A 55194-nucleotide genomic window follows, 5' to 3' on the forward strand; every position below is an offset into this window, starting at 1 on the left:
CGATCCATGGATCTGACAGATCGGATAGAGGACTGGGGCTGGCACCTCAGCGCGGAAGCCTTAGCCCGATCGATTCCGCCCCCCAAATTTGGACATTTGCGATCTCTTTCACGCGGATACGCATTGGGACATCCTATCAGCCCTACGGGCTGGGACTGGGGGACAGGGGCCAGGGCGTCACCTCGCCCCTGTCCCCCAGTGCAAAAGTCGCTAGCTTTTCTACACTTTGACGGGCATCCAGGTCGCTTGCCCTCCCGCGACTCGTTGTCGCATCGTCGCCGGGGACCAAAATTCTAGGCTCCCATGCAGCCGATCTTGGTTATAAAAGGCAATCCATCGTGTTATCGCCGCATAGGCCTCGCCATATGTGGCAAATTCTTGAGTGAGACACTCGCGCTCCAACTGAGCATGCCACGACTCAATAAAGGCGTTTTTATTCGGCGTGGCCACCGGAATGCGTTCATGTTCCAGACCATAGGTGGCACAAGCCGTTTCGAATGCCTCGGCGATAAACTGGGGGCCATTGTCGGTCCGCAGAACGGGAGGCGTCTGCCATTCCGATTGACGCTGGATCACCGCGTGTTTTAGGGTTCGCACAACATCCGTCGCCTGACAATGGAGTCCCATGTGGTAGGCAATAATCATGCGGTCACACACATCGATAATGGCTTGGAGATATAAAAACCGATCCTCACCCGCAATATACACATAGGTAATGTCCGTTTGCCAGAGCTGATTGGGAGCCGTAATGATGCGGTTCCGCGCCAGCCGGCGCGGATGCCGGATGCGGCGTTTTCGCTGAGGCCATAATAAGCGCCACTGTCGAAGGAGGCGATACACCTTTTTGAAACTAATCTGTAGATGATAGCGTCGTCGCAAGACCCATGTGATTTTATGATACCCATAGGCCGCATTTTCCGTCGTCAGAATATCGGTAATCCAGTCCATAATCTGGCCATCGGCGATTTTCTGGCCATTTTGTGTGACGCTGTATCCTCGCGGAGGTCGACCCGGCGCCTGATGGCGCCGATCCGGTTCCCGATGGCGTTGGCGATGACGCCACGCATAAAAGGTAGCCCGTGAAAGGCGAACCGTCGCACACCATCGGCGAAGGGGCACCTGAGGAGCGCGGTGATGCCAATCCATCACGTGTTCACACAATTCTGTCACGGACGGATCCCCCTTTTTTGCAGCAGATCTTGAAGCATAGCAATCTGCAGATCTTTTTCCCCAAGTAATTTTTTTAACCGTTCATTTTCGTCTACTAGACTCATGAGATCGTGGGGATGGTGGGCCGCCTTCACCGCCTCACGCACCCAGCGACGCACCATGGATGGACTCAGCTGATGACGACGAGCGACTAATGTCGCATTTTGCGTGTCTTGAGCTTCTTGAACAATCTGTTGCTTGAATTCCGGTGAATAGGTTTGACTCATCGTGCACACTCTCTCCTCTGAACTGATCATGATCCTACCAGGAGAGATCGCGATTGTCTCGTCTTCTTAAGGGGCTTAAAAGGTCGGCGGCTTGCGTGCTCATAATACCTCCGCTATGTGTCACAAGGCCGATTGGCTTTTGCTCAAAATAGTCATAATTCAAGGTGTCGAGAGCATTTTTCAGGCGTGCGGAATACGAATTATGATAATTGGGCGATCCCCAAACGAACGCGTGGGCTTGCATAGCTTCCCGCACAAATCGTTGTGTTTGCGGATGAGTGATGGCATCCGGAGCCCGATGAAAATCCGCCAAAGCCTCCGGTAACGGGTCGCTTGCCAAGTCCCACGTCACGGTGTTCCCTCCCAACCGCCCCAATTCGGCAGCCACCGCGTCGAGAAGGGAGCGGGTATGGGATGGGAACCGCGCACTGCCCGACAACAGCAACACTTTCATTCTACGTGCCCCCTTTTCGGTGAGTGGATTACAGCATGTCTAGACCATAACATCCAAAAGGTGAGGGCCGACAGGCCGGCTAACGTCGCGCACAACCACAATACCCGGTCGAGCGACAAGACTTCGAGGAAGCCCCCTATAAGTAAATAAGATACCCCATCGGATAAGTTGCCGATGGTGGAGCGAATGGCCATCACTTTGCCCATCAACGGAGGGGGCGTCGCCATTTGCAGCGCCGTGGTCAGAGGAGGCCCGCTCATCGGCATCCCGATGCCCTGCACGATCAGCGCGCCGATGAGCAAAGGCAGACTCTCGAGGTCTAAAGCGAGGGCCAACAAGGCCAAGCCTCCCGCGCGAACGGCATAGCCGCCGAAGATCCATGGGGGTACTCGACTCCCCGGCCGCGTGCCCCATAAAAAGGACATCCCCACTTCTGCGGCGGCCATCAACCCTATCGCAAACCCGTAAGAGACGTTGTGGTTCAGCTGCATGGCGCTCAATATCTTCGGCAACGCGATTTTTATCACCCCAGCCTCTGCCATAATGGCCGTGGCAAAGGCGGCGACAAGGTACGGCAGGGCAGACCCGTGCGAGAAGACCACGCCAAGCCCCTGCTGTAAATCGTTTAACGGTGTAGCGCCAAGGGTTGGCCGCGACTCGGGCACACGGAGGAGATAGACCGCCAGTGCCGATCCCAATAACGTAGTGACGGGGATCCAGAAGAGATCGGGCACAGCATGAGTCCACAGCAGCATGACACTCCCCAACGCGGGCAGGATGATACTCCCCACGCTTTCGAGGCCATTGAGCGAAAGATTCAGCTGACTCAATGACACATCGTCCGCAACCAAATCCGGCGTGATTCCCTTACGGGCGGGGAAATAAAAGGCGCGGGCGGTCGTCGATACGACCAAGAGTCCTATGAGGACGGGAACCGTCAAGCAATGGAAGGCCGCCAATAAGGGAATGAAGGCCAGCACCGTGGCCCGGGCCAGGTCGCACCCCATCATCAGGCGGCGTTTATCAACACGGTCTGCAACCACGCCCCCCACTAGGCCAAAGAGCAGGTAGGGAATCGACGCCGAAAAGAGGATGAGTCCCGACTGGACGCTACTGCGGCCGAGATCGACGGCAAGCAGCGCAGTGGCCATGGAACTGACCACGTCTGACCCATAGGCCAAAGTGTCTGTGAAAACATATAGGACCACATTCTTAGTCATCGGGGTTGGGCCTCCTTAGAATGCGCTCCATCCCACATCTGACGCTAGCGCTCTCGCTAGAGTACCAGGCCGAAGAGGGGGTGGGGGGGAACCCAACGGTGTAAGAAGACTCCGCCGTTGAGCGTATATCGTTCCAATTTTATCATTCGGTTAACTCCTTTACGGGACCAAAGCGATTGGTATTAGGGGGCCTTCTCGAACAATGCGAAGAGCTTGCTGAAGGTCTACGGCGCGGTCGTCGGGCGACATATGGTAAAATGCCGCGCGGTCTGTGTCACGTAATAATTGAGTCACCGAGGTGTGTGCTGACAGGTCAAAGGGAACCCAGTGCTGGGTAAACCACGTGGTTGTCTCCTGTTCGTAGTGGTCTAACTCGTGTAGCCATTCCCCAATTATTTGCTTCAGAAAAATTGGAGGCGCAGCGGTGACACACCCCCACATAAAAATCGTGTGTCTCCCAGGTCCCCCATGTTCTGGGTTAGACCATAAGAAATACCACGGCTACGCATCATTGCAACTAGAGAAGAAAATGGAGCACTAGCGGCAAAAGCTAACTCGCGCAGACCGATCATCGATAACGTGTCTATCGCGACCTCATTACCAACGACCGCCGCATGAATAAACCTTGATCCTGGTCCTATCCTAACCTTTTTTGTGGATTGAACTTTAGATTAGTATCTTTGCGCGGATGCCATACATCTAAAAATTGACGAACTTGCAGTGTTGGGGTGACCCGGTCGATTAATACCGTGGCTCCAACCCACTTGAGTTTAGGTTTTATGGCTTTTGATGTCGGAGTGAGCGTCTGGATGCTCGCCTCTTTAATGAGGTCATCAAGGGATAACGCCCGCCCAATTTGATCGGGTAATAAAGAAACTTCGATAGTGTCCAGGTTTTTAGCAAATCGGACGATCGCGTTCTCTAAATCCGATGCGTGAGGACTACTTACATGGAGCAACCAATGCCAGCCATTGTAACGGAATCCCATAACGGATAGCCCCATGGACCGAAGAACCGATTCAACTAGTAATCTGGCAGATCCAATATACCGCGGATCGCGGGATGCGAGAATATTAAGTGCGTTTATCCTAATCTTGGCATAAGGCATTTGTGCGAGGGGAGATGTCACGTAATTAATGTAGCAATCCCTATCGCCGTTGTAGTAAGTCTTATGGCAAGGCAGGAATTCCCATTACGATACCGATATGGATACCAAGTCATTCCCAACCGTTCAGAAGCCTTTCTGTATAAGGGAAAAACCAGGGTTCGGAACGATTACGAGAGTGCCTGACTTCCACAAACCGGTAAAAGGCGGATAGCGTGGCCAATATGCGGTTGAGCGTCGCCGGGGCTTTGGGGCCCCACCCTTGGTGATCCGCGAACACCATGAAGCGGGGGATCCCGCAGATACATCACTACGGTATTGGGGGAGGCTTGTTTGGTGCCACAGAGAAAGTTGGCGAATATGAAAATTTCCGGGATAATGCGCATGTCCGCATCCACAACAACGGGATACTGGTCCCCATTATCCGCTAAGGCCGTTTCTAACCGCATGGAATGCCCCCACGGAGTGACAGATTTGTTTTTATTTATTTGGGTATCCGGATTCCTTGATTGGTCCGCGGCCCATCCCTGTCCGGCAATATGGAAGCGTTTTGTGTTGAGCGAGTCATTGCCGGAACTTGGATGCTGGTCGCATATGGGAGCAAACGATAATCGTCGGCCAGTTGATCTGGCCATCGACACTGTAACTACCGAGACATGTTTGCAGTCGGTAAACGGGCCCATGGCGCACGGAGCGACACCACGACCAGTCCAAGGAGCACCGTGGCGGCTCCCCCCATTGCAATCGTCGCTCCGGCACCGGCCGCGCTGACAACCAGTCCGCCAATGAGTTGTCCGACCGGAAGTCCCGCGCTGGTCACCGACTGTATCGTGCCAAAGACCGTACCGCGCATATGATCGGGAATCAATCGCTGTTGCCACGTCGCAGCCACAATGTTGTAGGGCGCGTACGTGATCCCCCCGCAAAACATCATGGCCATCGCCTGCCAAGGATGATTTGTCAGACCCACCAGGCCGCTGAAAAGGCCCCAGCCGACGATTACCCCCGTGATGACAAAACGCAGATTCCACTGTGGCCGAAGCCGCTCCCACACCAACGTCCCCAGCAACGACCCGACCGCGAAGCTACTCCAGATTAGCCCTAACGTAGAGGCTCCTGCATGAAAGACCCGCAATACCATCACCGGTAGTGCTGGCTCTAAGGGACCGTAGGTGATGTTAAAGAACAGCGTGACCACGCCAATGATCAAGAGCACCTGGCTGTTCCGAAGAAACTGCCAGGGATTTATCCGTGGAGACCTATCAGCTGAAAACCGGTCATCCTGCACCGCATGGTATTTCCCCGCTGGAATCGCCAGCAAGGATCCGACATACGCTACATAGCAACCAGCAGTGATCATCAACGTCCCTGGTGCCCCGAGGAACGCCACCAATATCCCGCCCAGTGCGGGCCCAAGTAAGTACACCATGCTGCTGCGTAATTGAGATAGTCCGTTGGCAGGCTCTAAATCTTCATCGGGAACAATGTTCGGTAAGAGGACGCCACGTCCTATCATGGATAGCGGTGACAACGCCGCGGCGGCCCCCACCACGGCGAGCAACATCGGAAAGGTTAGGACATGCATCCACGTCATCACGGGCACGGACGCATAGAGAATCATTTGCCCCGTGTTGTCGAGGATCATTAATGCCCGGCGTGGGAGGCGATCGATGAGGTAACCGATAAACGGGCTGGTAGCCATGCGCGCAACGGAAATGACCGCCAATACGAAAGCGACGCGAATGGAGGACCCGGTAGTCTTGAGCACAAACCAGGCGAGTGCAATGGTGACGAACTGTAAGGCCAACTGCACAAGGGTCGACCCACCCCAATAGATAACGAAGACGCGATTGGCGATCAGCCGCCGATAGGCATTCACGATGTCTTCTCCTTAGCCAGGACTGGTTAATAAGCTCGAAACTTATTCAGACTCCACGACGCAGCGGAATCCAACGTCTAGCGAGCGATGCAACAGAAAGCGCCGTCCAGTGAACCGAGGATGCAGGAGTTCACCCACACTCGTCCATGCCCCACCTTTCATGGCGATCCACGCCGTCCAGTCCCATATAATACTGTTAGAGTCTAGATGACGATACATTGGTACGACATCTTCGCCATCAAGAAACCGACTCCGTGTCAGCTCCCACACGTTGCCTATGAGCCCTCGGACACCCTCTTTGGTGACAGGATTCACGGGATCTGAAACGGGAACCGTCGTAGTTAAAGGATAACTGTTCGTTAGGGAGCAGTGCATATGAAAAAGATCGGGATTGTGGGAATAATGATCGTCGCGATACTCTCAGGCGGTGGGTCTAAGCCCACGTGGATCGGGATTTAGAGTGGTGCAGGACACCCTACAACGTATTTCATTGTGGAAAATGTAACGGTTCCGGCCAAAGATATTGGTCGAGAATACCGCGTGCTCAACATAACCAATCACGCAGCTCCAGAGACATCCAACCGCTTACCGTCAGGCACAAGAATATATACGGTTCGAGGGAAAAATCTGTCTAAAGAGTTCGCGGTCGAGATTGGTCCGGGCAAATTTCTTAAAGCAACCTATTCGGGAACAAATAAACCTTAACAACCGGACGCTAAGTACCGTTCCTACCGCACATCTACCGCTATTTACCAAAAATTCGGTTCCAAAAAAGGTATTACAACCCGGTATGTCGAACTTACAGCAGGTGAGGCTGCCAGACTTTCGTCTATGCCTATGGTCAGGTAGATCCTCGCTAGACGTGGGATTACAACTCGGGTCGGACTGTGTATTGTCTAGCAGCCGAAGCCCCACGGGCACCAACACAGTCGGTTAATCCAGAATATTCATAGGATATCTGTCGACATGGACAGCGCTGCTTAATTCCGACAATATTCACGCAGCCACGTCATTAATATTCGCGGCATCCGTGGCCGGTGCATGAGAACGTGTTGAATCAAACGTTTACCGCGGATCGCGTGTGAGAGGTCGGGGGCGAGACGCCCCCTCCTGCTCGATTGATATTCCCTCCGATCTTAGTCTGGTAGAGCGTTGGCTACATCCCAATCAACCGTATCAGACTCATAATATTGCCATATATTGGGGAGAATTCCGCCAAATGCTTGTGGACCAACATAGGGGCTGGGACATGGCGCATAGGGTTGCGGAATGAAGTGCGAGGGACAAGCGGGGGCCGCGGCGTAGGAAAATTCGGCGGTCCAGGTCACCGTGCCACATGGAAGCATCATTGATGCGGTAATCTCTTGCCAAAAACACGGAGAAGAATAAACTCCGGGCTCGTGGCCACGTTGCTTAATTTGCGCTAAGAAACCGAGAATCACGGCTTGGTTTAAGCTAGTATTAGTGGACCAACTGCCGGGTTCTACATCGGTAAAGATGGTGCGACGATTAATTTCTGGAAACTGCGCTAGCGCAGACACGGCAGCATTGGCTTGCTGCATGCCCCATTGGTAGGCTTCCTCTTGCGAACTGGCGCCTACACAGCCGTTGTAGAATGCCGGCCCCAACAAAAACCACTCTCCATACACCGCGCCTTTATTGTTCAACGCTGCTTGAGCTGCTAGAGTCGAGAAATTGCCGAAAACGGTGTACCCACACGTTGTTGATGTTCCAGCGTTCAGTCCGCCCCCCATTTGCCCAATGTAAAACGTCATGCCGCACGCGTTAATCGGGGGAAATTGATTGGTCCCGAGGTCGGCACCATAATAAAGTCCGGTAGGCGGCAGCGGCGTCATGAGGGAGCAGACGCAAGAAATATTCGAGGATCCACCGCAGATATACATCGGACTAATCGCGGGGGGCGGGGTAATTCCTGAAGGTAGGCTGGCATGCACGGCGAAATAGGTGAAGCAAGTCGCCAATTCCAAGGTTTGATACGCTTGGTTACCACTGGCATTGACGTACCAATTTGCACCTGGTAACGTGTCGCGTGGCGCTGGGGCAATGTCAAAAGGCGTAGTGCCTTGGGGTTCTTGATCAGGGTTAGGCCAGCCGCAAGGATTATAATAGAGAGCGTTATTGGCTGGCCCTCCCACGGCAATTACGAGGTATTCTCCACTTGACGTATAGATCCATGCGTCAAAAAAATTTCCTGTGACTTGACACGCAGGAATACCTGACACCGCGGCAGCCGCTAGGGCAATGGAAAAATCATTATCATCTGCGGCATAGAGAATAATTTGGTGGGATGAAAGCGCCATGTGAACATCCGACTCCTTCCTTTTTTACCAATGTTTTCCTCTACACCGTATGCAAGTTGCGCTCAAGTGGACCTATTTGGAAGAAAGTCCAGATTTGAAGACCTATGCACTAAGGATTTGCAAGATCAGATTGTCCATATTGAGGTGGTCGATTAATCAGGGATTCCATGACATGACCGCATCCGTAAGGCGTGCGCTAAGGTCATGAAGAATGTTATTGAGCGACATGAACGAGAACGTTGATGCGGATTATGGGCTAGCCAGTGGAGTTCGTGTTCTCATGATTTCATCGCTTCAGACAGTGTCGCTTTCGTATAGCACTGCATACAGGAAGAGCTGATGGCTCTATGATGTGCCAAGATTCAATGATGGCGTTATCGTAATAAATTCCCTTGTAACCGATGTAAGCGGTCACCGTAGTGGCCTATGGCTCCCTCTGTCCGAGTAATGGAGGACACCAGCGGGTGGCCAATTCACATTAGCGCCTTTCAGCGTCTCTTTGCCATTTGGTTAATTACTATATTTTTTGTCCTTGCTGGAGGTCAAGATGGCGCACATCGTGGTCGAGGTTGGTGCGGCTTTTAGCATTTTTTCCGTAGGTGAGATGCTGATATCACCAGCGGAATATACGCTTTCGGAAAGCATTACGGATGGGACGTTTTGTGGGCACGACAACCACTGTGGCACAAGCCTTTCGGGCCGTGTTGGTGGGATAAACCGCTGTTCCACCGGAGGATGTTTAATGAGCTCAGCATTCCTGTTGGGGTGACGGCGGTCATTTCTTCTCCTTATGCTAAGCCAAGCCGAAGTACCGCTTGGCGTCATCGGACATCATAGCCGGATCCCATGCGGGAGACCAAACCACCGTTACGTGGGCATCCTTCACTCCATCGATGTCGAGTAATCGGTGCTGTGTGCCTTCCTGAATGTAATTGCTGGCCGGGCATCCCGGAGTCGTCATAGTCATGACCACGTCAACTTGGCCATTTTGAATAGTAATGCCGTAGATAAGTCCTAAATCAACAATATTGTACCCCAGTTCAGGGTCGATAACATCTCTCAGAGCGTCTGTAACCATTTCTTCCGTTAACTCTGGCATAATCGAAAGACTCCTTCCGGTGTTGTTCTTTTAACCTTGCCCACGTTTATTATCTCTTAGCCCAACCGGATTCAGTGTGATCTAGATCACGCTTAACCGCGTGTTGGCATTTTAGGAATGCGTTACAGAAGGAGTTGCACGATAGAAACCAACTGTGATGATGGTCACACTGGACTGTGGGTCTATCAGCTACGCTAGACATGAACGTGATAGGGTTTGGATGGATTCGGGCAGGGTGGTAGCCATTTCCGTCGGGGAGGTGTACTGATGATCAGGAGCATTGACGATCGCGACCTATATGATAGGGGCCATGTGGTCGTGAAGCATATCTATGATGAAGACCACGCAGCTATTGTATGGTTTGGATTTACGCAGGGCCAAATGCTAAAGGGCCATGTCACAACCAGTATTGCCATCATCGAAGTATTGAGAGGACGTATTCACCTAAACGCGGCAAACCAACAAATATTGATGCGTGGTCAGATGGTGAAGCTCCCACCGAATGAACATCATGCTATAACCGCATTGGAAGAGTCGCTAGTCCCACCCGTTTTGATTCCGCATCCACGGTATCACAGCTTAGCAAACGTCTAGGCACGGATAACCGCATGAAGGGGAGCATTCTAAGGAGAGATGATCATGGCTCATGTGTCATTACCCGCCGATGTGTTGCGGTAAAAGACCAAAGTTGCGTTGAAGTGTATCCGGTGGATTGCATTGATCCGAGTTCCGAGTTGGATGGCCGAGAAGCCTACGACGCCGCACCTCAGCTTTATATTGATCGCGGGTGTGTATTGACTACGGGGCATGCGTCTGACGTATGACCGGCGGAAGCAATATTTTATCTCGATGATATGCCAGACGAGTATCGAGAGGATATCGAGGCGAATCGGCAATTTTACTTAACTTGGACGCCAAAATAAGGCCTCAGAGGACTTGAGAAGCGTGTATCCCTTTAGCGTAGAGTGATTGGAAAGGAGAAAGGCAGTGCGTGGCGTACGATTATCTCGTTGGAGTATGACTTACTTTACCGTGGCTGTGATCTGTTTGATCTTGGCGCAAGGGGTATGGGCTTCGGGTGATGCCCAACCTCTTCAAAATATCGGGTCGGCTTGGGTGTTGGTGAGTGTGCACCTTACGACAATCGGATTTTTAACCATTCTGATGATAGGCGCGTTGCATCAATTTGTGCCGGTGTTGACGGAAACCGAACTAGTGAGCCAGACGTGGTCTGGGATTACACTGGCGTTTCTCACACTAGGACTGGTAGGGATGGTGGCAGGATTTCTCGCGATACCCGGTCAAGTACCGGGAGGGGTATTGCCGAACCTTCCATGGCTCTTGCCGAGTGGCGGCACATTGGTGGTATTAGGTGTCATCGTCGCTCTTTTGAACTTAGGCCTCACCCTAAAGCGGGCGTGGCCGTGGACACTGCCAGCATGGCTCGTGGCAACGGGCTTGGGGTATCTTCTGCTTACGGTGTTAGCGGGGTTAACGTTTGCGGTGTCATTTGCGGATCCGAAATTATTTCCCGCTTCATGGCTAGTGGTTATGGGAGGACGCGGCCTTGCGGCCCATGTCATCGGCGGCGTCGGAGGTTGGCTTACGCTTACAGCAATGGGCGTATCCTATAAACTCCTATCCATGTTCACTCTTTCCAACGAGCACCGCGGTGCGGCGGGTTGGATCGGGTATATCGCAACAGCATTAGGCATTTTAGGGGTATGGTGGGGACGCTGGATGGGTGCCAATCAATGGCCTACTGTTGCTTGGATTGTCATGTTGATGGGACTCTCATTTTATCTTTGGGATATGCGCGTGCTGTATCAACAACGTAAGCGGCGCCAGTTGGAACTCAATAGTCGTTATGTAACGATCGCGTTGACCTATTTAGGTGTCGTAATCATTGCAGCTACTGTTGTGCAGGTCAGCGGCTCGTTAAGGCGTATTGACATCGCGCTGACGTATTTGGCTCTTTATGGATGGTTGGGGGGCCTAGCACTCACGCAACTGTATAAAATTATTCCTTTTCTAACATGGCTCAATCATTACGGAACCCACATGGGGAAAGGACGGGTCCCTCGAGTACAGGACTTAGTTAATGAACGGCGTGACCGCTATGGATATGTCATTTACTTTATGGCGGTATTATTGGGCAGTGTGTGGTTGGCAGTTGGATGGTTTAATGGGTTTAGAGTGGTCGCCGCCATAACTTGTCTTGCATCTCTTGATATCGCTCGCGCCTTATATCATGCCGCCCACCCCAAGATGGAAACTGGAAACGACGCTCAAAGTCCGATACCACAACGGCGATGACTATAAATTCTGCGGTCGAGATGATAATCGGGACATAGGAGGGCAATGGATGGCTTACGTGGTGCGACTGCCGAGTAAATCAAATAAGTGAGCTTATTATCACAGAGCTCAACGAGTCACAAGGAGATGCGCGGGTCCATGAAGCAGATAGGGATGATTGGACGATCGCGGGGCGTTGGTTGTCAGACCAGGGCGTAAGCACGCGGCCCACGAGGCGAAGGGTCACCAACTTTTACACAAGCAAGATGCAGACCTAGCTTCGAATTTGGTAGCCCGAGCCTATCTTTGGCGACGTCGATATGATTGACCGTTACAGCGATTTACAGGTGTAACCCACCGACGCGCCGTGTGGGCTCACTCATCGCATTGGCGAGACGCGATGGTCATGCAACAATTTGCACCAATGAGCACCCTTTAGGTTTGGGAAAAGGGTGCTCATTGGTGCATTCCTCGAAAATTAAGCTGTGGCTGCAGAGATCTACTAGCAGGGTTTCATCGATAAGTTACCTTGGTCTAGAAAAATGGCTCGGACTGTGACCGTTATCACATCAAGTCGTCACAAAGGCTAATAAAATGTTTGATGATACAAGATTAACATTATATAGGAGGGAATATAATGCTTGAACCCGTCATCATTATTAATGCACCACTTTTGCCGCCGCCCGTTAGACATCAAACAATTCTCGCAGCGTTCGATGCCCTGCCGCAAGGATTTTCCGCGTTGTTGATTAATGACCACGATCCCAAGCCACTGCTTTATCAGTTGGAAGCGGAGCAACCAGGAGCTTTCGAAGCGGATTATCAGGAATCAGGGCCAATACGGTTCTCGATTCTCTTAACTCGAAAGTAAAATATTTGAGGCTAGCCTGGTCGATTATGGTCGATCGACTTATCAATCGACGCGTATCCTCCATTCATGGCGGTTGGGACTTGAGATTTGCCATTCATGAGGGCGTGTATCATTGTGACCAATCTCGTACGTATTTCACATTTAGCATGGTCGAGTACAAATAGCCCTTGCAACCGTGGCCAGATCACTGCTAGATGGGCATATGCGACGCGGTTCTTTGTCTCCGCGCGCTTCTCGGATTTGTGAGGGAGGGCCTGCAGAGGCGATACAGGCTTGTCGCGTAATTGAAGGGGCATCCTTAATGGAATGTAGTGGCAACGTGTCCAACCATTTTTAATTCGGACAATGGGTGGCTTGTTACGACGTTGACTATTCACACTGTAGGAGGGTGAGATGAAAGAATTGGATGTACGGCCGATGCTGAACGCCGGTGTTGACCCTTTTGATGACATTATGGCGTTTGTGGCAGAATTGCGGGCGGGCGAAGGCTTTCGGCTTTGGGCGACTTTTCGACCGAACCCGTTGTTAAATGTACTCGCCCATAGGGGTTACGAGGGGCAAGCTAGGGAGATAAGTGATGGTAATTGGGCCATCGACTTTACGCCGACAACTTGAAGACCTTTGGCCTTTGCCCCTGTCATCATGATTAATTGGTGGTATCAAGAGTAATGAGACGTTAATGGCTGCCGCGATGGACTGAGAAGGTTCCCTTGGTTTTTGCCTATCTGTGGTTATGGTGGTGCCTGATGTGGTTGACGTATATTTTTTTACAGTACGGTCCACGACCAGGCCCGTTAGGACCGAGTAAAGGTTTTTACCATAAACACATTATGGAATTCGTCGTTCAGGTCACCGCCGAACGGTCATAGGTAGCGTGCGGTGAAGGGGAACCACCCATTTTGCCCAATAGTGCACTCCTGACAAAAGGTGCAAAAGCAGGCGGCACGAGTTTTCGTCGACGTATCGATCGACAATCCTCGTAATAATGCGGAAAGTTTGGTGCTTATGGACCTTCCCACACTAAACGAGCATTGCAACGGCGTAAATACGTCCAAGCATCAATGGTCCAAACCATGAAAGTATAATAGATTGACATGGACTGTGGTATTGTGTCCTTTAAAAAGAGTGGCCGAAGACTAAAGACACCCTACTCAACACACCGTCATAAACATCAGGCACTTCATGGCGACGTCCCGAGTCTGCGAACAGGATTCGTAGCGATATGTTAAGTTCATCTAGAGACCAATGGGAAAGGAGTAGACACCGTGGCAATCCAAGTAGGAGACCACGTCACTGATCCTCGGCAACCTACCGGGCGTCGCAATGGGCGTGTGATCCGCATTCGTCGAAATCCGGCCTGTCTCATGCGGGCCGTGGTCGTTAAATGGGATGACACCGGTACTGAAGAAGAACTCGAAGAAATTGAATTCGGTCCACTAGAAGATTAGGAAGGAATTAGATATTCGCTGAGCAACTAAATTCTCTGGTCAAAAGGGGTATTCGGGGTGAGATGGTAGTTTTTCCTGGATGGATCGACAAACCGCATACGTCTTGCTCGACGGACGCTATCGATCGGTTACGACTGCCATCCACCGCGCCGTTCTCGCCTTATATTCCTGATGCCGTCAAAACTTGAGAAAGCTTCTCTCGGCAATGGAATGGGCCAGACCGGTGGTTATTCAGCGCGCGAGCACGGCAACTAAATAGATTCACGGAGGGTGCATTGTTGGACCCATGTATCAATAGAGCAACGCAGCCGCTCTAGCTGATTTTCTTGTTGGGCTACAATATCGGGGATAGCCGATCCCACGGCACCTAAATTAGATTGCATATTGATCCATGCGCTAAATGCCCCAGAGTAATAGAGTTGAGCCGCAACCAATAAGTCGGGCCGCATCACAGGCTTCACACGTGGTAATAAATCACCGACCACATAAGCTCCTTCAATGCACAGCGTAAGAATGGCCGATGATACCGCTAAGGACGCCTTAAGACTTTTTGGCAAGGCTTGCGGGTTGGCACGGTCATTTTGCAACTGGCGGTAGCCTTGCATGTCCCGTTCAGCAAGAATCAGGAATTGTTCAGGGTCATCCAGTGTATCGGGATAGTCGAGCTGTGAAATTGCCGCTATTTTGCTCGTTAAAGCTGTGGCCACGGCAGCAGCCACGGCTCCGGCACTGCCACCAGCCCATGCAGGGCTAGGAAATGCGGTTCGCTGGAGGAATTCCTCGACAGTCCAATCTTTTAATGCCACCAGTTAGGCCCCCCACACTCAAATCCAGTCTTTTCTTTTTTCGTAGTAACGCCCGCCTCAAAGGTTGGTAATGTGATAATGTACGCCAGTGGGTGGGAGGCTCCATTCCCGGCCCTCGGCTCCCTCCGATTAACAATGTTATTGTACTACGAACCAGTGCGTCACAATGTGAGCCTTATCACACTCGGCATGACAAGCCGTTAAGCTGGAATGCGCATCGACTCACCATACATTGCTGGACAAATGCAATCGTGATTCCCGAAAAATGTCAAGATGTGAAGGCGTAAAGGTGGTGGGAAATCAAGGGGTTGTCAAAAGCAACCCTTACAACAGATTTGAGATCGATTACCGCGAGTTGGGCCAGGATGTGGTCTCGTCGTGCGCAGTGAGCTTTGCGCAGTCATCACCTTATCCGGAGATATTCGTGTATTTCAGTGAATGAGGGCCCTTAGTGTTATCCCCTCTGTGATCAATATCACGATAACAGGCAGGGAAAACTCTAAACTAGTCTTAATGGCAGTGCGAAAGTCATAATAAGCAAGGAGGTCCATGATGGAACCTGTGGTGGTGGAAGTGAAAAGCATCCTCAAACAGGGTTTATCCTTGTTTAGTCATATGATGCAGACGGTGAATGCACTCAAACCAGGACAGACGCTCATTGTCAAATCAACTTTTCAGCCCCGTCCTCTTATTTCACAGATGCGGCGACGAGGCTATACAGTCACTCAGGAGAAGATCGGAAGGATGCTAGTGACCACATTTACGGCCGGGCAAGACGTTGGTCAGAACCCATCCCAAGAAGGTCGGTCCTCATCCGAGCCTGTGGTTATTCAAGGTGCTGAGACATTTCTTGATAACCGGGAGTTGGTGCCGCCCGAGCCAATGCAGCGGACACTGGCAAAACTAGAAGAGTTGCCCGACGGATCGGTGCTGGTGATCCACAACGATCGTGTTCCTGTGTTTTTGCTGTCGGAGCTGGATGATCAAGGGTACCCATATGAAACCCAGGCTCTAGACGATGGCTCGGCCATTGTGCGTATTTTAAAGACCCACTAAAGGCGGGCTCGATGATGTTTACTCACCATGCACGACTGACAGTGGGCCGTGTCTATACCGATAGGACAACCGCCTTAGGGGTTCCTTTACTGTTCTGGGGAACCGGAGTCTTGGGAATTCTCGTAGGCCTGTGGCGTTTGGCTCGAGAGAGCAGACGTCTTGTTCACGGTCAGGTAGGGACTGGTTCGGTTATTGCCGTCGTACATCTCTTTACGCTTGCTGGCTTTACGATGGTAATGATGGGGGCGCTGTACCAATTGACGTCGGTGTTGTTGAACTGTGACCCGGTACCCGCTTGGCGCGCTTGGGTCCAATGGGCTTTCTATGTGGCCGGGGTTGCGTGTTTTGTGACGGGCATGGCCGGTAATCACTTTATCTGGATTGTTGCAGGCGGTGTCGGATTGGTCGTCGGTATTGGAGCTTTTCTGGCGAACATGGCGGGACGATTTCGCCGGCGGACGACATGGAACATTACCACCCTCTATGTGACGAGTGGAGAGGTCTATTTAGCTCTGGTGGTTATTTGGGGGGCGCTTTTGGTGTGGGGGTATGTGGGGGGACCGGATATGGATGCCCAGATCCCTGTGCACCTGACCTTGGCCTTGGGGGGATGGTTTGGTTTTATTGTTGCCGGGGCGAGTCTTCGGTTGTGGGCGATGTTTGGCCCAAGACATCGCGAACCACGCTATTGGCTGGTAACATGGCTTAGTGGTAATATTGCCATCTTTGGCTTGATTCTTGGGCATCTCGTGAACAACCGTGTTCTGGTGGGAATCGGATGGGTGGTGCAGATCGGTGCGGTCGGCGGATACATTGCTGATGTCGTGCGTGCTGGGCTTTTTGATCGGAAACTGGTGAAGCAACCCGTCCTATTCACGGCAGTTCCGGCTATGGCCTTTCTCGTGATTTTTGAAGGTATGGGAACAGTGGCGGTGATAACGGGCAACAACTTTTGGTGGATTGGGGCATTACTAGCATACAGTCTAGGCTGGGTGGGCCTGAACTTTATCATGTTTAGTCAGAAACTCATCCCGTTTCTCGTCTGGCTCCATCGCTACGCCCATGTTCACAATCGCGGCAAAATGCCTCGACTCGATGATATTTGGCGACCGTGGTGGGCTTATCCGCTGGGGATTATGGCGACATTGGGTGTAGGCGGAGTGGTGTTGGGCGCTTTGCTCGGAGTAAGCCGCGTGATTAACTGGGGCTCATGGGCCGAGGCACTGGCTTGGATCGGGTGGATCGTTGCTGGTGTCCTTGCGGTAGCAGGCCCTCATCGACGTCCGCAATAAGGGGAAAAGGAAGGGGAAGCAGTCTCAGTCGGATTCCCTGGTCCCGGTCGTGGCAGTTATTCGCATCCGTCGGACGCTGTGGTTTGGAGGTCTTTCTCGCTCAGGAGGCCCGACGCTAGTAAACTTTCTGGTACGAGGATAAGGGAGGGGCGTGTGTGAATTCGATAGGTGTGGCAAGGATTGGAACAGTCGAGGCCGGTAAGGGTCACCGCATCTTAGTAGACCGGTTGTGGCCGCGGGGGATCCGCAAAACCGATGTCCTTTGGGAAACCTGGCTCAAGGATCTTGCGCCGAGTACTCGCCTGCGACAAGGGTACGGGCACAATCCTGCGCGCTATGCGGCTTTTCGGGAACAGTATTGGAAAGAACTGACAGAACTCATAGGATCTCCCGGCTGGGAGACATTACTGACGCTGTGGCAGACGAACCCCATTGTCCTTGTCACGGCGAGCCGCGATGTGGACCACAGTCAGGCACCCATTCTCCGTGACTTCCTTCAAACCATGGGAGATAGATCGAGGGTCGACTGATGAAGAAAAGAATGTTAATCTCAATTAAGATCCCAGCGAATTGAGATACTCTTTTCTAAGAGGCCAATATGATGGTCGATTGGTATTTGGATTGACATAAAACTACCTATCGCTCACATGCTACGCCTAAAGCTCGAATGCTTCGTGGGCGACCTCCTTTGTGATCCGAAGCCCCATAATTCCAAGCAGCGTATGATGATCTGGTCATAGGTAAAAATCAAATGGCTCTCGTTATGTCGGAGAACGATAATCCCGGGTTGGTGCTTGAGCAGGCATCACGAGGCACTAAAAGCCGACTGTAGTGCCGTTTTAATGATTTTCACCATCCATGTCTTGCTGGTTCACCCGTGTCGCAATAACACTTGACGAGGATCCAGGCACGCATGCTGCTACTAGTCCACCGAACCAAGCCCAAGTAGTGAAAAGCGTATAAAGTTTGTCACGGTTATCGTGCTCCTTTGGTGTTATGCGACAAACTCAACTGCGTTTCAACGCCATAGGCCGTATTATTTGACCACCAATCACTGGGCCTACCGACATCCAAAGCTGCATACCTTCATGGCGGTTCTGGTGCGTGCGAAGAAATAACAGCAACCCTCTAGTGTTTCGGGCTTGGGCTCCTAAATCTATAAGTCTTACAACACTATAATACGCATCTTATAGGTCTGCGGTATCTATCATCCGCGGACGATAGCCTCCATTTAGTTTTTTTCAAGCCTTGGAGAAAGAATTAGCGTCGTAGGTAAAGGCTGCGTTTATTATCCTAAGTAGCAACAAAAGTTCTGTTACAACGTGTGACTAGTAGAGTTATTAAGGTGTAGACGGGGAAATATCGGTCAAGTCCTAATTTGTGTGTAAAAACGTTCCCTTGGTTTGGGAGTCGTTATGCGACGGACGTATCTCCCGCGGGTGGCACCTCTGCCGCCGCTTGCGACTGGTTTGCGTGCCAATACGGTTCGAGGTTCAGGTACCGCGGGCCCGTGGTCCATGCTTCATGCTGCTCGAGCAACAGCGCGCCTAAGAGGCGGATCGCCGACTCCCGGTGTGGAAAAATCCGAATCACCCGTTCGCGGCGCCGGATCTCGGCGTTGAGCCGCTCGACGCCATTCGTGGTGCGTAACCGCTGGCGCAGCGCCTCGGGGAGTTGCAAGACCGCCAGCGCCTCCTCGAGTCCGTCCTCCCCAATCGCCACCGCGCGGGGCGCGCGCTCGGCAAAGTCCTGGAGGAGTTTGGTCCCCAAGGTGTCGACGGTGGCCCGGTCGGGGGCTTCGAAGAGCGTACGGAGACGTCTATGGAGTTCGCTCTGCACCGCCTTCGGCGCGGCGTCCAGGACGTTGCGGGTCAGGTGCGTTTGACAGCCGAGCCTTGTGGAATCGAAGTTGGCCTTCAAGAACCGTTAAACGGCTCGTCACGCAGGAGTTTTGTGAAGGGGGGCGTCCATGATTATCGATATTGGCTCCGATGGTAATTCTACCGCCGAAGCTAAGGGATTGTTGCTAGATAGTCGTTATATCAGAAAAGATGATAGACTTTTCACTTCTGTCCCGCAGCGGAGTTTATAAAGCCGAATTTAACGGTATCGGAAATTGGGGTGGGTACATTCCATCCGTGTATTTTCTGGGAACAAAAAGTACAAAGGTTTATGCAGTAGACCTGGATGAACGTATAGTCCCGTTGCTTAGTACTCAACCTACAATTATCCCCTTATAGTGGCCAACTTTGCTGACCTTGCACGTTGGATCTGTGAGCCCTTAGATGCTGCATATTGTATTTCAGCGGTCGAGCATATGGACGTCACCGATATTATTTCTGGATTTAATGCTTTGCGGCACCTTCTTCGTCCGGGAGCTCTATTCATTTTGACGCTACGGCAGCCTTGAGGAGCGTCATTGCGGCCGTATGCCTGAGTACGTGCGGTGTCACCTGTTTGCTTTTTAGGGAAGGTTAGGGAAGGAGCCTGTTCTATCGCGTGTTGCATGAGTGCCACGCCACATTCCACGGCATCGGAACTGAGCCGGGGCTGTCCCAAAAGGCACAAATTAACGAGGTCAATCGCGTCGACAAAACGTTGCCGGATCAACAAAAACCGTCTTTTTGGTAAGATCTTCTAAAGGAGACGCCTATTCCCCGACTTCGGGGCATCCAAGGAGAAGCCCGTGCTCAACTTGTTGGAGGCGTATCCCTTTGAGGCCGTGATGGTCGTCAATCCCCAGCACATTGAGGGCATGCCCGGGCGGAAGACCGACGTGCAGGACTCGCGGAGAATTGCCGGGTTGCTCCGGATTGGCGCGTTGAAGGCCGGCTATATTCCGCCGCGTCCGCAGCGGGTGTATATGGCCAAATAGAAAATGGCTCTTCCGTACTTTTGCTGGACGGCAGGAATTTGCTATTTTATGGAGAATAAGGGACATGCCTCAACCCGGAAAGCGTCCTGTAGAAATGTGATTTCGGCGGACATCAACAGCTTCTATTGTAACTAGTTAACATAATATCTCTTATCGGACACAGCCCTTGCCTAATATTATACAGTTTTTCTCCGAACCATGGCGAATATTGGACGGCATTCCATTCATAACCGTTTAGAATGCTTAATATTCCTTTTAGTTATTTGCCTTCGATCTTCGGACTGTGTACCATAATTTTGAAATTTGTTAGGAGGTTGATTGTATGACCCGCACAGTGGGGCTGATTCTTGGCGGCGTGGGTGTCATTGTCGTCGGCGCGTGGACGCTATCGAGTTTACGTCCGGCATCCCGACCAGTGTCGTCGGCTTATTCCCGTCCTACTCCGGCTCGGCGTCCGTCCTCTTCCATGCCGTCGTTGCCATCCTTTCCGTCGTCTTCCAGTCCGTCTTCGGCGTCGCCGTCTCCATCGCCTAGCGCCTCTGGAACTTCTTCGGTTTCGTCGGGTTCTTCGCCTTCTAGTGCCGTTCCTGTAGCGTCCTCGGTGTCTGCCTCCACGCCGATGGAGACCGTCGATATGGGCACATTTGGTACTGTTTCTCTGCCTGCTTCATGGAATCCGACACCCAATGTCTCCACCAGCCCAGACGGTAGCGTGGGCTATTTTTGGAGTTCCGGATCTGATGCCTTTACGTTTCGCTACTTCGAACCGTATGGCGCGAATCATAATGCGACCCTCCAAAGCGACCCATTTGACCCATCCCTATCTCTTCCGACCGGCACGGCGGTGACCAGTCATCCTGCTGCCGATGAATGGAACTTTCAAGGCAACGGGCTAACCGGCGCTATCTTTACTACGCCCTCGATGCAAGGGGCCTATGTGATTTGGGTATCGGGTCCCGATACGTCGGTCCTGCAATCGATTTTAACTAGCGTGTATCTGTATGGGTCCGATTTCACCAATGGACAAGGAGGCTGATCCTGTGATCGCTAAACTTCTCCGGTTCTGGTGGGTCCTTTTCGTGGTCATCGGTGTGGTCTGGTGGCTGTGGCCGACTTCACGCGTCATTCAGCGTGTGCCTGTGAAAGCGGCCCCCGTATCTTTATTAGCCCGTGAACAATTTATTATGCACTATGCGTCCCCGGTCGACCAACGGTTGTGGGTTCAGTCGGGGCGGCCTCCCATTCGTTTTTCGCCGGTTGATAACATTTTGTATTTTACGCCGCGGCCTTCTGGCCCCGATGGTAACATTCCTCTCGCTCTCCGCTGGCCGCGTTCCCCAGCGAATCAGCATATTTTGAGCCAGTTGGTTGGTTCGCCTGCGGTGGTTTCGAACGGTATTCCCGTGGCATGGACTTTTCATGCTGTGAAACCATAGAAAAGGCATCGTGAGATTTCTCCGATGCCTTTTCCTTTGAGTTAGTAGTCGCACATTCCCGATGAGGGCGGATACACCGGGTTGAAATAGTTTAATTGACTTTCCGTAATACTACTGCAAGGCGGTTCAACATTCGTACAGCTCAGGGATGCCGTGGCCAGGTTCGCGGGTAGCCACAACCACCATCCGATTTCTGGTGTTCCCGGCGCGGCTCCATCCGCGTTGTTACATTCGGCAAAATCGTCCACGTCTTCGCTGTTCTCGGTCCCGTAAAACATATTCACAATCGAAGCCCATGAATCCCCACTTTGCACTTGATACGCGATGCAGTTTCCGGCATAACCACTCAAAGTCGGAATGTCCGCAAAGATCTCGCTACAATCTCCATAGATGCCCACGTTTGGTTTCCCCCTTATATGATGGTCACATTTGTAATGCGGTCTAACATGGATTTCCGATGGGTCTTCCGCCGCGGGTGTACTTTCTTGGTGTGCCGTCGCCGTCTTTTTTCCGCCATTTTCTCACCCCCTTTAGACGTGAATGCCATATGCCGTGCCGTTGGTGAAATACACGTCCGACCAGTTCCCATTCGGCAACGTAATGCGCTTATACCCGGTGTAATTTGACGGAATGCTGGACGCTTGATTCCGAATACCGGTTTCGACTTCTTCGAGTAAGTGATCGCTCCCGTTCCCCATGGACGGCATCGTGGTGCTCGTGGTTCCATTCCCGGTATAACTGCCGGTTGTGTTCTTCTCCTGTGCATCAATTGCCGCGAACTGGTCGACCATGAACTGGGGAACCTTCGTGACCGGCGTTCCATCGGCGGCCACGGTATCTATGCGCACTGTGGCCCCGTTGCTGGCCTGATACGTCGCCACGCCATTTGAAACTTTTTTGGGATAGGCATACTGGCTGGACGTGACGATTTTCTGGTATGGGTCTTGCGGCTTGGACGTGAGTTGGGACGTACTTCCCGTTTGCGTGGACGTGGCGACGGTGCTATTGGCCGCCAGTGCTCCCGTGGTATCGGGCGTGCTGGTTTCGCTGGCCGTGCTGTTCACACTGGACAGAAAGGTTGGGACGGCATTCGTTGCTCCCTTCGCGGCCATGCTTCGCCAAATGAGGAAAAGCACAAGGGCGATCAGAATCCATCCTATGGTTGTCATCGCTTTTTTCCCCTTTTCCGCTTGCGGGCGCGTTCTGCCTTCCGTTCCATGCCGCGGACGCCGTATTTGCGATCTCCGACTTTGGCCGCGGTTTCCCGGCCTATTTTGAGGGCTTCGCTCGCGCTGTAGCCCTTCGCCCGGTACTCGGCAGCTATCTTCATAGCTAGCCGCTTAAATGCGCTGGTTTCGGCCATTTTGTTGCCCCCTTATGAGAACAATTCCACGACTGCCACCGTCAGATCTCCCGACGTGGGCGCAGTAGCCCCTATTGCCACTTCCACAATTAGCGAATCAAAATGGGCGGCTAATACCTGGGCGTCTGTCATCTCCGATGTGTATTGTCCGTAGCCGCTGGCCGCTATACCGCCGCTGTCTTCGTAACTTTGGCCGCCTGCTGTGTTGTTGAGAGCGTCATACGTGCTGTCAAACGGGATAAACGTCACGCTCTCAAAAGCCTCATTGGTGGAGTTTTCCACAATAAAGCTTCTGGCACGTGCCGACCTGTTTAATACTCCTACCATGACCAGTTGATAGGTTGAGGACGCCGTGAGGTCGGTATACGACGCACTCCCAATTTGTTTCGGCGGCGATGCCACCGCTTGGGACCCAACTGGGAACAACGTTATGTCGCTCATACTCTCCTCCTATATGGCCGTGTTATCTTCGCGAATCCCGCCGATGTAACAATTCACCGCGTCGGCGCTATACACACTGACCTGCATGAAGTTCAATCCGGCTGTCATGCCGGTATGCGGCGGCAATACAATATCGTAGTTGGTGGCACTTGCGTCTTGACCGCCAAATTTGACGTTCATCGGGACGGTCCCTTCGTTATAGATCACTATGCGGTTCACCGGCGCGGTAAATGTTAGCGTGGTGGCCTCTCCTGCGGTGGTCGTGAAATAGGAGTTGTTCGGGTCCATGGTATTGTACCCGCGCCACATCATCGCGGGTTCAAGGATACCTGCCATTAGGTTGTCACCCCTTCATTCGGATTGGCCGGATACGAATTTGCCGCCGCGACCGCCTTTTTCCATGCCTTCGATTCGCCCTGATAGTTCGGGTTCACCAGCAACGTATACCATTCGGTCGTCAGTTCGATATACCGAAACGCGACCGCAAGACTGGAACTCGTGTTGTTGTTGATCACCGCCCGAAATGCCGCGGTGTCCGTGGCCAAAAAAGCGCCCGCAATGGGTCCATTTTGCGCCCGTAATGTGACGCCGCTCCCGATGTTGGGACCGTAGATCTGAATCGAGTTGTTCACGTCCGCAGGTTCCATATCCACTTCATACACAATCCAGACGTAGTTCGCGGGCGCTTCCAGTTCGACGGTCTGCGTGTTCGCGGTCGGATAGTTGCTTGAAATAGGCACAAACGCATCAGTCTCATAAATCCGCGCGTGCCCTTTGAGCACTAATTCCTGAATAAAGGGACCCACTAGACGTTCACCTCCTCCCCGGGATAGATGAGATTCGGATTCCGCAGTTGTGGGTTGAGTTTTTCGATTTGCGCCAAGGTCAGACCGTGACTGAGGGCAATATCGTACAGGTTATTGCCTTCCTGCACGCGGTACTTTGCGCTACTGCTACTACTTTTTGTCCCGGCTTTCCGGTAGTACTGTCCCGTCGACGGATTCGTCGCGTAGTCTCCGTTATTGCTGGTTTTCGGGGCGCTGGTGGTCACACTGTGGCCGCTGGGAATGGTGATCTGCTGGCCCACGTCAATCAGATTGGGATTGCTAATTTGCGGGTTGGCCGCTTCGAGTGCGGCTAGTGAGACGCCCGTGGCCGCCGCAATCCCGGATAGGGTATCCCCGCTTTGCACGGTGTACGTACTGCCGCCACTATACGTTTTCGTTTTGGTTGTTGCGGTGGTTGTTGCGGGCGCATTGTTTGCGGTCCCGGTGTAGTTCGTGGCGCTGGCGGTGTTCGTTGTCGCTGGGGTCCCCGTAATGTCGCCGATCCACTTGGTCAAGCTGCCGTTCTTCCAGAGCTCATACAGAAGGATTGCCGCCGCAATGAGAATAATCCCTCCGATGAGGTTGTTTTGATTCTTTGCCACGTCAAACCCTCCCTATAAGCCGAGCCATTTGGCGAGTCCTGAAACTTTTTTGCCCACCCATTTCCCGGCATCTTCAATATCGTGGGTCACCGGCAATTTCAAGACGGCTTCCGTGCCGGTCGCAATGCCTTGCAACGCACTCCCGGCCAAGTCTTCCGGGGCACTTCCCGCGGCGGCTCCTAGGATGCCTTCCCACGTCGTCGGGATGGTAACGCCGCCTTTAATTCCTGCCGTCAGGTCGTTGGCATTGGCATTGGCTAAGTCTTTTCCGCTAATTTTCGTCGTACTGTGAGACCGCGACACGTCGTAGGCTCCTTGAGCCGCATTTTTGGCGACGGTGACGGATAGCTTCCCGATTTGCTTGCTCGTGGAATCGGCCAGTGACGCGATCTGCCCTTCGACGTTTTTCAGCGCGGTCCCTACATCCGTGATAAGTGAGGACGTATAGGGCGCGGTCGTGCTCGCTGAGGACGACAGTCCGCGCCAGAGAAAAAAGAGAACGACCGCCGCAATGAGCACCACAATGAGATCATCCATGGGTCTCCCCTTCTTTCGTGTCGCTCGTGGTGTCTGTCGGTGTGGTCGACGCGTTCGGGATGTGGAGAACGCGTTCCAGATTGGCCAGCGTGGGCAGATAGTCCTTAATTAGCTCCACGAGTGTTTCCGTCGTGCTCCCCGTCTTCCCGCGGACATGCTCCAGTACGCTCGTCGCCTCCGTGATGATGCCTAGCCAGAGGGCAATGGGCACGACCACGCGCAAAGACGGCTCCACAATGCTGAGCAATGCCACGAGCACGGGTAACCCGATTTCATCCAATGTCTTCGAGAGGGTCCGGCGAAATGCCGCGCTGGAAAAGCGCTTCGTCAGCAACGCTTTCCCCGTTCCTACCACAAAATCAAGCGCAATCAAGCCTAGTAACGTCCAAAATTCTGCCGCGTCTGCCTTCACCACCGCCAACACCTGCCCGAGATAGTTCACAGTTTCATCACCACCCAGACGGCGACGACCAATAGCACGAGACCCACGAGTGGGCTGTCAAAGGCATTCGTGCTTTTGGCCTGAGCCGCCTTTTTCACGCTCTTTTCGCTATCCAATGGTGAGACGGCGGGCGGCAGGGAAAGCAGGCTGGCCAGCGTGACGTTTTTCCCTCCGGCTAGGGATAACGTTTGTGCGGCTTCTGCGCCATACAGCGCTTCGAGATTCATCCTGCTTCCCCCCTTAGCTTAGTGGTGATAAGGTTTCGATGATCGTGTAGATGTTGGCCGGTTGCGTAATGGTCACGCTATCCGGAATCGTAATCTTGGCCTGATACAGCGACAAGCCCGATGAGTTGATCACGTCGCGCAATGTCCGGGTCCAATAGAGATCGAGACACCGTGCTCCCGTTGAGAGTGGCAATTTGCCCAGGTATCGGTAGTTTTGCAATGCCCGGTAATCGCCATCGGTAAGCGTGTATGGGTTTTCGTAGTCCTCAATCTCGTACTGCGTGGTCATGCCTTGCGTGTAATCGAGTGCTGTTCCGTTGTTTTCGATCACATTCGTGACTCGGAGGTATACCTGGTTCAGTGTGGGCAAGTCGATGTAAATTTCGCCCGTGCTGGTGATGTTCTTCCGCAGGACCTTGATGTTGTGAAGGGTCGACAGGTCCGGTTTCGTTTCTCCCGCGCTGAACAGGAAGGATTCGGCCCATACCTCCACGGTTCCTGTTAGGCTCAGCGTATCGCCGCTGGGCGGGCTGGCAAATTGCGGGTCCGACGCGCTCCGGAGGTCCAGTTCGAGATAAATGCTGGTTTTATCGTTTCCGGCCCAAATAATGCCCGTCTGGTTCGCGTCCGTGACCGTCACCGGTAGCATCGTCGTAAATTCGACCGTGTTGGCTCCTGCGGCCACTCCCATCTGGCTGTTATCCGCATAGCCCGGACGCATAATCCGGCCCATGAGTTCTGCCGAATAGCCGTCTTCTGAGAGCGGAAACAGGTTCCCATTCACATTTAACCGGGCATTCCGAATGAGCGACCAGGGCGCGCGCCATCCTTGGGTCCCGGCGGTTGTCCCGGAGTTCGTGAGCGTCCCATAAAACCTGATCCAGATTCGTGAAAGATAGCCGGTGCGTGGAATGAGCACGTTCGTCTGTCCTTCCGCATAGGAAAAGGACTGGACCTGCCGCATGACTTGCCGCATGGTTAGACCCCCTCCACCGCGCTCGAAATGCCGGGAATATTGATCATCTTGAAAATCCACTTCATCAGCCAGATAAATACGAACGCAATCAAGCCGACCTTTACCATGTCGCCTACCGTGAATTTCATCTGCTGTCTCTCCTTCGTTTTGGACGTTCTGCCCGGCCCAGTTTCAATATTTGTGCCGTGCCTTCGCCCTTACGATAGAACAGCCACGTAAATTTCGGCCACGTCTGACTGCTGAACTCGTCATATCCCCGGACAAAGCCCACGACCTTTTGGGCATCGCTTTTGATCAGGTTTGGCGATGCAAAATAGGCATGAGCCTCGGAAAAGAACAAGTTATGGACATCGACCGGTCTTTGCGTCTCGGCCCAGACGCCGATCTTCAGGCTCCGCCCCGTAATAATGGCCTGTCTGAGCTTTGGTCCCATGCGCTGGCCGGGCGCGACTAGCGCGGCCTCGTTGAGACTGAGGCAGGTCCACTTGCGCGTGAGGACGGCTTCGCCCAGAATGTTTCCCGCATCTACTGGGTCCATGTCGCCCGGCGACCGCCAGATTACGCGGGCGAATCGGAGTAAATCCCGCGGATTTTCTGTGATGTGGAAGTTCGGCAGCTGGACTTCGTGTTTCGGGTCATGAATGATTGCGCTGGGCATGTTCTTCACATAGCCCAGCGCCAAGGTACTTTTCCCGCTCCCGTTCTCACCGATGATTGTCACTTTTTCATACGGTGAAATTTTGGGCCTCATACTTCAAACACGTCCTGCAATGTTTTCACAATCCGACGCACGACGGCTTTCACTTTATGGGCCTCGGCATCCGGCACGCTTTTTAACTGCGGTATCACCACGTTTTTGAGGACGGCATCCACCATGGGATGCATGGATTCACCTTCGAGTTCTTTTTCCAGTCGGTCGAATTTTTCCTTGAGCGTGTTGTTTTTCATCTTTTTTATCCCCCTAGTTTGTTTTCTCCGTATATCCAGTCTCCGGACTGTTTCGGGTCCCTTTTGTTCTCTGCAACCTCGGCCGGTTTCTCAATGTGGGCTTTCCGCGCTTCCGCAAGTTGTTTATCCCATGCCAGCCGCTTGCTGATCATAGCGCCATGTCCCAGCACCACGGTCACAATCGCCACATGCTGGGGCGCCACGTCTTTCAACACCGGCGTCATGTTGAACACGTCCGCCGTGGGTCCCACCAGTGGTCCGCCCTCTGTCTCGTTCCATGCCCAATGGGGACCTTTGAGGCTGGCCATCATGCCATACAGCCCTTTCAGAAGAACCTCCATCACCTCCGGGGTCCAGCCGCCCGCGCTGGGAACCGTTCCCGTCGCGGCAACCGGCTCGGTTTCCTCCATCAGCACGGGCGTTCCGGCCTCCACTTCCAACACCGGCATCTCAGAATCCAATGTTATCGCCACCCTCCCACAAGAGTGCTAAGATGATACCCCCCATGACAGCTAAGCCCACGGCCTGTTTGGTGGTGGTGATTTTGCCCGGCGCAAAGTCTTTCAAGTCAAAGAGGTTCGCGAGTTCTGAGAGGCCGTTCGAGAGCGAGAGACCAGACGCGGCAGACGCCTGCAACTCGGATGCCGGAACCGGGGCGAGTTCGTGATAAATCTGCTCTATGGTGGACGCGTAGGACGGCGAACCGCCCGACCACACTGAGAGTTCTTGTCGCCCTTCTTGCGAAAAGAACTGCCCGGCATCGCCGTTCCGCAGGGCGGCGACCAGGGTTCCATAGCTTGGGGATGTTTGGGTCAGCGTATTTATGGTTGCTTGCGCTCCGGTTGCCCAGTCCGGATAGCACTGGACCCCGACGTTGTTGATTGCTTTGCTTCCCGGCATCTTCCACGTCGTGTTCATCGGGTTGTGGCATTGAAAGGTTGCGTTCCATCCATTTTCGAGTCCCATCCATGCTACGAGCAGGTTGATGTTCGTGGCCGTGGGCGTGGCATTGAGCCCATTCAAAATCGCTTTGGCCGCGGTGTAATAAGCCGGTGACGGCGTGATACTCATGCTTTTCCCCCCTTAAAACTCCCACTCCCAGATCTTTTTTTTGTGCTCCGGCGCGGTTTCGGCGTTTGTTTCGGGTTTCTCCGCTACCTTTTTTCGTGTGCGTCCGGGCGTTAGGTTCTGGGCACGTCCCGGAAACTTATCTAGCGGGTATTTTTTTCCTTGCGTGCCTTCGCCGGTTGCGGTCCATCTGTAGCCGCATCCGTAGCACACCGCGACCAGGGCGGTTGGCTTCTGGTAGTGAGTACGTCCACATTGTGGGCACGCTACATTTGGCACTGCGGTTTCTCCTTCCGTCTATTTTTTCTTGTCGCCCAGTTAGCGATTTCTTGAAACTCTTCCCATGTGAGGTCGGGGACTTCTAACCTAGCCACTTTATACGCATTTAACTGGATTTCCTGTAAGACCGATTCCTTAGACTTGCCGTCTTTTCCTCCCGCATAGGATATCTTCAGAGCTTGCCAAAAGGACTTCCACCCTACTTTGGTCAACCACCACGGGCGAAGAAGTAGCATACGGGCATGAGAAACATACGGTTTCTGAGTGAATTGCTCATCGGTTATCACTGTCGTAGCGGCATCAATTTTTTTCTTCTCCATTCATGTCCTCACTTTCTACATTTTCGAGTTCGACATAGTGAAGAGACCCGTCTAACAGTTCGGTGAGCACTTCATGAGACCAGCCCTTCAGATACGCCTCCACGAAACCGCCACGCGCTTTCCACTCACACACGCGGCATTTGGCTAAGGTTTTGGTCATTTGGCCTCCTTTTCGGGCGGTTTCAACCGCAGACGGCACGGTTCGCAATTCAAGTCGAAATGGTCCGCGGTCCCGTGTTCGGTCTGCGTCACGTAGCGTCCTTTCTCCCAGCCGGCGACCGGCGCGGCAATCGCCGATAGCACGCCTACCAAAAGCCACTCCCACGCATATTCTACCGGCGACTGTGCCCAGTATCTGCGGAACTTGGCTTTGGTCTCGGACACAATCACATTGCGCCATCGTTGTTCCTCGGACTGGGGACGGCCATGCGTTCGGCCTATGTCCTTGCGGTCTAGAGCATTGTTCCGGTACTTTTGCGTCGTGATTTCACCGTCCAGTGTGACTACCCGTTGGCGTGCGGCTATTCCTTTAACGGGTCCGAAGGTTTGCGAATCGCCTAATATTTCGTAGTCCCATTGGTTCGTTTTGGGGTTCCACGTGCGACGCACGTGTCGCCCTTCGGTGGGTTCGTGTTTCATATATGCGCGTTCTTTTTCCCACTGGGCTACGGTCTCGCTCCACCGAATGCCATACATTGCGCCTCCTGTGAACAGGGTCCGACGACCATACAGCGCGCGCGCGAGTTCCTTTGCCGCTTCTGCATCGTCTTCAAGGTCTGCGGTTTTGGTCACATATTTGACCAGTTCTTTGCCGACCGTGCTTGGGTCGGCTTTTTTCACTTGTACGTTCCGCGTCTGGACCGACGTATAGTACTGCCATGCCGCCAAAACTAACGGACGCGGTATCCATCGGCTTTGTGAAACAACAAGTAAATGAATATGCGGATGAAAGGTCCTTGCCTTCTTGTTGAATGTGATTTCGAGACGCCCCATGTAGCCCAGCATCATGCGGAATAAGGATAAACCGGCAATGGGTTTACGGCCTCTTTTCGCGTTCTTTTTTTTCTTTTTGTCCTTTTTGGGACGTTTCGCGGTTAAAAATTTCCGGTGCTTAGATTTTTTTTCCCTGGACGCTTTTCCGCTTTTTTTCGCCCGGCTTGCGCGCCAGAGTTTGCGCCAGGGCTGTAATATCTTCACGTCCAACCAGTTGATTGCGTTCCCGTTGGCATCCCGTTCCCACACATGCGGGATATTAGGGATCGTCAAGGTAATAAAATGCCAATAAAGTGGTTTAGCTTCGTGTTGCAATTCTTTCTCGCCGTCATCGAGAATTTTTTGGAGTACGTCGCTGAGTTCAGGTTGGTCTTCAGGCAACCGGTTCAAGGCACTTTGCAGCTCAACCTGCGAAACCATCCATCGGGAAACTTCTTCCCGCGTGCGATTGCCCGCGAGTTTTCCGCGTCCATCCATCACCGTGGCCCCGTCGACATACCAGCCTGCCATTCGCTTTTGGACCTCTTTTGAGCGGCGATTTGCACAGATTTCACAGAACCGGGAATGACACGTATAGGTATCCTGCACCACTTCCTTTTTGTCCGGCGTGATTCCGATAAACTGGACGGTTGAGCAGTTTCCTAGTTGCTTAGCTGTACGTGCCACAATGTCCATGTCTTCGCCCGACAACGCAGACCAAAAGGGCGACGGCAAGAGGAGTAACCGCGACATTTTTTGGTTATGCTTCATCTGGTAAGCGAACCATTCGTGGTAGGTCAGCCGTCGCTTTTTACCGGCACGAATTTTTCGCGACTTATTTCCGATAGTATCAAGAGAACGCTCCGCGACCGTGGCCATCATCTAACCTCTTTTCCCGTGAGAGTTGCCGATTTCGTAGCCGCCCCATGCGGCCAGCAGAACGAACAGCGCTTCAAGCACTTCTCTAAGCACGGACACACCCTCTTTCCCTTTCGACGCGTGTTACTTCCAGTCCGTACAGACCCAGGGAGTGCTCGACCAGTCGCACATTGACGACACGCACGTCGCCTACGCCTCTCAGCAGGTCTTCGGCCACGTCTCCCCGCGCAAAAACGACAAGTGGATCATGGTGCGCGCGGACCAGTGTCCCGGTCCACGTATCATCGATCCTGAACCCGTCCAATAGATGCCAGCCTTGCGCTCCGATTTTCACCTTCCACATTTGTTTCATCGTTCTTCTCCGTCCAAGTTTAGTGCTTTGTTTAGCTGGGCCTGACTTGCGTCAATGACTGACCGGACAAGTGTATTGAACGGTATTACGAACTGTTGGTAGGCTACCCGCGTATAGTAGGGGTCGACAATTTCTATTGTCACGGTCGCCTGTTGCCCAATTTCTCCCTCAATCGACATGTTGTTGACTGTTATGCGTGCTTGGTTCACTGTCCGTCCTCCTCTCGAATGGTTACTTCTCGACGCTTTGCATAAACCGCTGCGATCGACCGACCGAATAACATCTCGGTCTGTCCCGTTGTTAGTGTGTGCGGCGTCCAATGACGCAAAATCAAGAGTTCTTTCGTGGTCCATGCCCGATGCCGTCGAACGCCCAGTCGCGTTAAGCGGCACTGAACCGCGACCGCGGTCCTACGCAAGTTCTTTCCGATTTCGTGAGCGGTGTGGCCGCGTTCGTACCACTCGGCGGCTAGCTGGTCCTCGATCGGTGTCCAGCGTCGGCGGTGTCGTGTGATGATCATATTGGTTCCCCCCTGACACGAGATCCACGGGCTTATGCATCACGGCTTGTTGCATCCCGGCCACGAATACGCGAGCGATAAACACGGCTTCGAAATAGCAATCCCAGCACAACTCCCCCGGCATCCCGATCCCGTGACATTCGGCTCCACAAACCACACAGTGATACGGTGAGTAAAAGTCGTCGCAAAATGCCGTGGGCATCGCCTGCGAAATGGCCGGTTTTGGGGCGGTCTCGGTTATCACTGTCCCGCCTCCTTCGCCATCCTTAACGCAAAGAAGTTGTACTGAAAGAAACAACATGCCTCGTCAAGCGATATGGGCCTTTCGGTTTTGTAGCCGTCTTCCCACTCGGTGACGAAAACGAGTCTGCTGGTGTCGCTCAAACACACCGTGTACTTGTACAGACCGCTTTCGCTCGACTTCTGCAAGACGTATCCCAGTTGGAAGGCTTCGGATAGCAGTTCCTGCTCAAACGGGTATGCTTCACCGTGGTTGCATCCGGTAGGACATTGCCAGGCATCTTCGCGCGGCCCCGTTTGCCTGTCGTTCCATTTGGGAACCCATACGTTTCCGCATGTATTGCATCGCATGGTTAAGTCCCAGTCACTTAGGACCGTCACGCCGTGGGCTTCAATTTCGGCTTTGCTTATCATTTGGCTACCCCCATCATGCTTATTATGTCTACTCTTGTCGGGGCTTTTGGAAAGACACAAGCCCCGATGCCTTATGGCTTCAGGGCTTGACGCGTTTTGTCCTTTTTTAACCTAAATATCTCTTATCGGACACGATTCTTCAAAAAATATTCCGTTCCTTTTGAGCCATATTCCGGATTCGATACGGTCACCTTTTGAATGTTTATTATTCCTTTTTGTTATTTGTGTTTGATCTTCCAACTGTGTACCATAATTTTGAAATTGGGTCGTTGGGAGGTTGATGGCTTGGTGCGTACCCTAGGGCTTATTCTTGGTGGCGTGGGTGTTGGGCTCATAGGGGCTTGGACGCTGTCTAGTTTGCATCCGGCCTCACGGCATGGTGCGTCGGCCGCTTCTCGTCCTATCCATGGCCGGTTTTCTTCGCCGATGCCGTCCTTGCCGACATTTCCTTCGTCTTCCAGTCCACCTTCTACGTCGCAATCTCCTAGCTCGTCCGTTGCTCCTTCTGTTTCGTCGTCTGTGCCTTCTCCATCGCCGTCTGTGACCGCTTCGGGCGTCCAGTGGGTGAATGTCCCGTTAATGCTGGATGGCACTGCGTTCGGGTCGGCCTCGTTGCCCTCCTCATGGAACGCAACACCGCGAGTGATCGATGGCGGAGGGTCCGGCGCGACGCTCGTTTGGTCTTCGCCGTCCGGGGCTAATTCGCTTAATGTGCAGGTTTCTTCCGCATATGGCTCTAATCATAATGTCCTGAACGGCGGTAACGCATTTGATCCGGCCTTGGCCTTACCTCAGTCAGGGTGCTCCATTAGCGCAAACGAAGGTGCTGTGTATCCCTTTACGTGTTCAGGCTTTCAAGGTTTTGTGGACACCAACCCCGCGGTTAGCGGGGCGGTGACGGTATGGACGGTTGGCCCCAATGGATCTGAGCTTTCGTATATTCTCAATTCGATCCAATTGTCCTCATCCGCTCTTGCTTCGGAGGGCCAATAGCATGCGGCGATTATGGTGGGTCCCGTTTGTGGTTATCGGCGCGGTATGGTGGCTATGGCCCGTTCCTCACTCAGATCAGCAACCGCGTTCCAAGGTTTCACTTGCCTCCTTAGTGGCCCGTGAACAGTTTATTATGCGGTATGCATCACCGGAAGACCAACGTCTGTGGGTGCAGTCTGGGCGGCCGCCCATTCGTTTCTCTCCCAGCGATGATATTTTGTACTTTACGCCGCGTCCTTCTGGTCCTAATGGTAATATTCCTCTCATCCTGCGGTGGCCGCGTTCCGCAGCCGATCAGCACATTTTGACTCGGTTGGTCGGATCTCCGGCTTTGGTTACGGCTAACGGCCACGTGATCCCCGTGGATTGGGATTTTCATGCTGTGACGCCATAGCCATTGGCGTTGTCGTGTGCTATGCAGTCGAAATCACGAACCGTTATATGATCTGTCAAGTGTGTTCTTTTGGATTTGCATTGAGGATGTTACCGTGTCTCGTTCACGGTCGCGAGACGCTCATGCCTGACCCCAATTAACCGTTGAGCCCAGTCTTTTCAGAAACGTTCACCTAATAGGCAAGACACTTCGCGTTCTTCTAGCGGCGTAATGCATGTAAGCTAAGGAGACGATCTGCTTTGATGCTCCATACGCGTCTTCACTCGCTTGCTGCGCGCACGACCTAGCTATTTCAAAATCTACATCCTGTGGTATTGGTCTCACGATGGATAACTAGCGCCGTAAAACCACAGCCTAAATGGGACGACAACTCTGTTTCTTGCGAAGATATGTTGTAAGATAGCATTAGCAAGTTTGTTGCATTCGGTTAGGAGGATTTATCGTGGCTCAAGAAGACAGTGGACTGCACACCAATGTCGTAGGTTTTTGGGGCCTTGTCAGTCAGAGTTTAGCGGGAATGGCGCCAAGCTGTGATGTTGTCGCCTTCATGACAGCGGGCGCCGCGTTTGCGCTTGTTGCGTTGCCGTTGTCTTATTTGTTGGCTTTTGGCTTGATGTTTATTGAAGTGAATACGCTTTACCATTTATCGAAAGATCGCGCGTCGGCGGGCGGATATTACAGTTATGTCTCGGCAGGCCTTGGGACAAAGGCATCGCTAATCACGGGATTTATGGTAATTTTTTACCAAACTCTCAGCGTCGCAGCTATTCCTGTATACATTGGCGGTGTGTTTTTGCCAGGATTAGCCGCGCGTCTACATATGACCTTACCTCCGCTATTTTGGATTTTTGCTGTGCTTTTCTTTATTGGCGTGCCGTGGCTACTATCCGTCATGGGAATTCGTCCGAGCATTAAAGTGCTGGCTACCACGAGTTTAATTGAGATTTCATTTTTAATTGTGGCCTCGATCATCATCATGATAAAAGTCCACCCCGGGCATCCTTTGATACCCTTCGAAGTGGGCCGTGTGGGCATTAAAGGCGTTTCTTTAGGCATGGTCTTTGCTATCACGAGTTTCATCGGCATTGGCAGTCATGCTTCGTTGGGAGAAGAAGCAAAAGGCGGCGTACAAACGCAACGTGGACGCTTAATCGGGAAAGCGGCGTTAGTGTCTTTGACTTTAACGGGCGCGGCCTTAACCCTGTCAGCGTATGCGCTTACCGTCGGCTGGGGTATGTTTCGTATGGGCACGTTCTCGGGGGCTAATGCACCAGGCGTTACCGTATTTTTACGCTACTTAGGCCCTGTGGGTGCAGCGGCTTTAGTCATTTTAGCGTTAAACAGCGCCATGGCTGACAGCATTGCCTTGCTGACTAGCTCATCACGCGTGCTCTATGCGATTGGCCGCGACGAACTCATTAATACTGGATTTGCCCAGGTCAATGGGCGACGCGCCCCTGCGCGAAGTGTCAGCGTGCTCGCAGGATTAGCGGTCATTGTTGGCGTTTTAATTGGCTCCCTATTAGGACCTGCTCAGGCTTTTAACGTCATGACCACCGCTGTCCTCTTTGGGTTGGTATCAGCCCACACGCTAATGAATATCTCGTTGATGAAACTCTTCCGTGAGGAGCATAAGCGGTCGCATTTTGTGCAACACATCATCCTCCCGATTTTAGCCATTGTCTTATTTTGGTGGGTCTTATATGAGTCGGTTTGGCCCATTGCGTATCCCTTAAGCCTTTCCGGCGTCATATGGTTGATCGTGCTAGTTCCTGTGGTATGGTATGTCTCTCGGGTCTCACGGAAAGTGCCTGTAGCGCATACGCATCAATTAGGCTTACCACGCCCCAAAAATAAGCTGAAATAAGCAGGTTTTTATGACGATTCGCTTGCAGAGGCGAGCACCAGATTTTTGGTTTCGGGGAGAGTTCGTTGACTAATGATAGTGCCAACCAATGCCATGGCTCCAAAAAAGAGAAGCCCGGATCCCGGACCCCACCAAGGAGTGAGAAGACTATAGCCGACAATACCAATAATGCCACCGATGCGGCCGCTGGCTTCGGCTATAGCTTGCGCCGTGGCACGCCACGGGGTCGGGATTTGTTCTGCTGCGGTAATGACCGTCGTTTTATCCGGACCCAAAGCGCCAAAGCCATAGGTGATAACTAAGAGCAGCCATGCGCTGTATTGCCACAAAGGGTATTGCCTAAGTGGTCCAGGCTCACATATCAGCAAAGTTCCTAACCCTATTAACCCCAATGCGCGCCCTAAAAAACCCCAAATTTGTAATGGACGCCGTCCCCAGCGATCAATCAAGGCCACTGTCACAAGCGCGGCGGGAATGGTAATAGCCTTGACCAAGACGCTGTGCCACGCGGCACCCGAAGCGGTTGTGCCAAAAACTGTGACGAGCATTAAGGGAAGAAATAACGTAAGGCCTTGGTCGCTCACTTGATAGCTGAGCCACGTAACGGAAGAGAGCAACACGCTTTTACGATACTGCGTATGGTGCACGATGTTTTTGATATCCCACCAGGAGGCGGCATGATGGGCTCTCCACGCTGCCGATTCGGGAATCTTATGCCTGACCCATAGCACAGGAACAACCAACAACGCACCGACAAAAAGCGGGACACGCCACCCGCCTGGATAGCGCAACGCCAGAGCACCTACTCCATACGCGACCAGCATGCCAAAGTTTGCGGCCCACATCGCCCAGGCCATGACACGCCCCCTCAGCTGTCCTGCGTATTCCACCAAGTAAGGAAATGCCACCGCAAAATCCGCTCCGACCCCTATCCCCACCACCACGCGCATTGCTGCTAACCATAAAAAGTTGGGGCTGAATGCGCTCATCATTGCCGCTATCCCGTACGCTACAAAGTCCAAAAGAAGGATAATGCGCCGCCCCCATTTGTCTGCGAGGAGTCCCGAGATAAGGCTGCCGATAATCATGCCGATAAAGGTTGAGGTCCCTAACATGGTGATGGCCGCGGTGGCAATGTGCCATTGTTTGACGATGTCTGGCAGAACCACCGACAGCGCTCCCATGTCGTAGGTCCCTATGAAAATCCCTGCCCCGACTGCCACTATCACCTGTGGTTTCCTCACAATACCCCTCCTGCATGCGCGTCTTTACAAGGATTATAAATGATAATGAGAGCCATTATCATTTATAAGAAAAATAAAAGCGGAACGTCATCGTTCCGCTTCTAACCATTGCTGTAGCACATTGCAGTCTACGACCACATTGTCTTGTCCTTTTGGAATAAGCACGCGTGCGGGTGCTCCAGGCTCCCCCAAATTGTCTAGAACAGCCAAAGCGCCCGTAAAATCGTGATCATATGTCCACTCATTCATGGTGATCACGGTTGGAATTTGGGCTTGACGTGCTGCTAGAAGACCGGGCGAGGAATCCTCAAAGGCTATCACGTCACCTGGCCCATATTCCCACTGTTGTAAGACCCAATGGTAAATCGCCGGGTCAGGTTTTTTATTCTCTACATGCTGCGCCGCCCCTATCAAGTCGATCCAGCTAGGCCATTCGTTACCGAATGCCGATTGCAGCAACGCGTGGACATTGGCTTCATGAGTTGTTGTGGCGATTCCAACTTTTAGCCCCTTGTGTTTAGCCTCGCGGATAAGACGCTTAGTGCCGGGTCGCCACAAGACATGTCCACTTTGCACCCGTTCTCCAAATAGAACGGTTTTGCGTTGATGTAGTTGTGCGACACGTTCCCGACTAAGAGAGGGCAAATCAGGACGGGTACTCAAAAAGTGGTGGATGCGCCGTTCTCCTCCGGTTACGGCTAACAATACACGGTAGGTGTCAGTGTCCCAGACGAATGGCAGTCCTGCCTCTTGAAAGGCTTGATTGAAGGCCCAAAGATGTCCCAAACCTTCGGTGTCGGCCAATGTGCCATCCACGTCAAATATCAATGCTTTGAGTGATTGCGGCATCAATGAATCCCCTCAATCTGTCCGGCGTCATTAACACGAACCCGGTAGGCGGCGGGATCTTTAGGCAGCCCGGGCATCCGAATCATGTCGCCCGCTAAAGGAACAATATAGCCAGCACCCCGAGCAATATCGATATCGCGAATGGATACCGAAAATCCCTCTGGGCGTCCTAGACGCTTGGGATTGTCACTCAGAGAATATTGGGTCTTAGCAATACAGACCTTTAAATAGTCCTCTCCCCATGCCTCCAATTTCTTCAGGGTGCGTTCGGCGCTGGCGCTATACTCCACACGGTCGCCTCCATAAATTTTTGTTACGATGCGTTCAATCTTTTCTCGTAGTGGCACGCTCTCATCATATAAGGGCTGAAAGGCTCCCCTTGATGTTTCTAGCTCTTTGGCCACTAATGCGGCTAATTCTTCGCCACCAGCCCCGCCTTGGCCAAAGACATCCGCGGAGGCTGCGGCAATGCCACGGTGGGCTAGCGCAGAAATAAGCCACTGAAGTTCCTCTTGGGTATCGGTACCGAACTGGTTAATCGCAACCACGACTGGTAATCCATAAGACTGGAGATTTTCAATATGTTTCAGAAGATTGGCCATGCCGCGTTGCAACGCCACCAAATTCGGTTGTGCCATCTCACTTAAAGGTTGTCCGCCGTGGTAGCGAAGGGCCCGCAAAGTGACCACCACAACGGCTAGAGAAGGCTGTAAATGCGCTATTGGTGCTTTGATATCTAGGAATTTTTCTGCTCCCAAATCGGCGCCAAAGCCCGCTTCTGTTACAACCACATCGGACATACGCAGTCCTGCTTCTGTGGCCACAATGCTGTTACAGCCATGAGCAATATTGGCAAACGGGCCGCCATGCATAATCACGGGCGTATGCTCTGAAGTTTGCACTAAGTTAGGCATCATGGCGTCGCGTAGAATAGCCGCCATCGCTTCTTCTGCGCCAATGTCTCCTGCGGTAACCATTTGGTTACCCTGACTTGCGATAACCATGCGCGCCAAACGCTGTTTTAAATCGTTCATGTCCTGAGATAGCGTGAGAACCGCCATCACTTCCGATGCCGCCGTGATATCAAATCCGGTTTCGCGAGGGATACCTTGAGAGGGTCCTCCAAGGCCTATGACAACATGGCGCAGGGCTCGGTCGTTGACATCTAAGACTCGCTTCCACAACACACGCTGGGGATCGACGTCCAGACGACTGCCGTGGAACAGTTCATTATCAATTAGCGCGGCCAGCAAGTTGTGAGCTGCCGTGATGGCGTGAAAATCTCCGGTGAAGTGAAGATTAATCGCGGTCGAGGGTTCAGCTTGTGAAGCGCCTCCTCCGGTTGCGCCTCCTTTCATGCCAAATGTGGGCCCCATGGACGGTTCTCGCAAGACGGCCGTAGCCGCGATCCCCAGCCGACGCATCGCTTGGGATAGACCAATCGACATGGTCGTTTTGCCTTCTCCTGGGGGCGTGGGATTGATCGAGGTCATCAAGACAAGTTTGGCCCGCCTCGGCCGTTGGTAAATGATATCTAAAGGAATCTTGGCTTTGTCATTGCTAAACGGAATAATATCGGATTTCGTCAGGTCTAGTTGTTGTGCGATGTCTCCGATGGGGTGCAGAGTTGCATGGGGCATATTGGTCTCCTCCGGTACTGTTGGTGTCGTATGTCGCTCCTTATGCTGTGCGAAAGACACAGTCTATGACTTCCGACTCTGTCTGAACGAACTATGGGAATAATACCAAGAGTAGTGCATGTAGCACCAGCAGTCCGTCAAAATTTTGCATCTGACTGGAGGTCATTCCGTGAACGCTGTGCTCTGGGCATCCGTCAGTCTGGCTGCCTTAGTCGGAACGATTGGGCACGAAGCTGCCCATATCGTAGTCGCCCGCCATTACGGGGCACGGTGGCACGGCATGCGGTGGCATAAGGGGCGGTTAACCACAGTTATCGATATGACAGGCTTATCCCGAATGGCTTATCGCTGGGTTGCCGCGGCAGGCCTCGCCGTGGACGGTCTGTTATCCGTTCTCGCGTTGCTGTCCGTGATGCTGATGCGGTGCACGTGCCTTTGGTTAGAGGGCCCTTTGATTTGGGGCCTCGCCAGCTTACTGGTGAATGGCTGTCCTTTCATCCCTCATTCGGATGGGTGGCAAATGATTTTTGGCGTCCGTCGTTTTGCCATTGCCAAAGATTGACGCCCGGCCGTGGGACTAGAACATGATGCGCTGAATGCTGGGCGAAAAAACATTGCACGTTTTCTAAGGCATGGGTTGCCATGGCCGTTAGGGCTTGCTGTGTGACCCCGGAAATATGTGGAGAAAATAACGTGCGTTCTTGGACGGACGGCGGCAAGCTCCGTAAGGGACTACTCTCAGACAGTGGCTCGGTCTCAAAGACGTCAAGAGCTGCACCGTATAGCCGTTCTTCGATAAGAGCTTGGGCTAAAGCTTGTTCATCCACGACGGGTCCTCGGCCAACATTAATCAATACGCTACCAGGTTTCATGCATGCCAATTGGTCTTTTCCCACCAAGTGAAACGTTGCATCCGTGAGAGGTACGGTTAATACCACAATATCTGCGAGCTTCCAGAGGTCGTCAGGTGCCACATAACGAACAGCGTATTCTTGCTCCACCTGGGGGTGACGGTGTCGCTGGTAATAAATCAGGTTCATGCCAAAGGGCGTGGCGAGCTGGGCTAAGTGTTGCCCAATTTGTCCCATTCCGTAGAGGGCCAAGGTCAGCCCACGCAGATCTCTGATCATTCCCGCCAATTGTTGCCGCTTCATAAATTGCCCATTTAAGACCATGGTATGAGCCGCACCCATGTGCCGCATAAGATAGATGGCTGACATTAGGGCGTGTTCCGCGACGGCGTACGCGTTTTGACCGGGGTTGTGGGCCGCGACAATGTGACGGTCCTCCAGAGCTGACAGGTCGACATTGTTATAGCCCGATCCCAAAGTTTGAACAAATTCCAGAGTGGTCCACGGCTCAAGAGTATGAGCATTAACGGCATTGCCTGCAACAATCATAGCGCGTGCCTGATTAAAGATACTGATCCGTGTTGGTGCGGCAATGTCATCGACGAAGCGCACGTCCAATGCGGGAAATGTCGCGGCGATTTGTCGCATCAGCGGCTGTTGTGCGTAAGAAACGACTAAAGGCCTTGTGCTGCTGGGCATTTTGTTACCACCGCCCTTATCTTTTTTGGTGGGTCGATTGTACCATGATTTGCCCAGGTATCTTGCACAATGCTAATTACAACGATTTGCCTATCAATTGATTCATGGCTTCCGTACGCTTCGGCTCTTGGTGGGCCTTGACCGTTTCCTTGATCAGTGACTTCAATTGTTTTTCATCAAGAGTGCCGACATATTCTAAGTTGCCAATATCAATCTCGTGGGTTTTCTCTTGCCCATCGTCCAAAATGGTATGCACTTCATAGTTGGGAAATTTGCCGACAAACCGGAAATCTTTAATCTTCATAGTGACCTCCTTGCGGATTGTTTGAATTTAGCATGTCTTTTTGAACACGCTCTATGCATCGAAGTGGCATGACCTGGCTTAGCGATGGTACACTCATGGTATCCTGAAAAAAGGCGGCCCCCCTAACGCTATGATTATTGATGAATCGATTGGGCTGGCGATTCGCTCCCATCGCTTGTCTCAACATTGGTCGCAAGCTCAACTGGCGCGCAAAGTCGCTTTATCACAGAAACAATTGTCGCGCATAGAACAGTCTCAGGTTTTGGAGATATCTCGAGACCTGCTGATTACGATTGCCCAAGCGCTCAGAGTCCCGGTGTTAAGCGGCGAGGTTAACCAATGGCTCTATAAATGTGGATACCGTCCGTATGTGGCGCCTCAATTGGAACTGCCGGACGAATACGTTCAGTGGATTGTGCGGTTCAATCCCTTTCCCGCCATTTTATTGGACATCGGATGGTATTTACGGTTTTGGAATCAGACGATCGAGCGCCTTTTTCAAATTCCCTTTGGTTCCCTTAAAGGTCTCAATCAAAATTTGGCGGTCTTGTTATACGCGCCCGACTCTCCTTTAGCGGGGTGGTGGTCTCCTGAATTGCTTGCGCACATGTTGAACCGGCTGTTAGTCGAATGGCAACCCTATGTGACAGAACCATGGGTGTCTTCCTTAAAGAGCGCGCTGAGCGAACGCATTGGAATTCCGTGGGATGAATTGCCCATTCCTTCAACATCAGAAATTTTATCGGTGAGCGCTGACCATGGCATTCGCAAATTACGATTTCGGTCCAATCAAGTCCCAATCCCCAATCGACCGGACCTGATGATTATCCATTACTATCCGTTGGATGATTACACGGAGCGGTGGTGCTGGAAGACGATAACAAATGCCGAGAACATAGAAAAGGAGACGCCTCATGATACTCAATGACGCCGACGAACGGCGCATCGGTCAGGCGCTTCAAGGCTTGACCGATGCGCTAACCTTAAGAGTCCATTCCAACCAACCAGACTCGACCTTAACCAAGGCGACTCTTGACCTTGTTGATTATACGGTGAGCCTGGCTCCGCAAAAGCTAAATCGAGAGGCGGTGCCCCTAGGTGCGGATATGCTTGATCCTACGACCCTCATCGTGAGTTCTCACGGAGCATTTGGCGTCCGTTTTATCGGCACGCCCAGTGGAACGGAATACACAACGTTTATTCAGGCCTTGATGACTTACGGAAATCCATTGCCCCACCAACAACCCCCGTGGGCAGAGTGGCTTCAACAGATTGCGAATCCTGTGACGGCCGATATTTTTGTTTCCACGACGTGTACCCGTTGTCCTCAGGTCGTAGATCAAGGGATTCACTTTGCACGCATACAGCCAATGATTGCGGTTAACATCATTCAAGCCGAACAATTTCCCGATATCAGCCAGACGCACCAAGTCATGGGTGTTCCTACCATTTGGTGTCGACCTGGTCCTTATAAATTAACAGGAATGCCCGCGCCTGAATATTTTGCCGCCTATCTTATTCAAGCATCGACTCAACCGGGGCCTGATCACTAAGCGTAGCGGGAGAGCGCATAAATCCAGAGCCCGCTGCCCCGGCAATCACAATCAAGCCCCCCTCGATTTGAATTGTGGACAATGACTCGTGCAGCAGAAGCATCGCGAGAACCGCGGTAAACACCGGCAGCAAGTTCAAAAACGGGGCCGCTGTTCCGCTTCCTAACCGGTTTACCCCAGTACTCCACATCATAAACGCCACCACAGAGGCCAGGGTACTGACATAGGCGAGGGCTAATCCACTTTCCACCGTTAGATGAATTGGATGCGTCGTGAGGTTCCACAGTCCCAAAAGAACTGAGGGAATCGCTCCGCCCACTGCGGCCCCGGCAGTCAAAACTAAAGGAGAGAAACGATGGCGATAACGCCGTCCCAAGGCCGTATAAATGCCCCAGGCCAAGGCCGCGACAATGAGTAAGCTAGCCCCCCAAAGACTGCCGGATGCCGAGGCACCACCGCCAAGCAACAAAATCTCGCCCACGATGGATAGCGCGACCATGGCCCATTGCCCTATGCGCACCTTATCCCCTGCAATGAAAAATCCTGCCACCAAAACGGCTAAGGGCGTAAATCCGGATAGCAAGCCCGCCTCACCCGCGGGCACCATGGTCAAGCCCCAGTATGTCAAACTGGAAAAAAGGAACATGCCCATAAAGCCTAAGAGCAAAAATGCCTTCCATTCGTAACGAAAGGGAATGCGCTCACGACGTTGGTGGACTATCACGAGTAAAATCGCCGCCGACACGACCCAGCGAATGCCGTTGAGGGTAAAAGGCCCCATGCTTACACGAAGAATGCGTCCCGCCAAAAAATTCCCGGCCCAAAGCATATTCGCTAGGACTAACAACAAGATGTATTTAAAACGCATTTTATCGGACCTTCTGATGTTGGACGTAGATGCGCCGAATCCCTCGATGCCATACTTCTACGGGGGGGCCTCCAGGGTTGGCATACACCTCTCCTGTGGGGGCATACCCTGGAGGCGCCTGCTCATAAACCCGCTGGTACCGCTGCGTCCACCCTATTGAGAAGATTAACAAGATAAGCCCCGCGGCGATCAAATAATACATCACCGCGGAAATGCCATAGAAGCCAAAAATCGCCCCACCAATCAGTGCGGCAATCGCAGCGCCACGAACAAGAATCTTATCGACAAACATACTCAGATCTCTCCTTCCGTTCTCCGACGAAAGGCGCAACGAATCTCATTACTTAACAACCCGTCCGGTCCACTTCGTCATGCCGCCTACCATATTGCGTGCTACAAAGCCTTGGGCTCTTAAGAGCCTCGCTGCCTGAGCGCTCCGCCGGCCGGTATGGCACACGGTAACAATCGTGGCGTTATTACGCAATTCATGAGTGCGCTTAGGGAGCTCAGAGAGCGGAATCAGTTGCGCCCCCTTGATATGTCCCTGGCGATATTCATGTTGCATCCGCACGTCCAAAATGACGATCTTTTCACCCTGGGCCAGTAATTCCAAGACTTCGGAAGGCGTTATATGAACCGGGACCTTCTGTTCCGTTGTTGTGTTGGTACGCCGCTTTCCTATCAACCACTCAAGCATCGCTATCCTCCACCCACATTCTTGCGTGTTCCATCTTTATGCCTACTAAAATTTTAACACGGACCGCTGCCATGAGAAAGATGGAGCCATTGGGGCCGTGAGGATTGGCCTATAATCTGTCGTGATAGCTGCCGACACGCGTAAAAACCGATACGGCGTTGCTCTTCCCCTCGACGTGTGGCTATTTTAAAAAGGCCCATAAAGGATTAGAGGATTTCTCATGAGCGAAACCCATTCAGTTGCGTGATATCCCAATAGCCTATTCGCCAAGCGTCGAAGAAGGACAACACCAAATCATGTCATCTCGTCTTAATTAGGCGCAGTGAGGCACGACGGTTGCGCGCCTCAATATCCCTCACTAAAGATATTACTGAGGTAATTGCGTCCGGTATCTGGAGCAAGTGCCACGACCAGAGCATTCGGCGGTAATGAACGTGCCACATTAAGCGCCACATGAACGATGGCGCCAGATGATCCGCCCACTAATAACCCTTCTTCATGAGCGAGTCGTCGACACATAGCGAAAGCATCCGCGTCGCTAACAGCTATCCATTGATCAACAACGGCCATGTCTAAGGTATCAGGGTAATAATCTTCTCCCATCCCTTCGATTTTGAACGGGGCCACGGGTCCTGTGAAAATAGAACCGACCGGATCCGCACCGATAACTAAAACCTGGGGATTTTGTTTCTTAAGGTAACGTCCGACTCCGGTAATAGTCCCTCCAGTGCCCGCTCCCGCAACCACGGCGGCAACTTTTCCATTGGAGTCCTTCCAAATCTCTGGGCCAGTCGAATGAAAATGGGCCAACCAATTGGCCTCTTGTTCAAATTGCCCCATATAACAGCCGCCAGGAATCTCTTCCGCCAAGCGTCTAGCAATATTTTGATAGTTGGCCTCATCGTTGCGCGGCGCTTCCGGTACGACGCGTACTGAGGCCCCATAAGCTTTCAAAATGGCAATCTTGTCGGGGCTCATCTTATCAGGTACCACAAAAAGAGCATGGTAGCCCTTAACCGCCGCTGCCATCGCTAAAGCAATGCCGGTATTACCTGCGGTCGCTTCAACAATGGTCCCTCCTGCTTGCAAACGTCCGTCTTGTTCAGCGCTTTCAATCAATGCTGTTGCAATGCGGTCTTTAATACTTCCTCCGGGATTTACGCTTTCTAATTTGATAGCAATGTCTACACCATTGTCTGGTCTAATACGCTGCAACGCAATAAGCGGTGTATGCCCTACCGCATACAGGACGTTGGGTAAAATGTGATCCGACACTGACATTTTCGGCTCCCTTCTCGAGCACGGTGAGAATCTTGTACAGATACGGATCAATTATACAAAACTTTAAAGACATCCCCTGCCTCCTATGGTGTTTTGTGTTCGGACCACATTCAACCAATCTTCAGGTTTCCAGGAAGGGATTTGCGCATGCATCGCGAATTATTGTTCCCATGGGAATATGGGCGGAAGGAGTGTCTCTTTAATGCCTGCTAAAACCAATTCACGACCCCTCGTGCTTTTCATGCTGACGGCCACGCTATTGACTTCCGCGCACGCTCTGGTTCAAGGGAAATCCCGTCCTTTTCAGCGATTTCTCGTCTATAATGCCCAAAGTCAACCCAGTCTATATACGGTGGAAGTTCTGGACACCACAACCCTAAAAAATGTGGGCCCATTAAAAGCGGGAACCACGGTGCGATTGGCCGGCACACTCAAAGGGCGGACGATTCGCGCAAGCTACATTGACATCGTGTAATCCCTAAGGACATATTTCCTATCTTGCGGCGTCATGCTATGCTTCGAGGCATGTACCCATGAAGAGGAGGAACGTATGGAAACAACGGGATGGCTCATTACCCATAAAAATTGTTTGGATGGAGCCGCTGCCGCGGTCGTGGGCCAAAAATGCGGGCTGACCCCGGTTTTTGTGGAACCCGATCAAGTGGCTTCGGCTTTTGCCCTCATTACGGATGATAAACCCCTGTATTTGGCTGATGTGTCGCTAAAGCCTGAACAATATGAGGTCTTAGGCGCTCGCATTCACTGGTTACTGGACCATCACCAAACGGCGTTGCCATTAAAGACTTGGCCTGGGGTAACAATTGACCTTAGTAAATCCGGATCGCATTTGCTGTACGACTACATGGTCGGGCATGGAATGCTCGCGCCCTCCCCGCAATGGAGCCGTCTGATTCGCGCAGTGGAACGCTATGATTTGTGGCAGCCATGTCATGGAGCAGGGCAGAATCTTAACCGGTTATTTCATGATGGCGGTTATGCATGGTTTTATGAGCATTTCCATGACGGATGGACACCGTATAATAGAGCTGATCAAGATCGGCTTGCCGAGTTAATTGCCCAAGAAACCACGTTTATTCACGCTCAGCTCCAAATAGCGGTGCGGACCAACACCCCTTTACCCATGGTCGCCATCCCGTTAAGTGATGAGGGGCCCGTCAACGAAATAGCGCACCGTTTGTTGGAATCAGGGGCTGCTTTGGTGGTATTTATTAAACCAGATGGACGCCTATCGGCTCGAAGCGACCCACGCGTGGATGTCGCTGCACTTATGGAAGACAGATTTCACGGAGGTGGACACGCGCGTGCAGCGGGTGGACGACTCGAGAAGCCAGGGCCATATACACCGGCCGACGCGCGTGCTGTATTGGAACAAATAGGTGACTATGTGCTGTCGCACTAGTCGACGGTTAAAATGACTTTGCCAATGGTCTGGTTTGTCACTAGATAGCGATGCGCTTCAGCTGCTTGGGCTAAAGGAAACGTCCGGTCAATGATGGCTCCCAGCCGTCCCGACGCAAAAAACGCGTGGGTGCGCTCTTGGAAGGTTTGAATTAAACGCATTTTTTCGTATTTCGGCCGCGAACGCAAAGCGGTGCCGCGAACTGTCAGTCGCCGGCCCAAAAGTTGACCTAAGTGGATACTGGCATCTGTACCGCTGAGCGTTCCGATCACGACGATGGTTCCTGTTGTCTTGAGACTGGCCATATTAGCTGTCAAATACTGTTGACCGACGAAATCCAAAATTGCATCCACGCCTTGGCCGTTCGACCAAGAACCGACCACGTCTTCAAATACTTCGTCGTGGTAATTTACGGCAACTTCTGCGCCAAGCGCCAATACCCGTTGCCGCTTTTCCTCCGTGCCCACCGTTGTCACCACATGCAGACCAGCGACGTGAGCCAATTGAATCGCCGCTGATCCGACCCCGCCAGCTCCCGCATGAATCAAAACGGACTGACCCATAGCTAATTGTGCCTTGTCAAACAACGCATCATAGGCCGTCAAAAAGGCTTCAGGGATGGCGGCGGCTTCAATATCGGAGAGCCCAGGGGGAATGGGCATGGCAAAATCTTCAGGACAGGCAACATATTGGGCATATCCCCCACCTGAGACAAGCGCCATGACGCGGTCCCCTTCTCGGAAGCGCACGACCCGGCTTCCCGTCTTCACCACCTCGCCGGCACATTCGAGGCCTGGAATTTGATATTCTGGGCGCGGTGGCGGCGGCGGATAAAGCCCTTGGCGTTCTAGCAGATCGGCCCGGTTCACCCCCGCAGCGCGAACTCGAATGACAATATCATCGGGCCCGCATTCTGGGAGAGGCACTTCAAAAATGCGGAGGACTTCAGGGCCTCCAAATTCCTTGAGAACAATTGCTTCCATGCAAACCCTCCTAATCAGTCGCAACTTAGGGCGAAGTCGGACACTGAAACTATTGTAAACTTCTTCGTAGGCAAGGCAAGTATCCTAGAGCGAAGCGAAATCTTTACACTAGGGCCTCAGCAAATTCTTAGGAGGGACTCATGACCTTTTCGTGGCTCGTTATCTTTATGGCTATTGCAACGGGTGCCAGCGTAGCTAACTTGTACTACAATCAACCGCTACTGACATTAATGGCGCATTCGTTTCATGTGGGGTCCGCCGCCGTGGGGGCGGTGACCATGTTAACCCAAATCGGGTACGCCGCAGGACTTTTGCTCTTTGTCCCATTGGCCGATCTCTGGGAACGCAAGCGGTTGATCATCGGTTTGTTTCTCTTAACGGCAATGGCATTGGAACTGGTGGCGGTCATTCCCGCTTTTATTCCCTTTCTCGCCATGAATTTTGCACTCGGTTTGGCGACGGTCGTGCCACAAGTTATTGTTCCTGTAGCCGCTGATCTCGCACCAGATTCTTCGCGTGGAAGAGTGGTGGGGGTAGTCATGAGCGGGTTATTAATTGGTATTTTGGGAGCGCGAACGGTAAGCGGCTTCGTGGGTGATTGGTTAGGATGGCCTCGCGTTTATGAATTGGCGGGTCTTCTTATGCTGATTTTCGCGGGAGCCACTGCACGGATTTTTCCGCGATCTGAACCGCACCATCATGGGTTACGATACGCGGGACTTCTCCGCTCTTTAGGTCCTCTCATTCGTCAAGAACCCGAATTAGTTCGAGCGTCTTTAACGGGAGCTGCCTTATTTGGCGCCTTTAGCGCCTTTTGGACAACGTTGACCTTTCGGCTCGGGCTGGCGCCATACCATTACTCAGCATCCATCATTGGTCTCTTTGGTCTCTTGGGCATTGCAGGGGCCAGCGCAGCACCTGTGGCTGGACGTTTGGCCGACAAACGCGACCCCAGAATTACGGTCACCGCCTCCATTGGTCTGGTCGCATTAGCCTATTTATGGATGGGACCACTGTCCGGTCATTTGTGGGCCTTAATTGTGGGCATTATTGTTTTAGACCTCGGAGTACAATCGGGGCAAATTTCCAATCAGTCCAGAATTTATGCGTTACGTCCTAATGCCCGTGCTCGTGTCAACACGGTCTATATGGTGACTTACTTCCTGGGGGGCTCCTTGGGGTCGGGGGTGGCTAGTTGGGCATGGGGCATCGCTGGCTGGACCGGCGTCACAGTAGCGGGTCTGGGTATGACTGTGGCAGCGGCCATCGTTCACATCGTGAGTCTAGTGCGCCAGCCCATCATTGGGCGTTCTTTGTGAACGGGTAACGATTCATGGTACAATGAGGCGCGAAAAAATGTGACAACGGAGTGATTATTGCGATGACATTGCGCCACACACTGACGATTCCCGCCCTCTTCCTCGTGGCCGCAGGCATGTTGGCCGGTTGTGGGCAGCAAGCAGCGCCAAGCCATAAGTCTACCCCTAAACTCGCAAGCGGGCGTAATTTGCGGTGGAAAACGGCACCACCCATGACCATTAATCCCAAAGACACTTACGTCGCGACTGTCGACACCACCGCCGGAAGCTTCAATATCACGTTGTTTACGCAACAAGATCCCCATGCCGTCAACAATTTTGTGTTTTTGGCAAAGCACCGTTTTTTCAATGGCGATGAAATTTTTCGCGTTATTAAGCCTTTTATGTTCCAAACAGGGGATCCGCTAAACAATGGCACAGGAGGGCCAGGATACCAGTGGACGGGCAAAGATGCGACGGTTCCCTATGAACCCGGAATTGTGGCCATGGCCAATTCAGGCAGTCCCACCACAAATGGTAGCCAATTTTTTGTATGCACCGGAGCCGAAAGCACCTCGTTGAATCAGAATCCTATATACACGGAGCTAGGACGCGTCACCAAGGGGATGAGTGTCGTCGAGAAAATTGCTTCGGGCAAGGTCAAGTACAATCCTGCGATGCAAGAAGACTCTTTACCGGTCCATCCTTATTACATTCAGTCGGTAACGATTTCCACCACGCCGTCTTAAAATCTTAGGATTCGGGCATAGGAAGAACTAGGTCCGGTGTGTCTTCTTGAGCACTGTTTAGACGGGGCGAAACCGCATACCGAGTTAAGGGCAGCTCAGTTGCTGAAAGGGTACGATATTGAGTGGAGTGGCGGTCGAGCCACAACGGGACTTGTTCGGGCGTTAAGAGCCAAGGCATCCGGTCGTGGATATCGCCTACCCAGCGATTGGCGGGGCACGTAATCAACACGACCCGCCAAATCGGCTCTTGGCGCGAGCGAAGCAGAAGACCAGCAATACTCAAGGGGACTTGAGCCGTAAAGCGAAATGCGCGCCTATCTGGGGCCCACTCATAGAATCCGTCCGCCGGAATGACCGTACGTTGAGATTTCATAGCCTCATGAAATAGCGGCTTAGTGGTCAAACTTTCGCAGCGGGCGTTAATCAAGAGGCGATTTCCTAAAGGATATCCCCACCTTACCCATGCAGCCTTTGTTTCGCCTTCTTTTGACGGGCCTAACGCAAGAATGTCCTGTCCCGGAGCAATATTCCAGCGCGGTGTCCAATGCGGTTCCACGGGCCATGACGCCAAATGCCACGACTCTACCAGTTGTTCCCATGATAAGCCAAGAGAATAACGTCCGCACATTGAATGACTCCTCCTTCGTGCGTATCACACGGCAGGTTGTGCCGTGGTACACTAAAAATATAGTGTCCGTTAAATGCGTACAGGTCAACCATCTTCAACAAAGGCCTAGAGGATGCCAAAATTCGGCGAGACGTCACACCATCTCGCCTGGTCAGCACCTACTGAGAGGAGGAACGGGAGCTCGGATAGAACCTCGACGCTATCCATGTCCGGGAGAACACGGAAGCTTACCGAATCAAACGCTATGCAGATTGCACCAGAATGCGCGCCTTGTGTATATCTTCAATTAACGAGGACTCTTGAACATCGCGGTGTCACGGATTATCTTCCGATTCAACGCGACGTCATGTTGGCCCTGGGAACGAATTGGGACCGGTACGAGACGCCCGCTATCGCGATTGATGAAATGTATCGTGTTGCCAATCGCGCGACTCATCAAACGGATGCTTATACGGCAGAAAAGACGCGTGCCAACGAATTGGCAGAACATTTTTGGGCAGACCATGTGGTGCCTGTCGAAAATTTGTCGCAGCGTTTGGTTTATGCGTGTGCGGCAAACATTATTGATGCAGGATTGGATGCGAACCCCGAGTATTTATTCACGCAGTTAGAAGGTGCTATTGAGCAAGGGTTAGGGGTCGACCATTCCCCCATCTTTTGGTCTCGTCTTCCAAACAAAGCCCGTCTTTTATATATTACAGACAACGCGGGAGAAGTGGTCTTTGACCGCGAGTTGATGCGTTCATTACGCTATCATGGCTACCACCTCAGCGTCTTGGTGCGGCACCATGCTTTTTTGAATGATGTGACACGAGACGATGTACATCAAGTCGGACTGAGCCAGGTCGCCAATAAAATTCTTGATTTAGGCGATCATTTTACCCTTTGGGCGATGCGTGACGATATGTTGGACATGTGGGCTAAGGAATATGACGGATTTATTATTAAAGGCATTGCCAATCTCGAATCCTTATCGCATAGGTTGTTGCCGCGTCCTGCGCTCTTTTTATACCGGGCTAAATGCCCGCCTGCCGCTCGCGTAGCGGCCGCCCAGTGGAACGACAATGTCGCCTGGTACCAAAACCGTTAACGGGTCGTAAATGGGTATACTGACAGAGGATGCTTCGCGGTTGTTGTGTTTTTCCAGCCGATTTTTTGAAGGAACATGATACAATATAGTGTCTTTGATGTGCGGAGCAGACGATGAACACCCTGCCGATATGGCTGACAAAGGATTGAGAGAACGGATGAATAATAAACAAGACCTGCCAGGCATAGGCTTTACCACACGACAGCGGTGGGTCAGCGGTCTTATCGCCGGTCTCGGCGCTATCTTTGTTGGGATCTCGGTGATGCTCCATGCGCGCATTCATAGCCGCATTAGTACGATTGCTATCAATGAAAAGCAGCCGGTTAATGTACTGGTAGGCATTCGAGGGACAAGCCAAGCCCCGGCCTTTATCGGCTTTTTAGCGGTCGTACGGCCCAATAGTCAAGTCCTCACCGTGATTCCTGTCAACGGCACCACTCTTGTCTCCACTGTCAATGGCACCGAGCAGCCGCTGTATGAAGTCATTGCGGGTGAGACACCGGTGGCTGCCACAAAATCCGTCTCGCAGGCCATGGGCGTGCCCATCACCCATTATTTCTACTTCACAACCAAGGACCTGCTTATGGTGATGAATGCGTTATACTATCATACCAATCATTTGTGGCCGCAAACCGAAACGCCTACCGCGATGTTGGCGACCCTAGGCTATCCGGATGGGGCGGCGAATCCGGCAGGACAAGTGCAGTTGCTCGGCAAAATCGTTCAAATGCTTCCCGAAGTCACGCCCATCGCCGCAGGGGAATTATTAGGGATGACGAAGAATTCGACAACCAATTTAACCGCGTACCAAGTATTTGCCCTAGCGAACTATATTCGCGGCGACGCATTGAAACTGGGCTCTCTTCGTCAGCTGCGTCCTATAAGGAGGTCGCATGGCTAAAGATCTGACAACCGACACGCCGGTTCTCTTTCCTGTTCAGACGACAGCGCCGTCACCTCAGGTCAAATGGCCCACGGTCAAGACCTTACTATGGCTCTTTGTAATATCCCGGGCTTTCTTTATGGAATTGGGGGGGCTGGCTTACATCTATTTGCCCCATGCTTGGGTCGAGTCTCCACCGAATACGTTGCCTCCATCGGGGCGCCTTCTCTATCACGTGACATTTGGTTTGTGGGCGCATTGGGACGGTTTGTGGTACCTTTCTATCGCTAATATGGGCTATGCCAATCGCCCTACAGCCACAGCCTTCTTTCCTCTCTATCCATGGGTCATTCATATACTGGGAGGTGGCGTGGTAGCCGGCGTTCTCTTTAGCCTTGTGGCGTTTGCGGTGACGTTGTGGTTTCTCTTTCGTTTGACGCAATATGAATTTGGGGACCACGTCGCGTGGAACGCCGTGTTGGCACTCTCCTTTTTTCCTACCTCGTTTTACGCCAATGCCCTATACTCCGAATCGTTATTTATGGCGGTCGCCATTGGTTCTTTGTATTTTGCCCGCACGAGGCGGTACTTCGTGGCGGGGCCTTTAGCCTTAGCCGCTACCCTCGTAAGCATGTATGGTCTTCTCCTAGCCCTTCCCCTGCTCTATCTCACGTGGACGCAAGAAGGGCACCGTATTCGCCCTTTATTCCACAGTTTATGGGCGCCTGCCGGGCTCGCTCTCTACATGGGGTTTCTGTTGGCGCGCTTTGGAGATCCATTAGTATTTGAGCATGCCCAGAGCAATTGGGGGCGACATTTTGAGTGGGCCGGTGGCACGTTATGGGCTGCTACGGTAAAAGCATGGAATGTCGCAGGACAAGCCTTCAATCTCCATACCTTATTTGCGACAGGGATGCCTCAATTAACGGCTAGCAACTTTTACAATTGGATATTTGCCTTGTTTTTGTTAGGGATTCTTGTACTATCGATTAGGCGGCTGCCTCCGTATTTGTGGATGTACGAGGTGTTAGCCCTGCTCGTACCGTTTTCCTATCCCGCTTCCGGCAATCCCTTAATGTCATTACCACGGCTGGTCTTAGAAGCGTTCCCAACGTTTATTACGCTGGGATTGTTATTGCGTAAACCCTTGTATAAAGTCTGGTATTTTGTGCTGGCGATGCCGCTATCCATTTTGTTTGTGGCCCTATACGCCACCGCGCATTGGGTGGCTTAAAGCGCGGTGTACGCGCTTTAAGCCGATCTCCTGTGCGAAAGGAAAAATCTTAATGGCTACCGCAACTGCAGCCAGACTGTGCATGGGGATTCGTGAGAATAAAGCCTTCTTGCATTGGGTCAATTTTGTAGTCTAAAGTGCCGCCTTCGACATAGGGCCGGCTTGCAGCATTAACGACTAACGTAAGCCCTGCCGCGTTGATTTGCTCATCTTCGGATGTAAGTTCGTTTTCCCAGAACATACGGTATCCAATGCGTCCACAGCCACAGGCTTGTTCGGCACTCACCCGCACGTAGTCGGCTTGTTTCTCGGTGCCTAATTCCGCCAGCTTGGCAATAGCCTGAGGGGTGACTTCAATTTGTAAACTCATAGTCAAAACCTCCTTTTAGCCCATCATAAAGGGCTAGAGAGGGTCTGTAAAGACTGGACCAATTATGCTGCAGTAAATAAAGCCCGCCAAGAAGCATTAAGCCGCTTGCAATCCATTGCATGGACAGCCGGGAACGGCGAGCCTGTTGGCGTTTGCCGAACCATATTCCGCTACTCATCCCAGCAAGGGCACTGATGAGATAGAGCGGAATGATGTGCCAGTCGATAGCACAACGACCCAAGTTATGAATTGTAGCTACCCCAGAGAACACCGTGACAGACAACAAGCTACTCCCTGTG

Annotated in this window: 72 protein-coding genes (1 of these 72 cut by a window edge); 24 read left to right on the top strand and 48 right to left on the bottom strand. The window is 52.4% G+C overall.

Going from position 1 to position 55194, the window contains the following annotated elements:
- Positions 1–219: 219 nt before the first annotated feature.
- The 11 genes from CO251_RS04440 to CO251_RS04485 all read right to left on the bottom strand — a co-directional run bounded on the left by CO251_RS04440 (position 220) and on the right by CO251_RS04485 (position 9514).
- A complete protein-coding gene (locus CO251_RS04440) occupies positions 220–1170 on the bottom strand; it encodes an IS3 family transposase (protein WP_103374604.1) in 951 nt (316 codons plus the stop codon).
- Positions 1167–1436: a transposase gene (locus tag CO251_RS04445; RefSeq protein WP_173677068.1), complete on the bottom strand. Its 270-nt coding sequence runs from the start codon at positions 1434–1436 to the stop codon at positions 1167–1169. Before CO251_RS04445 ends, CO251_RS04440 begins: the two co-directional genes overlap by 4 nt.
- Positions 1437–1470: 34 nt before the next feature.
- The gene (locus CO251_RS04450; protein WP_103374606.1) at positions 1471–1890 is read right to left on the bottom strand and encodes an NADPH-dependent FMN reductase; all 420 of its coding nucleotides are present in this window, start codon (positions 1888–1890) and stop codon (positions 1471–1473) included.
- Complete coding sequence (locus CO251_RS04455) at positions 1887–3110, bottom strand: MFS transporter (RefSeq protein ID WP_103374607.1); 1224 nt, start codon at positions 3108–3110, stop codon at positions 1887–1889. The genes CO251_RS04450 and CO251_RS04455 overlap by 4 nt, the downstream gene beginning before the upstream one ends.
- A 159-nt stretch (positions 3111–3269) precedes the next feature.
- Complete coding sequence (locus CO251_RS04460) at positions 3270–3551, bottom strand: hypothetical protein (protein WP_103374608.1); 282 nt, start codon at positions 3549–3551, stop codon at positions 3270–3272.
- Positions 3552–3747: 196 nt separating this feature from the next.
- Entirely contained in the window at positions 3748–4098 is a 351-nt protein-coding gene (locus CO251_RS04465) for a hypothetical protein (protein ID WP_103374609.1), read from the bottom strand.
- 287 nt (positions 4099–4385) lie between these two features.
- Positions 4386–4664: a hypothetical protein gene (locus CO251_RS04470; RefSeq protein ID WP_103374610.1), complete on the bottom strand. Its 279-nt coding sequence runs from the start codon at positions 4662–4664 to the stop codon at positions 4386–4388.
- A gap of 197 nt (positions 4665–4861) precedes the next feature.
- Positions 4862–6094 carry an MFS transporter gene (locus tag CO251_RS04475; RefSeq protein ID WP_158246177.1) on the bottom strand — a complete coding sequence of 411 codons (1233 nt, stop codon included), beginning with the start codon at positions 6092–6094 and terminating at the stop codon, positions 4862–4864.
- A gap of 42 nt (positions 6095–6136) precedes the next feature.
- Entirely contained in the window at positions 6137–6469 is a 333-nt protein-coding gene (locus CO251_RS18020; protein WP_146038983.1) for an SUMF1/EgtB/PvdO family nonheme iron enzyme, read from the bottom strand.
- A 761-nt stretch (positions 6470–7230) separates the two neighbouring features.
- Positions 7231–8415 (bottom strand): hypothetical protein, encoded by a 1185-nt coding sequence (locus CO251_RS04480; protein WP_103374612.1) that lies wholly within the window; start codon positions 8413–8415, stop codon positions 7231–7233.
- A 793-nt stretch (positions 8416–9208) separates the two neighbouring features.
- Positions 9209–9514 (bottom strand): metal-sulfur cluster assembly factor, encoded by a 306-nt coding sequence (locus tag CO251_RS04485; RefSeq protein ID WP_103374613.1) that lies wholly within the window; start codon positions 9512–9514, stop codon positions 9209–9211.
- Between the two features lie 267 nt (positions 9515–9781).
- Here CO251_RS04485 and CO251_RS04490 point away from each other — a divergent pair, with 267 nt between their 5' ends.
- The 5 genes from CO251_RS04490 (at position 9782) to CO251_RS04515 (ending at position 14128) form a co-directional block, all read left to right on the top strand.
- Positions 9782–10108 (top strand): cupin, encoded by a 327-nt coding sequence (locus CO251_RS04490; protein ID WP_103374614.1) that lies wholly within the window; start codon positions 9782–9784, stop codon positions 10106–10108.
- A gap of 393 nt (positions 10109–10501) precedes the next feature.
- Positions 10502–11830 carry a hypothetical protein gene (locus tag CO251_RS04500; protein WP_103374615.1) on the top strand — a complete coding sequence of 443 codons (1329 nt, stop codon included), beginning with the start codon at positions 10502–10504 and terminating at the stop codon, positions 11828–11830.
- A 616-nt stretch (positions 11831–12446) separates the two neighbouring features.
- Positions 12447–12680: a DUF2249 domain-containing protein gene (locus CO251_RS04505; RefSeq protein WP_103374616.1), complete on the top strand. Its 234-nt coding sequence runs from the start codon at positions 12447–12449 to the stop codon at positions 12678–12680.
- Between the two features lie 393 nt (positions 12681–13073).
- Positions 13074–13295 (top strand): DUF2249 domain-containing protein, encoded by a 222-nt coding sequence (locus CO251_RS04510; protein WP_103374617.1) that lies wholly within the window; start codon positions 13074–13076, stop codon positions 13293–13295.
- A gap of 650 nt (positions 13296–13945) precedes the next feature.
- The gene (locus tag CO251_RS04515) at positions 13946–14128 is read left to right on the top strand and encodes a hypothetical protein (RefSeq protein ID WP_103374618.1); all 183 of its coding nucleotides are present in this window, start codon (positions 13946–13948) and stop codon (positions 14126–14128) included.
- 251 nt (positions 14129–14379) lie between these two features.
- Here the strand turns inward: CO251_RS04515 and CO251_RS04520 are convergent, their stop codons facing one another.
- Positions 14380–14934, bottom strand: a complete 555-nt coding sequence (locus CO251_RS04520; RefSeq protein WP_158246179.1) for a cyclodeaminase/cyclohydrolase family protein — start codon at positions 14932–14934, stop codon at positions 14380–14382.
- Between the two features lie 549 nt (positions 14935–15483).
- Between CO251_RS04520 and CO251_RS04525 the strand changes: the two genes are divergently transcribed.
- From CO251_RS04525 to CO251_RS04535, 3 genes are all read left to right on the top strand, one after another.
- Positions 15484–15990, top strand: a complete 507-nt coding sequence (locus tag CO251_RS04525; RefSeq protein WP_242968313.1) for a DUF2249 domain-containing protein — start codon at positions 15484–15486, stop codon at positions 15988–15990.
- Between the two features lie 11 nt (positions 15991–16001).
- Positions 16002–17282 (top strand): hypothetical protein, encoded by a 1281-nt coding sequence (locus tag CO251_RS04530; protein ID WP_146038985.1) that lies wholly within the window; start codon positions 16002–16004, stop codon positions 17280–17282.
- 155 nt (positions 17283–17437) lie between these two features.
- Positions 17438–17812 carry a DUF488 domain-containing protein gene (locus tag CO251_RS04535; RefSeq protein ID WP_103374622.1) on the top strand — a complete coding sequence of 125 codons (375 nt, stop codon included), beginning with the start codon at positions 17438–17440 and terminating at the stop codon, positions 17810–17812.
- Between the two features lie 883 nt (positions 17813–18695).
- Here the strand turns inward: CO251_RS04535 and CO251_RS04540 are convergent.
- Positions 18696–19202, bottom strand: coding sequence for a transposase (locus CO251_RS04540; protein ID WP_255398092.1), 507 nt, complete (start codon positions 19200–19202; stop codon positions 18696–18698).
- Positions 19203–19968: 766 nt separating this feature from the next.
- On the opposite strand from CO251_RS04540, the gene CO251_RS04550 reads away from it, so the two are divergent.
- The 3 genes from CO251_RS04550 to CO251_RS04565 all read left to right on the top strand — a co-directional run bounded on the left by CO251_RS04550 (position 19969) and on the right by CO251_RS04565 (position 21593).
- The gene (locus CO251_RS04550) at positions 19969–20157 is read left to right on the top strand and encodes an IS110 family transposase (RefSeq protein ID WP_242968317.1); all 189 of its coding nucleotides are present in this window, start codon (positions 19969–19971) and stop codon (positions 20155–20157) included.
- A 322-nt stretch (positions 20158–20479) separates the two neighbouring features.
- Positions 20480–21193 (top strand): hypothetical protein, encoded by a 714-nt coding sequence (locus tag CO251_RS17150; protein ID WP_146038986.1) that lies wholly within the window; start codon positions 20480–20482, stop codon positions 21191–21193.
- A 4-nt stretch (positions 21194–21197) separates the two neighbouring features.
- Positions 21198–21593 carry a hypothetical protein gene (locus CO251_RS04565; protein ID WP_103374625.1) on the top strand — a complete coding sequence of 132 codons (396 nt, stop codon included), beginning with the start codon at positions 21198–21200 and terminating at the stop codon, positions 21591–21593.
- Between the two features lie 41 nt (positions 21594–21634).
- Here the strand turns inward: CO251_RS04565 and CO251_RS04570 are convergent, their stop codons facing one another.
- From CO251_RS04570 to CO251_RS04680, 22 genes are all read right to left on the bottom strand, one after another.
- Positions 21635–21991, bottom strand: coding sequence for a LysM domain-containing protein (locus CO251_RS04570; RefSeq protein ID WP_103374626.1), 357 nt, complete (start codon positions 21989–21991; stop codon positions 21635–21637).
- 132 nt (positions 21992–22123) lie between these two features.
- Positions 22124–22762 carry a hypothetical protein gene (locus CO251_RS04575; protein ID WP_103374627.1) on the bottom strand — a complete coding sequence of 213 codons (639 nt, stop codon included), beginning with the start codon at positions 22760–22762 and terminating at the stop codon, positions 22124–22126.
- Positions 22759–22956: a hypothetical protein gene (locus tag CO251_RS04580; RefSeq protein ID WP_103374628.1), complete on the bottom strand. Its 198-nt coding sequence runs from the start codon at positions 22954–22956 to the stop codon at positions 22759–22761. The genes CO251_RS04575 and CO251_RS04580 overlap by 4 nt, the downstream gene beginning before the upstream one ends.
- A gap of 12 nt (positions 22957–22968) precedes the next feature.
- Positions 22969–23397 carry a hypothetical protein gene (locus tag CO251_RS04585; RefSeq protein ID WP_103374629.1) on the bottom strand — a complete coding sequence of 143 codons (429 nt, stop codon included), beginning with the start codon at positions 23395–23397 and terminating at the stop codon, positions 22969–22971.
- A gap of 9 nt (positions 23398–23406) precedes the next feature.
- Positions 23407–23733: a hypothetical protein gene (locus CO251_RS04590; protein WP_103374630.1), complete on the bottom strand. Its 327-nt coding sequence runs from the start codon at positions 23731–23733 to the stop codon at positions 23407–23409.
- Positions 23733–24203 carry a hypothetical protein gene (locus tag CO251_RS04595; protein WP_103374631.1) on the bottom strand — a complete coding sequence of 157 codons (471 nt, stop codon included), beginning with the start codon at positions 24201–24203 and terminating at the stop codon, positions 23733–23735. Before CO251_RS04595 ends, CO251_RS04590 begins: the two co-directional genes overlap by 1 nt.
- The gene (locus CO251_RS04600) at positions 24203–24826 is read right to left on the bottom strand and encodes a LysM peptidoglycan-binding domain-containing protein (protein WP_103374632.1); all 624 of its coding nucleotides are present in this window, start codon (positions 24824–24826) and stop codon (positions 24203–24205) included. The genes CO251_RS04595 and CO251_RS04600 overlap by 1 nt, the downstream gene beginning before the upstream one ends.
- A gap of 12 nt (positions 24827–24838) precedes the next feature.
- Positions 24839–25363: a hypothetical protein gene (locus tag CO251_RS04605; protein ID WP_103374633.1), complete on the bottom strand. Its 525-nt coding sequence runs from the start codon at positions 25361–25363 to the stop codon at positions 24839–24841.
- Positions 25356–25805, bottom strand: coding sequence for a phage holin family protein (locus CO251_RS04610; RefSeq protein WP_158246180.1), 450 nt, complete (start codon positions 25803–25805; stop codon positions 25356–25358). The genes CO251_RS04605 and CO251_RS04610 overlap by 8 nt, the downstream gene beginning before the upstream one ends.
- Complete coding sequence (locus CO251_RS04615) at positions 25802–26032, bottom strand: hypothetical protein (RefSeq protein ID WP_103374635.1); 231 nt, start codon at positions 26030–26032, stop codon at positions 25802–25804. The genes CO251_RS04610 and CO251_RS04615 overlap by 4 nt, the downstream gene beginning before the upstream one ends.
- Before the next feature lie 13 nt (positions 26033–26045).
- Positions 26046–27008: a hypothetical protein gene (locus tag CO251_RS04620; RefSeq protein WP_103374636.1), complete on the bottom strand. Its 963-nt coding sequence runs from the start codon at positions 27006–27008 to the stop codon at positions 26046–26048.
- A 2-nt stretch (positions 27009–27010) separates the two neighbouring features.
- Positions 27011–27136 carry a hypothetical protein gene (locus CO251_RS17890; protein WP_255398093.1) on the bottom strand — a complete coding sequence of 42 codons (126 nt, stop codon included), beginning with the start codon at positions 27134–27136 and terminating at the stop codon, positions 27011–27013.
- Complete coding sequence (locus tag CO251_RS04625) at positions 27133–27759, bottom strand: hypothetical protein (protein WP_103374637.1); 627 nt, start codon at positions 27757–27759, stop codon at positions 27133–27135. Before CO251_RS04625 ends, CO251_RS17890 begins: the two co-directional genes overlap by 4 nt.
- The gene (locus CO251_RS04630) at positions 27756–27956 is read right to left on the bottom strand and encodes a hypothetical protein (RefSeq protein ID WP_103374638.1); all 201 of its coding nucleotides are present in this window, start codon (positions 27954–27956) and stop codon (positions 27756–27758) included. Before CO251_RS04630 ends, CO251_RS04625 begins: the two co-directional genes overlap by 4 nt.
- Before the next feature lie 5 nt (positions 27957–27961).
- Positions 27962–28417 (bottom strand): hypothetical protein, encoded by a 456-nt coding sequence (locus CO251_RS04635; protein WP_103374639.1) that lies wholly within the window; start codon positions 28415–28417, stop codon positions 27962–27964.
- Complete coding sequence (locus CO251_RS04640) at positions 28407–29027, bottom strand: hypothetical protein (protein ID WP_103374640.1); 621 nt, start codon at positions 29025–29027, stop codon at positions 28407–28409. The genes CO251_RS04635 and CO251_RS04640 overlap by 11 nt, the downstream gene beginning before the upstream one ends.
- A 263-nt stretch (positions 29028–29290) precedes the next feature.
- Positions 29291–29623: a hypothetical protein gene (locus CO251_RS04650; protein WP_103374642.1), complete on the bottom strand. Its 333-nt coding sequence runs from the start codon at positions 29621–29623 to the stop codon at positions 29291–29293.
- Positions 29604–29783, bottom strand: coding sequence for a hypothetical protein (locus tag CO251_RS04655; RefSeq protein ID WP_103374643.1), 180 nt, complete (start codon positions 29781–29783; stop codon positions 29604–29606). The genes CO251_RS04650 and CO251_RS04655 overlap by 20 nt, the downstream gene beginning before the upstream one ends.
- Positions 29780–31477 (bottom strand): protein rep, encoded by a 1698-nt coding sequence (locus tag CO251_RS04660; protein ID WP_103374644.1) that lies wholly within the window; start codon positions 31475–31477, stop codon positions 29780–29782. The genes CO251_RS04655 and CO251_RS04660 overlap by 4 nt, the downstream gene beginning before the upstream one ends.
- A gap of 345 nt (positions 31478–31822) precedes the next feature.
- Positions 31823–32035 (bottom strand): hypothetical protein, encoded by a 213-nt coding sequence (locus CO251_RS04670; RefSeq protein ID WP_103374646.1) that lies wholly within the window; start codon positions 32033–32035, stop codon positions 31823–31825.
- A complete protein-coding gene (locus CO251_RS04675) occupies positions 32032–32346 on the bottom strand; it encodes a hypothetical protein (RefSeq protein ID WP_103374647.1) in 315 nt (104 codons plus the stop codon). Before CO251_RS04675 ends, CO251_RS04670 begins: the two co-directional genes overlap by 4 nt.
- A 240-nt stretch (positions 32347–32586) precedes the next feature.
- Positions 32587–33000 carry a hypothetical protein gene (locus CO251_RS04680; RefSeq protein ID WP_103374648.1) on the bottom strand — a complete coding sequence of 138 codons (414 nt, stop codon included), beginning with the start codon at positions 32998–33000 and terminating at the stop codon, positions 32587–32589.
- Positions 33001–33285: 285 nt separating this feature from the next.
- Here CO251_RS04680 and CO251_RS04685 point away from each other — a divergent pair, with 285 nt between their 5' ends.
- From CO251_RS04685 to CO251_RS04695, 3 genes are all read left to right on the top strand, one after another.
- Positions 33286–33993 (top strand): hypothetical protein, encoded by a 708-nt coding sequence (locus CO251_RS04685; RefSeq protein WP_103374649.1) that lies wholly within the window; start codon positions 33286–33288, stop codon positions 33991–33993.
- A 1-nt stretch (position 33994) separates the two neighbouring features.
- Entirely contained in the window at positions 33995–34387 is a 393-nt protein-coding gene (locus CO251_RS04690; protein ID WP_103374650.1) for a hypothetical protein, read from the top strand.
- 442 nt (positions 34388–34829) lie between these two features.
- Entirely contained in the window at positions 34830–36254 is a 1425-nt protein-coding gene (locus tag CO251_RS04695; RefSeq protein WP_103374651.1) for an APC family permease, read from the top strand.
- Positions 36255–36262: 8 nt separating this feature from the next.
- On the opposite strand, the gene CO251_RS04700 is transcribed toward CO251_RS04695, so the two are convergent.
- The 3 genes from CO251_RS04700 to CO251_RS04710 form a co-directional block, all read right to left on the bottom strand.
- Positions 36263–37498, bottom strand: coding sequence for an MFS transporter (locus CO251_RS04700; protein WP_103374652.1), 1236 nt, complete (start codon positions 37496–37498; stop codon positions 36263–36265).
- A gap of 87 nt (positions 37499–37585) precedes the next feature.
- Positions 37586–38347, bottom strand: a complete 762-nt coding sequence (locus CO251_RS04705; RefSeq protein ID WP_103374653.1) for an HAD-IA family hydrolase — start codon at positions 38345–38347, stop codon at positions 37586–37588.
- A complete protein-coding gene (locus CO251_RS04710) occupies positions 38347–39987 on the bottom strand; it encodes a formate--tetrahydrofolate ligase (RefSeq protein WP_103374654.1) in 1641 nt (546 codons plus the stop codon). The genes CO251_RS04705 and CO251_RS04710 overlap by 1 nt, the downstream gene beginning before the upstream one ends.
- 169 nt (positions 39988–40156) lie before the next feature.
- Here CO251_RS04710 and CO251_RS04715 point away from each other — a divergent pair, with 169 nt between their 5' ends.
- Positions 40157–40549, top strand: coding sequence for a hypothetical protein (locus CO251_RS04715; protein WP_103374655.1), 393 nt, complete (start codon positions 40157–40159; stop codon positions 40547–40549).
- On the opposite strand, the gene CO251_RS04720 is transcribed toward CO251_RS04715, so the two are convergent.
- Both CO251_RS04720 and CO251_RS04725 read right to left on the bottom strand, forming a co-directional pair.
- Positions 40482–41537: a 2-hydroxyacid dehydrogenase gene (locus CO251_RS04720; protein ID WP_103374656.1), complete on the bottom strand. Its 1056-nt coding sequence runs from the start codon at positions 41535–41537 to the stop codon at positions 40482–40484. The genes CO251_RS04715 and CO251_RS04720 overlap by 68 nt on opposite strands.
- A gap of 76 nt (positions 41538–41613) precedes the next feature.
- The gene (locus CO251_RS04725) at positions 41614–41841 is read right to left on the bottom strand and encodes a hypothetical protein (protein ID WP_103374657.1); all 228 of its coding nucleotides are present in this window, start codon (positions 41839–41841) and stop codon (positions 41614–41616) included.
- A 130-nt stretch (positions 41842–41971) separates the two neighbouring features.
- Between CO251_RS04725 and CO251_RS04730 the strand changes: the two genes are divergently transcribed.
- Entirely contained in the window at positions 41972–42769 is a 798-nt protein-coding gene (locus CO251_RS04730) for a helix-turn-helix domain-containing protein (protein ID WP_103374658.1), read from the top strand.
- Positions 42756–43394: a thioredoxin family protein gene (locus tag CO251_RS04735; protein ID WP_103374659.1), complete on the top strand. Its 639-nt coding sequence runs from the start codon at positions 42756–42758 to the stop codon at positions 43392–43394. The genes CO251_RS04730 and CO251_RS04735 overlap by 14 nt, the downstream gene beginning before the upstream one ends.
- Here the strand turns inward: CO251_RS04735 and CO251_RS04740 are convergent.
- From CO251_RS04740 to CO251_RS04755, 4 genes are all read right to left on the bottom strand, one after another.
- Complete coding sequence (locus CO251_RS04740; protein WP_103374660.1) at positions 43357–44262, bottom strand: DMT family transporter; 906 nt, start codon at positions 44260–44262, stop codon at positions 43357–43359. The genes CO251_RS04735 and CO251_RS04740 overlap by 38 nt on opposite strands.
- Before the next feature lies 1 nt (position 44263).
- The gene (locus CO251_RS04745; RefSeq protein WP_103374661.1) at positions 44264–44554 is read right to left on the bottom strand and encodes a hypothetical protein; all 291 of its coding nucleotides are present in this window, start codon (positions 44552–44554) and stop codon (positions 44264–44266) included.
- Between the two features lie 48 nt (positions 44555–44602).
- A complete protein-coding gene (locus CO251_RS04750) occupies positions 44603–44959 on the bottom strand; it encodes a rhodanese-like domain-containing protein (RefSeq protein WP_103374662.1) in 357 nt (118 codons plus the stop codon).
- A 345-nt stretch (positions 44960–45304) separates the two neighbouring features.
- Entirely contained in the window at positions 45305–46240 is a 936-nt protein-coding gene (locus CO251_RS04755) for a PLP-dependent cysteine synthase family protein (protein ID WP_103374663.1), read from the bottom strand.
- Positions 46241–46442: 202 nt separating this feature from the next.
- Between CO251_RS04755 and CO251_RS04760 the strand changes: the two genes are divergently transcribed.
- Positions 46443–46715: a hypothetical protein gene (locus CO251_RS04760; RefSeq protein WP_103374664.1), complete on the top strand. Its 273-nt coding sequence runs from the start codon at positions 46443–46445 to the stop codon at positions 46713–46715.
- A gap of 75 nt (positions 46716–46790) precedes the next feature.
- Positions 46791–47660: a DHHA1 domain-containing protein gene (locus CO251_RS04765; RefSeq protein ID WP_103374665.1), complete on the top strand. Its 870-nt coding sequence runs from the start codon at positions 46791–46793 to the stop codon at positions 47658–47660.
- Here CO251_RS04765 and CO251_RS04770 read toward each other — a convergent pair.
- Positions 47657–48643, bottom strand: a complete 987-nt coding sequence (locus CO251_RS04770) for an NAD(P)H-quinone oxidoreductase (protein WP_103374666.1) — start codon at positions 48641–48643, stop codon at positions 47657–47659. The two genes, CO251_RS04765 and CO251_RS04770, sit on opposite strands and share 4 nt — an antisense overlap.
- Positions 48644–48783: 140 nt before the next feature.
- Here CO251_RS04770 and CO251_RS04775 point away from each other — a divergent pair, with 140 nt between their 5' ends.
- Both CO251_RS04775 and CO251_RS04780 read left to right on the top strand, forming a co-directional pair.
- Positions 48784–49962 carry an MFS transporter gene (locus CO251_RS04775; RefSeq protein ID WP_103374667.1) on the top strand — a complete coding sequence of 393 codons (1179 nt, stop codon included), beginning with the start codon at positions 48784–48786 and terminating at the stop codon, positions 49960–49962.
- A gap of 50 nt (positions 49963–50012) precedes the next feature.
- Complete coding sequence (locus tag CO251_RS04780) at positions 50013–50690, top strand: peptidylprolyl isomerase (RefSeq protein WP_242968319.1); 678 nt, start codon at positions 50013–50015, stop codon at positions 50688–50690.
- A gap of 4 nt (positions 50691–50694) precedes the next feature.
- Here CO251_RS04780 and CO251_RS04785 read toward each other — a convergent pair whose 3' ends face one another.
- The gene (locus CO251_RS04785) at positions 50695–51318 is read right to left on the bottom strand and encodes an SOS response-associated peptidase (protein ID WP_103374668.1); all 624 of its coding nucleotides are present in this window, start codon (positions 51316–51318) and stop codon (positions 50695–50697) included.
- 244 nt (positions 51319–51562) lie between these two features.
- On the opposite strand from CO251_RS04785, the gene CO251_RS04790 reads away from it, so the two are divergent.
- The 3 genes from CO251_RS04790 (at position 51563) to CO251_RS04800 (ending at position 54525) form a co-directional block, all read left to right on the top strand.
- Positions 51563–52408: an ARMT1-like domain-containing protein gene (locus CO251_RS04790; protein WP_158246181.1), complete on the top strand. Its 846-nt coding sequence runs from the start codon at positions 51563–51565 to the stop codon at positions 52406–52408.
- Positions 52409–52565: 157 nt separating this feature from the next.
- Positions 52566–53309, top strand: a complete 744-nt coding sequence (locus CO251_RS04795; RefSeq protein WP_146038987.1) for a hypothetical protein — start codon at positions 52566–52568, stop codon at positions 53307–53309.
- Positions 53302–54525, top strand: a complete 1224-nt coding sequence (locus tag CO251_RS04800; protein ID WP_103374671.1) for a hypothetical protein — start codon at positions 53302–53304, stop codon at positions 54523–54525. Before CO251_RS04795 ends, CO251_RS04800 begins: the two co-directional genes overlap by 8 nt.
- Before the next feature lie 49 nt (positions 54526–54574).
- Here the strand turns inward: CO251_RS04800 and CO251_RS04805 are convergent, their stop codons facing one another.
- A complete protein-coding gene (locus CO251_RS04805) occupies positions 54575–54895 on the bottom strand; it encodes an iron-sulfur cluster assembly accessory protein (RefSeq protein WP_103374672.1) in 321 nt (106 codons plus the stop codon).
- Positions 54879–55194: the 3' portion of a sulfite exporter TauE/SafE family protein gene (locus CO251_RS04810; protein WP_103374673.1), read on the bottom strand. 521 nt of this gene lie beyond the right edge of the window; only the last 316 of its 837 coding nucleotides appear in the window; its start codon lies beyond the right edge, outside the window; its stop codon occupies positions 54879–54881. The genes CO251_RS04805 and CO251_RS04810 overlap by 17 nt, the downstream gene beginning before the upstream one ends.

Source organism: Sulfobacillus sp. hq2, assembly GCF_002903155.1.
Lineage (GTDB): Bacteria > Bacillota > Sulfobacillia > Sulfobacillales > Sulfobacillaceae > Sulfobacillus > Sulfobacillus thermotolerans.

Excerpts from the sequence above, each read along its gene's own strand:
- CO251_RS04445 (WP_173677068.1), bottom strand. The coding sequence starts at position 1,436 with ATGAGTCAAACCTATTCACCGGAATTCAAGCAACAGATTGTTCAAGAA.
- CO251_RS04450 (WP_103374606.1), bottom strand. The coding sequence starts at position 1,890 with ATGAAAGTGTTGCTGTTGTCGGGCAGTGCGCGGTTCCCATCCCATACC.
- CO251_RS04455 (WP_103374607.1), bottom strand. The coding sequence starts at position 3,110 with ATGACTAAGAATGTGGTCCTATATGTTTTCACAGACACTTTGGCCTAT.
- CO251_RS04460 (WP_103374608.1), bottom strand. The coding sequence starts at position 3,551 with ATGTGGGGGTGTGTCACCGCTGCGCCTCCAATTTTTCTGAAGCAAATA.
- CO251_RS04465 (WP_103374609.1), bottom strand. The coding sequence starts at position 4,098 with ATGGGATTCCGTTACAATGGCTGGCATTGGTTGCTCCATGTAAGTAGT.
- CO251_RS04470 (WP_103374610.1), bottom strand. The coding sequence starts at position 4,664 with ATGCGGTTAGAAACGGCCTTAGCGGATAATGGGGACCAGTATCCCGTT.
- CO251_RS18020 (WP_146038983.1), bottom strand. The coding sequence starts at position 6,469 with ATGCACTGCTCCCTAACGAACAGTTATCCTTTAACTACGACGGTTCCC.
- CO251_RS04480 (WP_103374612.1), bottom strand. The coding sequence starts at position 8,415 with ATGGCGCTTTCATCCCACCAAATTATTCTCTATGCCGCAGATGATAAT.
- CO251_RS04485 (WP_103374613.1), bottom strand. The coding sequence starts at position 9,514 with ATGCCAGAGTTAACGGAAGAAATGGTTACAGACGCTCTGAGAGATGTT.
- CO251_RS04490 (WP_103374614.1), top strand. The coding sequence starts at position 9,782 with ATGATCAGGAGCATTGACGATCGCGACCTATATGATAGGGGCCATGTG.
- CO251_RS04505 (WP_103374616.1), top strand. The coding sequence starts at position 12,447 with ATGCTTGAACCCGTCATCATTATTAATGCACCACTTTTGCCGCCGCCC.
- CO251_RS04510 (WP_103374617.1), top strand. The coding sequence starts at position 13,074 with ATGAAAGAATTGGATGTACGGCCGATGCTGAACGCCGGTGTTGACCCT.
- CO251_RS04525 (WP_242968313.1), top strand. The coding sequence starts at position 15,484 with ATGATGGAACCTGTGGTGGTGGAAGTGAAAAGCATCCTCAAACAGGGT.
- CO251_RS04530 (WP_146038985.1), top strand. The coding sequence starts at position 16,002 with ATGATGTTTACTCACCATGCACGACTGACAGTGGGCCGTGTCTATACC.
- CO251_RS17150 (WP_146038986.1), top strand. The coding sequence starts at position 20,480 with ATGACCCGCACAGTGGGGCTGATTCTTGGCGGCGTGGGTGTCATTGTC.
- CO251_RS04575 (WP_103374627.1), bottom strand. The coding sequence starts at position 22,762 with ATGACAACCATAGGATGGATTCTGATCGCCCTTGTGCTTTTCCTCATT.
- CO251_RS04580 (WP_103374628.1), bottom strand. The coding sequence starts at position 22,956 with ATGGCCGAAACCAGCGCATTTAAGCGGCTAGCTATGAAGATAGCTGCC.
- CO251_RS04585 (WP_103374629.1), bottom strand. The coding sequence starts at position 23,397 with ATGAGCGACATAACGTTGTTCCCAGTTGGGTCCCAAGCGGTGGCATCG.
- CO251_RS04590 (WP_103374630.1), bottom strand. The coding sequence starts at position 23,733 with ATGGCAGGTATCCTTGAACCCGCGATGATGTGGCGCGGGTACAATACC.
- CO251_RS04605 (WP_103374633.1), bottom strand. The coding sequence starts at position 25,363 with ATGGATGATCTCATTGTGGTGCTCATTGCGGCGGTCGTTCTCTTTTTT.
- CO251_RS04615 (WP_103374635.1), bottom strand. The coding sequence starts at position 26,032 with ATGAATCTCGAAGCGCTGTATGGCGCAGAAGCCGCACAAACGTTATCC.
- CO251_RS04620 (WP_103374636.1), bottom strand. The coding sequence starts at position 27,008 with ATGCGGCAAGTCATGCGGCAGGTCCAGTCCTTTTCCTATGCGGAAGGA.
- CO251_RS17890 (WP_255398093.1), bottom strand. The coding sequence starts at position 27,136 with ATGAAATTCACGGTAGGCGACATGGTAAAGGTCGGCTTGATTGCGTTC.
- CO251_RS04625 (WP_103374637.1), bottom strand. The coding sequence starts at position 27,759 with ATGAGGCCCAAAATTTCACCGTATGAAAAAGTGACAATCATCGGTGAG.
- CO251_RS04630 (WP_103374638.1), bottom strand. The coding sequence starts at position 27,956 with ATGAAAAACAACACGCTCAAGGAAAAATTCGACCGACTGGAAAAAGAA.
- CO251_RS04640 (WP_103374640.1), bottom strand. The coding sequence starts at position 29,027 with ATGAGTATCACGCCGTCACCGGCTTATTACACCGCGGCCAAAGCGATT.
- CO251_RS04650 (WP_103374642.1), bottom strand. The coding sequence starts at position 29,623 with ATGGAGAAGAAAAAAATTGATGCCGCTACGACAGTGATAACCGATGAG.
- CO251_RS04655 (WP_103374643.1), bottom strand. The coding sequence starts at position 29,783 with ATGACCAAAACCTTAGCCAAATGCCGCGTGTGTGAGTGGAAAGCGCGT.
- CO251_RS04660 (WP_103374644.1), bottom strand. The coding sequence starts at position 31,477 with ATGATGGCCACGGTCGCGGAGCGTTCTCTTGATACTATCGGAAATAAG.
- CO251_RS04675 (WP_103374647.1), bottom strand. The coding sequence starts at position 32,346 with ATGATCATCACACGACACCGCCGACGCTGGACACCGATCGAGGACCAG.
- CO251_RS04680 (WP_103374648.1), bottom strand. The coding sequence starts at position 33,000 with ATGATAAGCAAAGCCGAAATTGAAGCCCACGGCGTGACGGTCCTAAGT.
- CO251_RS04690 (WP_103374650.1), top strand. The coding sequence starts at position 33,995 with ATGCGGCGATTATGGTGGGTCCCGTTTGTGGTTATCGGCGCGGTATGG.
- CO251_RS04705 (WP_103374653.1), bottom strand. The coding sequence starts at position 38,347 with ATGCCGCAATCACTCAAAGCATTGATATTTGACGTGGATGGCACATTG.
- CO251_RS04710 (WP_103374654.1), bottom strand. The coding sequence starts at position 39,987 with ATGCCCCATGCAACTCTGCACCCCATCGGAGACATCGCACAACAACTA.
- CO251_RS04720 (WP_103374656.1), bottom strand. The coding sequence starts at position 41,537 with ATGCCCAGCAGCACAAGGCCTTTAGTCGTTTCTTACGCACAACAGCCG.
- CO251_RS04725 (WP_103374657.1), bottom strand. The coding sequence starts at position 41,841 with ATGAAGATTAAAGATTTCCGGTTTGTCGGCAAATTTCCCAACTATGAA.
- CO251_RS04730 (WP_103374658.1), top strand. The coding sequence starts at position 41,972 with ATGATTATTGATGAATCGATTGGGCTGGCGATTCGCTCCCATCGCTTG.
- CO251_RS04735 (WP_103374659.1), top strand. The coding sequence starts at position 42,756 with ATGATACTCAATGACGCCGACGAACGGCGCATCGGTCAGGCGCTTCAA.
- CO251_RS04740 (WP_103374660.1), bottom strand. The coding sequence starts at position 44,262 with ATGCGTTTTAAATACATCTTGTTGTTAGTCCTAGCGAATATGCTTTGG.
- CO251_RS04745 (WP_103374661.1), bottom strand. The coding sequence starts at position 44,554 with ATGTTTGTCGATAAGATTCTTGTTCGTGGCGCTGCGATTGCCGCACTG.
- CO251_RS04750 (WP_103374662.1), bottom strand. The coding sequence starts at position 44,959 with ATGCTTGAGTGGTTGATAGGAAAGCGGCGTACCAACACAACAACGGAA.
- CO251_RS04755 (WP_103374663.1), bottom strand. The coding sequence starts at position 46,240 with ATGTCAGTGTCGGATCACATTTTACCCAACGTCCTGTATGCGGTAGGG.
- CO251_RS04760 (WP_103374664.1), top strand. The coding sequence starts at position 46,443 with ATGCCTGCTAAAACCAATTCACGACCCCTCGTGCTTTTCATGCTGACG.
- CO251_RS04765 (WP_103374665.1), top strand. The coding sequence starts at position 46,791 with ATGGAAACAACGGGATGGCTCATTACCCATAAAAATTGTTTGGATGGA.
- CO251_RS04770 (WP_103374666.1), bottom strand. The coding sequence starts at position 48,643 with ATGGAAGCAATTGTTCTCAAGGAATTTGGAGGCCCTGAAGTCCTCCGC.
- CO251_RS04775 (WP_103374667.1), top strand. The coding sequence starts at position 48,784 with ATGACCTTTTCGTGGCTCGTTATCTTTATGGCTATTGCAACGGGTGCC.
- CO251_RS04785 (WP_103374668.1), bottom strand. The coding sequence starts at position 51,318 with ATGTGCGGACGTTATTCTCTTGGCTTATCATGGGAACAACTGGTAGAG.
- CO251_RS04790 (WP_158246181.1), top strand. The coding sequence starts at position 51,563 with ATGCAGATTGCACCAGAATGCGCGCCTTGTGTATATCTTCAATTAACG.
- CO251_RS04795 (WP_146038987.1), top strand. The coding sequence starts at position 52,566 with ATGAATAATAAACAAGACCTGCCAGGCATAGGCTTTACCACACGACAG.
- CO251_RS04800 (WP_103374671.1), top strand. The coding sequence starts at position 53,302 with ATGGCTAAAGATCTGACAACCGACACGCCGGTTCTCTTTCCTGTTCAG.
- CO251_RS04805 (WP_103374672.1), bottom strand. The coding sequence starts at position 54,895 with ATGAGTTTACAAATTGAAGTCACCCCTCAGGCTATTGCCAAGCTGGCG.